Here is a 57,671-nt window from a genome sequence, read left to right as displayed (position 1 = left end):
AAAGCTGCCGATGCCGCTAAAAATGGTTATGGCTGGATGCCAGGCGAGCAATATATTCAAGACCAAGCCATCATCGTAGATAAAGCAGTGTCAAATGCAGACATCGTGATTACTACTGCGTTGTTGCCAGGTCGTGATGCACCTCGCTTAATCAAAGCTGAAACTGTTGCCAAAATGAAACCAGGTTCAATCATCCTAGATATGGCAGTTGAATCAGGCGGCAACGTTGAAGGTTCTAAGAATGGTGAAAATGTTGTCACTGACAATGGCGTGACGATTTTAGGTATTCCAAATATTCCTTCTACAGTATCGACAGAAGCTTCGGCACTGTATGCACGTAATGTTTTCAATTTCGTAGAAACTTTGTTTGATCAAGAGAAAAACTTTGCCATCAATCAACAAGACGAAATTCAAAAAGCACTTCTAGTAACTCATGGCGGTCAAGTACTGCTGAAGCGTGGTTAAGGAGAGTCATCATGGTTGAAACTATTACTATTTTCGTCTTAGCCATCTTTGTTGGTTACTACGTGGTTTGGGGTGTCACACCTGCATTGCATACGCCGTTAATGGCAGTAACCAATGCATTGTCCTCAATTATCGTTGTGGGTGCGATGATACAAACTGTTGGAATTCCTGGTGTTGTAGACGCAAGTGTACAATTCCAGTCCGTGAATGTTGTTAGTGTACTTGGTGCAATTGCAGTGTTCTTGGCAAGTATTAACATTTTTGGTGGCTTCGCAGTGACTGCACGTATGCTTGAAATGTTTAAGCCAAAACAAAAGAAAAAAGAGGGCTAATCTATGGAAATCATTCGAGAATATGCAGATTGGTTCTACCTTGTCGGTGCTGTCCTTTTTATCTTAACGTTACGTGGTCTTTCAGGTCCTAAAACTGCGATTGCTGGTAACCGTTACGGTATGATTGCCATGGCGATTGCGGTAATCACCACATTCTTTGTTGCAGATCATCCTGTTGTATGGATGATTGGTGGTGCAATGGTGTTGGGTGCAATTGTCGGTATTGCGCGTGCACGTACAGTTCCAATGACACAAATGCCAGAAACAGTAGCATTGATGCACTCACTTGTAGGTTTGGCTGCGGTACTGATTGCGATTGCTGCAATTTTACATAATAACCAACTGACTGCTTTGTTTGCGCAAAACGAATCTGCTTTAACGGCTGCTGGTGTACAGCATGCGCATATGAGTAAAGTTCATTTATTTGAATTATTCGTAGGTTGTTTCGTAGGTGCGATTACCTTTACTGCTTCTGTATTTGCTTATGGTAAGTTAGCTGCAAAGAAATGGGCAAAAACCATTTCAGGTGCTTGGGTTAAACCTGTTCAAGCGATCATTTTCCTGGCTATGCTGGCGTGTGGTGTGTACTTCTTTACCACAGGTAACATGCAAGCATTCTGGGCAATGACTGCACTGGCATTGGCATTTGGTTGGGTTTGGATTGCACCAGTTGGTGGCGGTGATATGCCAGTGGTAGTTTCGCTACTGAACTCATTCTCTGGTTGGGCTGCGGCAGGTATTGGTTTCACACTTGAAAACAACATGCTGATTGTTGCGGGTTCACTGGTGGGTTCATCAGGTGCGATTCTGTCTTACATCATGTGTAAAGCAATGAACCGTTCAATCATCAATGTATTGTTTGGTGGTGCGATGGGTGGTACGGCTGTAGCATCGGTTGATAAAGGTGAGCAAGTTCAACGTAATTACCGTTCTGGTTCTGCGGATGATGCGGGCTTCTTGATGTCAAATGCTGACAGTGTTGTGATTGTACCGGGTTATGGTATGGCGCAAGGCCGTGCACAAAATGCAGTGAAAGAATTGTGTGAAATCTTGAAAGAGCAAGGTGTAACGGTTCGTTTTGCAATCCATCCAGTTGCGGGTCGTATGCCTGGTCATATGAATGTATTGTTGGCGGAAGCTGATGTTGCATATGAAGACATCTTGGAAATGGATGAGATCAACTCTGATTTCCCTGCGACTGATGTTGTACTGGTAATTGGTGCGAATGACGTTGTTAACCCTGCGGCTAAAGATGATCCAACTTCACCAATTTATGGTATGCCGATTCTTGAAGCACATAAAGCACGTACCATTATGGTGATCAAGCGCTCTATGGCAACAGGTTATGCAGGTCTAGACAATGACTTATTCTACAATGACAAAACCATGATGATCTTTGGTGATGCTAAGAAAGTTGTTGAAGAGATGACAAAAGCAATCAATGGTGGTGGGCACTAAGCCGCTATCGGATTAAATCCACCCCAACCCTCCTTTGATAAAGGAGGGAGCCTAACCGCCTTCGGGCGGTTTTTTATTTAAGCAATTTTAATGCTATGATTTTGATAAAAACCGACTGAATAAAAAATGATGAATCAACCATTTAAAATAATCTGTAACAGCTTAGGCATCTATTTGGCATTTTCCTTGTCTATAACGCATGCACAAATTTTTCAAATTCAAGATGGCTCGAAACACTATGATGCCGTAATTGATATTGCATGTGAAAAAGATGAATGTGGAGCTAAGGCCGAAGTAAAGCTATTTAAAAAGGGCAGTAAAGCGGTATTTCAAGCATTTCACTCTGATGACCTGACTATGTATTTGGATGAAAAGTTTAAACCGAGTGTTAATGTTATACAGCTTTATGACGAACAAAGCCCTTTGATTTTTGATGATTTTAACTTCGATGGAACAGAAGACCTCGCGATTAGAAATGGTAACTATGGTTCTTATGGCGGTCCTGTGTATGACATTTATGTATTTAATCAAAGCAAGAATAAATTTGTTTTAAGTCAGGAGCTGTCTGCACTCACTCAAGAAAATTTAGGTATGTTCGAGCTAGACAAAAAGCGCAAACGTATCATCACCTTTAATAAAAGTGGCTGTTGCTACCATATTCGTTCTGAGTATCAAGTTGTACCTAGAAAAGGTTTATTGCTGGTTCGAGAGTTTATTGAGGATGCTACTTCACCAAAAGGTGATCAAGTTGAAGTCACAGATCGTAATCTGATCAATGGAAAATGGAAGGAAAAGACCAAGTATTATCCAACTGCAAAATATTATGCTCAGTAGTCACAATTTACCTCGTATACCTATTCTGTATTGATATCGCTATATGATGTAAATCAACAGATGTTGAATTGTGGGGCAGAGTAAGATTTTATGAATAGAATGATTTCTTTACGTTGTGGCGTTAAATTTTAAGCATAAAAAAGCCCATCCAAAGATGAGCTTTTTTAATTAAAACTGAAACTTAGTGAGGAATATGTTCTTCATCTTCAAATTCAGGTTTAACTTGTACGATAAAGTCTTGACGGTTAAGACCACGCCACAATGCAAATGCAGTACCGATATAGATTGAAGAATATGTACCCACAAATACACCAATAAACATAGCAACTGAGAACCAGTGTAAGCCATCACCACCCAAGAACATCATTGCAAGTACAACCAGCAATAATGTCATCGAGGTATGAATAGTACGTTTTAAGGTTTCAGTTAAGGCAATATTCACAATTTCTAACGGTGTCGCGCCACGAATCTTACGGAAGTTTTCACGGATACGATCCGATACAACAATGTTATCGTTTAACGAGAAGCCGATTAAGGCAAGAATAGCCGCTAAAACAGTAAGGTCAAATGGCCATTGCATCATTGCAAAAATACCAATCGTTACGATCACATCGTGCAGTAATGAAAGCACTGCACCAACTGCAAGTTTAAACTCAAAGCGAATGGTCACGTAGATCAGCATAAGTAGCATTGCAAGTGCTACAGCACCTGCAGAGCGTAAATATAGCTCATTACCGACTTGACCACCGACAGAGTCAACCTTATGAACAACGGCAGTGTTATTCGGCAGTTGAACCGCTTTGGTGATGGTATTACTTAAGTCTTCAACTTTAAGGTCTTGCGCTGGCATACGTACAATTAAGTCTTTATTTGAACCTAATGTTTGTACAACTGCATCTTTAAAGCCAGCTTTATCCAAATTAGAAATCACGTCTGCTGGTTTTGCCGCATATTGATAGTTCAATTCTGCAGAAACACCACCAGTAAAATCTAAACCAAGATTTAAGCCTTTGGTTGCAATAAAGAAGATACTTGCAATGGTCAAAAGGATTGAGATGATTGCCGCTGGTTTGGCAATCTTCATGAAATTAATTACATGCTCATCATCAGGGCGACCATATTTCTTTTTCGGTTGAGTCACATCAGTCATCTTCGATCTCCTATATGCTCAACTTATTCAAGTTACGTTTTCTGCCATACACCAATTGAACAATTGCACGTGTTACTGTAATTGCAGTAAACATTGAGCAAATAATACCAATCATCAGCGTTACAGCGAAGCCTTTGATCGGACCTGTACCAATAGCAAACAGAATAAATGCAACCAAGAATGTGGTTAAGTTTGAGTCGAGAATGGTGTTATATGCTCGATCATAACCGGCAATAATGGCCTGTTTGGGCGAGGCCCCCCAGCGCATTTCTTCTCGTATTCGCTCACAGATCAGTACGTTGGCATCGACCGCCATACCAATGGTGATTACGATACCTGCAATACCTGGCAAGGTCAGTGAAGCCCCGATCCAAGACATGATGGTGAGAAGCATTGCCAAGTTAATCACTAATGCTACATCAGCAATTAAACCAAATAGACGGAAGAACACGATCATCCAGATTGCAACAAGCAGGAAACCAACTTGAGTTGATAATACGCCTTTGTCGATGTTCTCTTGCCCCAAACTTGGACCAACAACACGTTCTTCTACAAAGTACATTGGTGCAGCTAAAGCACCAGCACGTAACATCAATGCAAGTTCAGCCGCTTCTTGAGGAGAATCTAAACCGGTAATACGGAAAGATGAACCTAAAACCGCTTGAATATTTGCAGCATTGATCACCACAGATTCAGTATATGGTGTGCGAACTTCTGTCATCGCACCTGTAACTGGATCAGCAACAGAGGTGATTTTTTGTTTATTTTCAATAAACAAAACCGCCATACGTTTGCCAACAGCAGTACGGGTTGCATCTGACATCAACTTACCACCAGCAGTATCTAAAGTAATATTTACTTCAGCGCCACCACTATCTTGGCTAAAACCACTTGATGCATTTTGTACACGTTCACCCGTAAGGATACGGCTGCGATTTAATAATAGTTCACGACCACTGTCCAAAGATTCGTAAGCAAAAACTTCAGTACCTGGCGGTAAAGGTTGACCATTATATTTACCTGTGAAACGGTCAATATATTGATCATTTAAATCAGACACTAAACGAAATTCAAGGTTTGCAGTACGCCCCAAGACACGTTTAGCTTCGGCAGTATCTTGTACACCAGGCAGTTCAACCACAATACGGTTGCTACCTTGGCTTTGTACCAATGCTTCAGCCACACCTAACTCATTAATACGATTACGTAAGGTGGTTAAGTTTTGGTTAAGTGCATAAGATTGAATGTCTTGCTTGGTCGCATCGTTATAGGTCAACTTAAGCGTTGAACCTGTATCCGTTGCTAAAGCTTGTTGATTGAACTTATTCCCATCACGACGTAAAAAGTCCATTACCGCTGCACGGTCATCATTATTTGCAAACTGAATCGTAATGGTATTGTTGTTCAATGAAAGACTATTAAATTTAATCTTATTGTCACGGAACTCACGACGTAAGTCTGTTGCTGAGGTTTCCATACGTTGTGCAATAGCTTTGTCCATATCTACTTCAAGTAAGAAATGAACACCACCACGTAAGTCCAAACCAAGCTTCATTGGCTTAGCGCCAATTTTTTGCAACCACTCAGGTGTGGTTGGTGCAAGGTTTAATGCAACGGTATAGTTCTCACCCAAACCTTTGCTGAGGACATCTTTTGCTTTTAACTGTGCTTCAGACGTATTTAAACGCAGAAGGGCAGCATTGTTGGTGAAGGTATTATCATGACTGCTAATATTTTCACTTTTTAAAATTTGCTCTGCTTTTTGTATGACAGACTGATCAATTGTGGTACCAGCCTTGGCACCAGAAATTTGAACAGCAGGTTCGTCAGGATACAAACTCGGCAGCGCATATAATGTACTGATCACTAGTACCACTAGAATCAATATATATTTCCATGCAGGGTAACGCATTCGCTTTCTTCTTAAAATGAAAAAGTCGTGCTAAGTGCACGACCGTTTTATGATTAAAGGTTATTTAATGTGCCTTCAGGGAGTACTGAAATAACACTTGCACGTTGAACTTTGACTTCATTTCCTTTGCTTAATTCAACCACTGCAAAGTCGCCATCAATTTTTAGGATACGACCCATTAAGCCGCCTGCAAAGACAATTTCACTGCCAACACCTAAGCTTTCGATTAAAGTACGGTGTTCTTTTGCACGTTTTGCTTGAGGACGCCAGATGAGAAAATAAAAGATTGCAACAAATACTACAATCATCAATATGTTTGCCATCATGCCTGGGCCTTGTGCAGGCGCTGCTGCAGCGTGAGCAGAAGAAATAAATAAGCTCATTCTAATTTCCTAATGTTAAAAATTATCTGCCATTTTCATGGCTTTTAAATTGACTTGTTCAGCAATTTACCTTGTCTTGGGTTTCAGCGCAAATACTGTTGAATTAATCTTCAATTCAACTTTATATTGGGGCATTAGTCAGCAGGACAAGGAGGAACTTCTAAACCGCGACGTTGATAGAAATCAGTCACGTATTCATCAAAAGTTCCCTGATCTAAAGCATCACGAATATCTTGGGTAAAACGTTGGTAATAACGTAAATTGTGGATCGTGCCCAACATTGAACCGAGCATTTCACCACATTTTTCTAAATGGAATAAATAAGCACGGGTGAAGTTGGTACAGGTATAACAGTCGCAATGCGGATCCAGTGGGCTTTGATCATGACGATATTGGCTGTTACGAATTCGAACTAAACCATCGGTAACAAAATAATGACCATTACGTGCATTTCGAGTTGGCATGACACAGTCGAACATATCGACACCGCGACGAATTGCTTCAACGATATCTTCTGGTTTACCCACACCCATCAAATAACGTGGTTTATCTTCTGGCATTTTTGCAGGCAGATAATCCAAAACTTTGATCATTTCTTCTTTGGGTTCACCGACAGATAAACCACCAATCGCAAAGCCATCAAAATCAATTTCTTTAAGACCGTTTAAAGACTCTTCACGAAGGTCTTCATACATTCCGCCTTGAATGATTCCAAACAATGCGTTTCTATTTTTTAAAACATCGTGATGTTGTGTTTTACAACGCTTCGCCCAACGTAATGACAGTTGAAGCGATTTCTGTGCTTCTTCATGGGTTGCTGGGTATGGCGTACATTCATCAAAAATCATCACAATATCTGAGTTCAATGTATGTTGAATATCCATTGAAATTTCAGGAGATAAAAAGACTTTTGAACCATCAATAGGTGAGCGGAAAGTAACCCCTTCCTCTTTGATTTTACGCATAGCGCCCAGACTGAAGACTTGGAAGCCGCCTGAATCAGTAAGAATCGGTTTGCCCCATTTCATAAACTCATGCAAACCGCCGTGTTCACGGATAACATCTAGTCCAGGACGTAAATAAAGATGGAAGGTATTGCCTAAAATAATTTGTGCTTTGATGTCTTCGATATCGCGCGGCAACATGCCTTTAACTGTGCCATAAGTTCCCACAGGCATGAACACAGGTGTTTCAATCACACCATGTTCTAAAGTTAAACGACCACGACGAGCACGCCCCGACTGACCTAATTTTTCAAACTTCATAAATAACCTAAATCTGGCGAAAAAACAGTTCGCTGATTGATAATTGCAAAAGGGGGCTATTTTCCCTGATTTTATGGTCGAATACCAGTCATGTTGTTTTTCATAATGTTAAATTTAAAATTATTGATTTAGCGCCTTGAACATTAATAGATTGATGTGAGAATCATTTTTTTATCGTTGAATAATTATTGTTTGAATATCAAGGTATTATTTTTATGCAGCTCAAAAGCGAATAGTGGTTCGCTTTTGAGCTTAGATTTGGACAAGATAGAAAATTAGTCTTTTGCCTTACGACCGATAATGATCAAGGCGATAACTCCCAGAATCATGATGAATATTCCATAATGATTCCAAAAATTACGTTGCATTTTATTTTCTTGGTATTCAGGATTTTTACTTAAGGTTGAAATGACATCATCAGGTAATTCATAAAACGTATCTGGTTCTGCATCGGTCATGCCGACTAAGGTGCAGTCCCATGTTTTGACATCTGCCCATAAGATCCCAAAGTGACTACATTTATATCCTGCATTTAAGCTTTTAAGATCTTCATATTGACTTAATACTTCTTGTGGAAATGGGCCAACCTTAAACATTTCATCGCCTGTATTGAAAACTAACAGGCCTTTCGCTTGAGCAGGGGCTTGCCAGAGAAAACACAGACATAACATCATGAATAATTTTTTTAACATTTGATTTACTCCAATCTTTAGATTGTCTTTTTATTAAGTTGATCATTTTAAGTTGATCGTTTTATTCTAAAAATAGTCATTTTTTAGCGGTTTGAAAATATCAGAAAATGATCGAAATGTCATTTTTTATATTGAAAATAAACAGGATTATGGCTGAATTTTTATTCAAATTTCCACATGGTGATTTAGGCGATATGTTTCGAGTCAAATATACTCAATCGCCATAATCGATTCCTGATCATGGCTTTAAAGCTGATCCAAAAAAATTGTTGAATTTATCAAACTGATTTAGCACTTGTTCAACCTTGGCAATCCGTTGTTCTAAACTTCCTGTTAAAGCGATGTATGGAATCCGACGTTGTTTGAGATCCGCAATAATTTGCTGATGAAAAATAGCTCTTTTTTGGGGGCCGCTACGATCCCAAGTGTCGTCATAAGCAATATCATCTTCACACAAGAAAAATAAGTCATAGCGCTGTGCATTTTCGAGTGCAAGTTGTTTGAGGTGCTTAGGTAATCGTCCATGATAATCCATACAAAACATCGCTGTGGTTATCGCGTTGGTATCTACAAATAAATAACGTTTTGCATCTAAAGTGACCTGATCTTCATAGGCGATATGACGATCTGCAATAATATTGAAATCTTCAAAACCGATACGACGATCAACTTGGTGAGTTTCCCAATATTCACGCCCATATTCTGGGGCAAAAGTTGTTGCATACTTTTTCGCAAGCGCTTCAACCAGAGTCGACTTGCCTGTAGACATTGCACCGACAAAGACGACTTTGCTAATCAAATCTGCATAGACACAGTTGGGGATAAATTTCCGATTTTGAAAGGCATTTGCTCGAATCATTGTAGCGGAGATCGGCACCTGTAGACGTGATTCATCCACTCTACGATCAATTGCATTGAGTGCAGTGCTGACATGTGCACCATAAAATTCACTACTATAAAAATGCGAAATTTTCACGCCATTGAGCTTTTGAATGATGTAATTTTCTTGTTCTATTTCAAACGCCCGATCATTGGAATATCCCTCAGGTCCATCCCATGCCTCAATCACATGAATTTGAGGAAATAAATCTCGGATCCATTGGGCGCGAATGTTTAAAGGGATGCTTGTAATTGAACTTTGATAGATCAAAACATACAGCTCATCCACTTCTTGTAATGCTGTTTCAAATACATGCATATGACCTGCATGTAAGGGTGCATATTTACCGAGTGTCAGTCCGATTTTTTTCATAGTTTTTAAATTCAATAGGATGGGTTTGAGTGGTTTTGTGCAAGTTTATTCCAGTTAAAGTAGCCGTAGATGGCATTGATCAGAAAGGCTGACCACATCAATAACATCATTGCACCATCACCACTACCATCAAGGGTTCGGATCGCCCACATTAAAATACTGAAGATATTTAAAGTAATATAAAACCACCATTGCTCTTTAAAACGCAGCAGCATCAAAATCGTTGCTGTGATTGCAAGAATATTGGTGGTTGCATCTATATAAGGCGTATTTTGAGTGGGAATTTGGGCAAGCAGATAACCGAGTATCGCAATACAACCTATATTGCTCAGGGTGATCAAAATCAAATAAGCCTGCCGAAGGGTATAGGCCCGTTGTAATTGTTTTTCTTTGGTATGTTTCTGCCAAAGTAGCATGCCGATCAAAGCGGTTGGGACAAAGAACAAGAGATTCAGTCCCATTTCGCCATAAAGCCCGTTGTTATAGCAAATCCATGCATAAGCACAGCTATTAAATAAACCAAAACTATAATTGAGAATATTGCCTTTTGCTGCTAATACCACACAGAGAATTCCGCTGAGTAATACCACGAAATTAAACCATGTATCGTGTTGAACTAAGGTAATGATACAGCCGATGAAAATAAAACTAAAAAGCCAAATAATCTCAAATACATTCCAGTTTTTGAAAAGAAGGTGAAAGAGGGAGGGGGAAAAGAGTTTCAACATAGGGTTTGTAATTCTAAGTAATGCTGTTGGTGTTATTTGCTGGTAATTTATACCCGATTTAAATCCTACAGACGATTTGAAATTTTAGTTTAATCGCATGCAAGGACTGGATTTTTGACCATTGTTTTTTACCAAGCTTGCTGATAAATCCATTGTCATTATTTGTTTTTTACGTATTTATTCAAGTGATGTTTGATTAAAGAACCTTCCCAATATTTCTTTGGGAAGGATGGGTTTTTCCAACAATATTGAGTGAAGCTTAGTTGAAATTAGGCTTGTAATCAAAATTCTGAGTGACCACATTGTCTGAAAATGGACGAATTGTTTTCTTTGCCAAAGTAATGGTATTGATCATATTGTTTGGAAAAATTTCGATGGTGTTATTAAATTCTTCAACATTACGGTTAAATATGGTGATTGCTGCACCGACATTTTCATTTTGTTCTTGAATATCATCCATCATTTTTGCATACAAAGTATCCGCTTTGAGTTCAGGATAATTTTCAACCACCACATTTAAACTTTTCATTAAATCTTGATTGAGTTTTTCAACATGTTGCAGTTGAGAAACATCGGTATTGTTTAGATTTAGATTCAAAATTTGCTGACGTAACTCGGTCACTTTTTCCAAAGTTGATTTTTCAAACTGTGTATATTGTGCCAAAGTTTGCTCTAAAGTTTCCAGTGTTTTTACTTTCTGGCGTTCAAAGTTAGCAACTTCAGCCCATGCGCGTTGTGTCGCATTGAAATAACGCACAATGTTATTTCTGACCAGAATACCCCAAACGATCAGAACAATAAAAATCCCAATAAATATGATTAAACCCATTTTGATTATTCCTTTTGATTTATGAAATCAAGTTTAGCATGCACTGTTTAAATTTTTCATATTCAGGCATGGTTAATGTTCTTAAATGTCCACGAAGTGCTGAAATATCCTGAAGCTTTTGTTTTTTACGACGAATGCGAAAGAGATCTTGATCTCCCATATAGCACAGCATATTTTCTTCAAAATGATAAACAATATCACCTGAATAGTGTTGAAAAAAATCACTTAATTTTAAGGTGATACTTGGACTAATGGTACGGGCAAGTTGATGTTGATCATAGCCAAAAATATATAAATTTTGACTGACCAGAATATCCGCAGTTTTCCATATTTGGGTATAGGGCGGAATAAATTCATGATGTTTATTACTGGCGGCAAAGCCGAGGGCGGGTAATTGAAAAATAAAAGCGCCCCATTGATTTTTATGAGTTTCCTTAATTTTCTGTTTTTCACCCTGAGTATTGGGCAGTGAAAACTCATCGACATAATGATATTGAAATAACATCACATGATGTTCTTGTTCACCATCAAACCATTTGGTGGATGCAAATTGTTCAATCTCATTCAACACATTGCCTTGCGAAAACAATGGAAAACTTTGTTTTAACTTACTCATGACCAAAAAGGTATTGCTTGTTGTGGAGATATGACTTGGGGTTTTATTAAAATCTAATTCGTAGCGGAGAAACATCATGCGCTGTTCTAAAAAATTGATGACTTCATCAATTGGATCGCTTTGCTCATAAATTAAATAAGCAGCAAAACAGCATAACAAGGCTGCTAATAGACTCAGTGGGTAGGGAATATAGTGATGAATCAGCCAACCAAAAATTGCAGTTAGTACCCCAATCATAAACAGCAGTCTGGGGATGAGGTTATGAAAAAATAACTCTCTACATTCTCCCCACGGATGTAAGCCATCTAAAATATCTTGTGCAGATTGAGCCTGTTGTCCAATTTCCCAAAGCCGGGCGATATTGCGCATCACATGTTTATTTTTTCTTGTGCGTAGGTGAAGCAATCGCTCAACGGTTTCTATAGGCATGGCAAATAATCATGATTGAAGTCTATTAAAGTTCGAATTCCAGATTGATCAGTATGCGATAAATTATTGTATCGACAAAGTAAATTGTTTATTTTTCAACTTTATTTGTCGCATAATGAGGCTGGACTTCTTGTAGAATCGTGATCAGTGAATCTTTAAGCTGTTCATAATCAGGCATGTTCATACTTTCAAGTTGTGCAGCCAAATCATAGACAGTTTGAACTTTATCGACTTGCATTTGCGCTTTGGTAATATCTGTTTTAAACAGCCAGCACAAAGAAGGGCGCTGGTCTTGAACATAAAAATCACCTTTAAAATAAGCCATGGCTTGATCAAGCATTAATACATGATTTGGTGTAAAAAATTTGGCAAGTTGCATTTCATTTGTACCACTTAATTGGTACTGATTGTCGAAACGAATATCCCCACTCGACCATTTTACGCCAAGACGGCAGGCTCGATTTTGTTTAGATGAAATACTGATACCTTGAGCAGGGAAGTTTTCTAGGATGATCCCCCATAAATCATAATGACGATATTCAGTCTTTTTCTTGCCTTCTGAATCACGAGTTTCGACTTCATCCACATAATGATAATTAAACAGCATATATGGATAGTTGATACCGTTGACCTGCCAAGCGCCATAAATGCAATGAGCAATGGTATTTTCATGATCCCCTAAACTAAATAGCGGGAAATTATAGGGAGACTCAATATTTTCATCGAAGGCATTGGGATAGAAGCGGATTTGATATTTTGCTTCGAGGTTCTTTTGATGAGCATCTTCAACCAATTGATTGAGGGCTTTTGTCGAAGTGCGTTTATAGAAAGCAAAAGCCACACTTGCACCCACAACCAGTAAGAGTATCGGGTGGGTAAAAATAGTCAGTACAAATAAGCCAATCGCAATCGCGATAAAAAGCCAAAAAGTATAATTTTGAATAGACAGACTCGGATCATCTTGCCAATTCTTTAAGCTTGCAATGATCTGTTCAAAATCTTGATTTGAAGAGAGTAACTGATTGATCGCATGGATATTGTGCTGAGTCTTGCCATTATTTGCGTGTTGTTGACTAAAGGCATTTTGAATTTTTGTCAGTAAATCATTCATCTTTATTCATTATTGTGGCAAGTGCTTAGATGCCTGATTGTAACGAAAAAATGATTTTGAATGCAAAGTGTCGTGTTTAAACCACACTTTGCATATTGGTAGTCTGACTAAGCAATAACTTTTAAATAGGTTACGCTTCGTTAGACCTTAGCCATTTGCGTTTTCAATCAGCATTGCATCGCCATAACTAAAGAAACGATATTTGCTTGCAACAGCATGTTGATATGCGTTCATAATATTGTCACGGTTGGATAATGCAGATACCAACATTAACAAGGTAGATTCTGGTAAATGAAAGTTGGTGATCAAGCGATCAACCACACAGAACTGATACCCTGGATAGATAAAGATTTGTGTATCGCCTGTCCATGCGGCAATTTTTCCCCCAGACGCTTGCGCTGCACTTTCTAAGGCACGTGTTGCTGTCGTTCCGACGGCAATTACTTTGTTGCCACGTGCTTTGGTTTCTTGAATCAATTTTGCAGTTGCTTCAGGCACATCACACCATTCACTGTGCATGATGTGATTTTCGATCTGATCTGTGCGTACTGGTAAGAATGTTCCAGCACCCACATGCAAGGTTACAAAAGCTTTATTTACGCCTTTTTGCTCTAATTTTTCTAATAGGGCTTGGTCGAAATGCAAACTTGCTGTCGGTGCTGCTACGCTTGCCAATTTGGTTGGATCGTTAAACACGGTTTGATAGCGTTCTGTGTCAATGGCTTCTGCTTCACGGTTAAAGTAAGGCGGAATAGGTAATTGTCCATATAAATCTAAAACTTGCAAAATAGGTTGTGAAAACTCCACCACAAATAAGTTTTCATGACGCCCTGTTACCGTCACTTTAACTTCATCTTTGCCAATAAATAACTCAGCACCTGCTTTAGGCGAATTACTGGCTTTGATATGACAATGTGCAATGGTCTGATCAAAAATACGTTCAACCAAAACTTCAATAGCACCACCAGAGGCGCGTTTACCTTTTAAACGTGCTTTCATCACTTTGGTATCATTAAGTACCAATAAATCACCTTCATTGAATAAATCAAAAACATCGGTGAAGTGAAGATCTTGGTATGAACCATCTGCATTGAGATGTAAAAGGCGAGAAGCGCTACGTGTTTCAAGTGGGTAGCGCGCAATGAGTTCGTCGGGAAGTTCGAAATTAAAATCGGAGAGTTGCATCATGAGGAAGAAAAACTGACATTTGGGATTTAAAAACTGTCGCTAGTATAGTCGTTTTTCAAATTAATGGCTGAAATTGATGTTTTATAATCCAAAAAAACCAGATATGCCTTAAAATTAAACAAATGTGAAAACTTGTCGTTGACAAGAAAATGAAACGCGCTATTATACGCACACAACCTCTCCCGAGGTGGTGAAATTGGTAGACGCGGTGGACTCAAAATCCACTGTCAGCGATGACGTGTCGGTTCGAGTCCGACCCTCGGGACCATTAGTTTAGGTTAAACAGATTAGATAAACCCCGAAGCCTTGATGCATATAGGCTTCGGGGTTTTTTCGTTTCTGGGTGTTGGGTTTTTTTAAGGTATTTTGAGGTATTCTTAGCTATTCATTTACACGTTTTTTACACATTTTTTAACGTGTGTTTATTTGTATAAGTCATTGAGGTTGTAAACTTTATGAGTCTGTCAATTTATCAACTTGAAAATGGTAAGTGGAGAGCAGATCTTATTGCCTTCAATCAAAGAAAAAGTAAAACATTTAAATCCAAGAATGATGCGAAACGATGGTCAGAGATTAAAGAGCGTGAATTCTTCTTAAATTTTTCTACCAAACAAGCTTTAAATAATAAAATAGTTCTTACTGTAGAAGAAGCATTGACTAGATATATGAATGAAGTGTCTAGGTATAAGAAAACTGCGAAAAAAGAGATCCAACGGCTAAAATATTATCAAAATAATCTACCTTTTGTGGATTGGCCATTAGCTAATTATCGCTCTGAATATCTCAAGCAATGGGAAAGCATAGTTATGAACCGGACAATACGCCCTTTAAGTGCTGCGAGTGTACTTCGTGACTATTCAACACTATCTGCATTTTTTAACTGGTGTAGACGAGATAAAGGTTGGATCGACTTTAATCCAGTTGAAAATTTACGGAAGCCCAAAAAACCTGAACATCGTGAACGTCGTATTGAAATAGATGAATTGCAAAGCATACTTACAGCTTTGAAATATACACCAGGCACAGTTCCAAATTCGAAGATGCAAGAAGTAGGTTTAATATGGTTAATTGCAATGGCCACTGGTATGAGATCAGGTGAAATTGTTAATAGACCATTGTCAGATGTTTTTATAGAAAAACGTTTTATACGTTTGCCTGATACTAAGAATGGATCTAGTCGTAATGTCCCACTTGATGATTTTGCGCTTCAGCTTTGGACGTTGGCCATAAAAATTGACCGTAAAAATTCTCCAAAAGTTTTTACTATTTCTGATGGCTCTAGGGATACATTGTTTAGAAAGGCTCGAAAGGCTGCAGGTTTAGAAAATTCCGATTTAACATTTCATGATTCGAGACATGAAGCGGCAAGTTTAATGGCTAGACGTATAAAAAATGCTTTAACTTTATGTAAGATTTTTGGATGGAAAGATCCCAAGCAGGCTTTGATTTACTACAATCCTACTAACGATGAAATTTTAGAAGAACTAAATATCAGTCCTGGTTTATCAAGATTAATCGCTTAGAAAATCATAAATAAAATAAAAGCCACTTTTGTGGCTTTTATATGTTTTGTTTTTCTCAATTCCCATTGTATTTCAAATTTGATTTATCAAACGCCATAGCATATTTAATTACATCTGTTGCTTTCCAACGTGGTGATGTACGGTCACTATCTTTTGATGTCGGTAACTGTCGACTAGGTGGAAAGTTAGGGCATGGGATAATGTTTTTTCTCGTATAATCCACTGTATATTTTAGATATTTTGCGATATCTTTTTCGTCCCAGAGTTGGTGTTCAACAGGTAGAATCAATTTTGAATCCAATACTTTTGTCATTTTTAAAAGATATTGATCGAATGCGTTATCGTTCATGCTGCATCCTCCAATTTCCTAGCTTCTTGGCGTTCCATCAATGCAATTTTTGCATGAACACCTAAACGATCTCGCCCTAGTACTTCAGCAATAAAATGTACTGGATATTTATCTTCAAGCATTGAAATAAGTACTTTTTCTTCACATGGCCACCAACCGCCACGAGCAATTTTAAAAAGGTTATTTTTCATAAGTTATTTCTCCTTAAAAAGAAGTGCAAGCTTCTTTATTTACGCTTTAAAAATTATTTAAAAGATGTTTGTTGGTTGTAGAATGGATTAGTAAAAAGCCAGCATTTGACGACACGCTCACGCATTTCTGATGTCGCATTTTTAACTTCATCTGCAGGGAAGTTTTTAGACTTAACCGGTTTATTCATTTCAATGAATTTATAACGTCGGCTTGAGCGAAGCAGCGTTCGCATTTCATTGATATCTGGTAACGATTGATAGTTACGGGCAGCGACTTTGTAGACTTCATTGAGATTGAGAGCGATGCTTTGAGCGTCTTGATCATGATGATTTAAGCTGAATGCTGCATTTCTGCTGACATTCATATATTCGTAAGCATCCCAAAATTGTTGAACCATTGGGTGGTCGCTACATAATTGCTCCACACGTTCCCGTGCCATTGCCTCTAAAATACGTTTAGCATCGCAAATTTCTTCTAAGTCGATGACTTCATTTAAAACATGTTGTTCAAGTGCATCAATCATTGCTGATACTTGTGCATGACAAAGGGCAATACGTGTATGAGTAATGCCTTTTTGATGAAATTCTTCTTCTAAAGCTTGGATATTTTCTGAATATGTTTGCAGAATTTTTGCTTCATTTTTTAAGCAATGCGTCATGTAAGTACAAGCATCTTCCAATGAAATACGAGAAAGACGATCGGCAATTCTTTTCTTTTCAAGGTTATGGCCTTTCGTTGTCACTGTAATATGCAAGGTACGAGATAAAATCGCCTCTGAGGCTTGTATAGGCGTGTTTTGGCTGATCATGATTGCACCACGGAAAGGTGGCTCATACGTTTCATTCCCTGCGGTTTTTAAGCCTTTTGAACGTATTGCTCGACCGTTAAAAGCATCTTTCAATTCGTCCCAACTAAATTTAGCTTTTTGGACACCACCATTTTGATCATTTCGATCGCCCTCAATCAGAACGATCGGCATATTAGAGGCTTGGGCAAAATTACGATAAATTGCCACACTGGTAGATTTATTCGGATCAAAACCTTCATAGGCTTCTCGACCGCTAAACTTCCATAACAACTCTAGCAAAGTTGATTTACCTGCACCTGCTTGACCAACAAATTCAAAAAAAGGATATGAGGAGTTAAGTGCACGTATCTGCTCGGCAAAATATGTTCCTGTCCACCAAGCAAGAATGATTAAGCCATTGGCTCCATTCAATGTATAAAAATCTTTCCACCAACTAGCTGAAAATTCCTTTTTAGGATTCAGGGTAATCACTGGTGTATTTGCCAAGCTTTTTAATTCCTTTTTTCCTGTTTTGTAGAAATCATGTTCATTTTTGGGGATAACTTGCCCATTATGCACAGCATATTTATCAAAGATATACTGCCTGCAGTACAGAGTTCATCTAGTTCATGTACTGTCCATGCCAAGCCTGTCCATTTACCAATAAAATTGGCTTTCTGACGACCAAAACGATCAGGACGATCAATAATCCTTTCCCAATAGATTCCGTCAGCTAATTTGAAGCGAACAGTTGCACTGACTAAATTTCTATTTTTAGGCGCTTGATATAATTCCTGTGTATATCTGCCTTTTAAATTTTTAAGGTTAAAACCTCGGCCATCCCTCAAATATGCATCTGCAGCCGCATTTGGATTTTCAGGGGTTTTAGGGTGATATTCTGACCAATCTTTGAAAAATTCTTCGCAGATATCTTTGACGTATTCCTCATAACCACACTTATTAATACGTCCACATTTCACCATGCGTGGTGTTTCTGCATGTGTGTAAAGTTCTTTCTCATTACAACTTGGGCAAAGACCTTGACGATACCATTCACCGACTCTTTTAAAGTTAAATAGTTGGTTAAGTCTGTCGTCGATACGACGCTGAAGATCCATCATTAATGCCTATATAAGTTTCATTTGTAGAAGTCGATTGCGGTAAGTCGTTGCCCTGGTCAAATCAATTGTTGACGAATGGAAGAGCGCAGAAATAAAACCTTCTACATAATTTTTTTGGTGTTCATCAAGTGAGGTTTGGAGTTCTAAACTTTCGATGTGATGTTCAAGTTCTTGCTCCCACTGGCGTTTATGCTGTGGTAATCCTGTTTGAACTTCAGGATTAGGATTGATGCTGTTCTGAATCGGTCGCACCATTTCTAAACTCGCTGCAAAACTTGCAAGGCATTGATCATTGCGACACGAAACAATCAGCTCATGTAAGAGTGGCGAAGGTCTTTTCCGACTAGATACATGCATACGCATGCCACAGTGAGGGCAATAAAAACCAATTGATTTACTCATCATTACCTCTGAATTTAATTAAGTAATTGTTGCTCCCGACACCAAGAACCTAATTTTTCTTCTGCTACAAAAAATTGCAAAGAAATGTAAATAAGCTCATGCAATTCTGTGAATGGCTCAAAAGCAGTGACTTATGATGATTTTGTTTCTTGAGAGAAAGTATCTAGTTCAGCTTCGACGAGACTTTTAATCCATTCATTGAGTGACATGTTGAGTTTCGCAGCTTCAATACGAGCTAAACGACGATTTTCAGGTGTTGTGCGAAAGCTAATTTGTACTTCTTTTTGAGATTCTTGAGTCGCCATGTCTGTTTCCTTTTGAAGCCACAGTTATTAAACTGTGGTAGATATAGAACTTTGTTAAAATGGTAAATAAGTAAAGCAATATTATCCCAAATGGGATAATTAATATATGGATTTATCCCAAATGGTAAATGAGAATAACGATCAAAGAGGCGACCGACTTCGTCAGGAACGATCACGCCTAAATTTGTCTCAAAAAGATTTCGCTGCTTTATTTGGTAAAAAGAATATGGCTGTAATGCGCTATGAGAAGGGTGAGCGTGTTATGGGGCAGGATGATTTAGAAGCACTCCATAAAGCAGGTGTGGATGTTTATTACCTAATTACTGGTGAGAGGACTCAGCCAAATTTACTTTCAGATGACGCCAAGAAATTGCTTAAACTGTGGGATTCCGTAGAACTGAGTCAGAGAGATACTTTGATGACTTTGATAAGGAATTATGCTGAGAGTTTTTCTAAAAAGTGAATGAATGAGTAAATGGGTAAAATCTCATTTACTCTAAGCTTTTATAAAAAAAAGAAAAATGCTATAAATTGAGCAATTTAAAATTATTAAGTTTATAAGAGTTTTATATGTATATTAATGAAGTTGTTAGTTATTTAGGGGCTTGGGAAACTTTTCAAAATAAGCATCCATATTTATTAGACGAATTACAGCAAATTTTTGAAAATGTCTCACATCAGCTCTACAAAAAATATAAAGAAGATAATTCAAATTTTAGAGTTTTTGCATCGATTAAAGACTCTTTGATCCACGAATTAGACGTTCTAAATTGGGATGATAACGGTTATTCCAACATCACTATAGGACCAGTAGTTAATCCGAGTTTAGGTCTAAAAAAAGACTCATGTTATATCAAAATTGCTACTGCAAGTTCATCATCTATTTTAATGTCATGGATATACAGCGATATCCAAACAGCCAATAGGATTGGAGATATCTCTATACCTATTCTTTTAGTTTTAGATTTTTCAGAAAAGGAATTCTTAGATAACTTAGATAACTTAGATAAAAATGATGTAACCAATCCATCAATTGGAACAAGAAAATACTTAAAATTCGTTAAAAGAAAATTAGAAAGAATTTCACCACTTACGTTTGAGTATCCCTTTTTAATTTTAGGAGTCGGATTTAGCGAATTTGCAATCAAAGTATTAGAAGTTGAACATGAAACTCAAAAGAAAAATGATCAAGATATAAAAATTGATAGATGTATAACTTTTGAGCCTGAATATTATCAAGCTGGTATTGGAATTCTTAGCTATTTTGGTACCGTATTACGTGATAAATATCCTGATCAGAATGCAACTGTTAAAATTGAACAACATGATTTAACTGTTCGCATGATTATAGAAACTGAAGATGGGAATATAGAAACTTTAGAAAAAGCATTACATGAATATGAACTTGTACTCAAAGGTCAAAAGAGTGCTGAAGAGTTTTATCTATCCCCAATAAAAGCATTAGAATTAAAAAATCAGCTTCATTTATTTAAGTTCCAGATCGAGTCTCAAAAAGAAATCATCTCCTTACAAAGAGGTCAAATTCTTAGCTTAGAAGCTATTGTTGATAAAGCACTAGCCCCTATAACTCAGCCACCATTAACCATCGTTAATCAATTAAGTAATACTCAAACTATAGCGATGAATCATAGAATAGAGCTCAATCACTCATATGATGATTTAGATAAATTGATAGATATTACTGAGAATGAAGCATTAAAAAAACGCTTAGAAAGGGCTTTAATTGCATTAGATGCTGCTCAGAATTTAGATGATGAAGAAGAAGTGAAAAATTCTGGTGGTATGAAGCAACTTGCTAAAATATTGAATGAAGCAAATGAGGTAGGATCTGAAGTTAATGATTTAATAGAAAAAGGTGGTCAGGCGGTTGAGTTAATAAAAAATTTAGGCCGAAAATATAATAGCGTTGCAGAGTGGTGTGGTTTACCTGTTATTCCTAGTTTCTTTGTTAAGGATTAATATGAGAGTTACAATTCTAACGATAAGTGCAATTTTTGCTATTTTTGTTGCTTTTGTCCAAATAACAAAGTTTTTTTTAGAATTAAATGCTAATAAAAGGAAGCAATTAAAGGAAGATTATGAATCTGCTTTGTTAGCCTTGAAACATACTGCTCTAGAAGATGAAAACTATGCCAATATGCAAGAATTAGCAGAAATGAGAAAGTTTCAGTTATTGATCGGAATCCCTTTTATTACTAAGAATTGTGCTAAACACTTGTTGGCTCAAACAAATCAAACTGCTTCAATTTTTAGATATAGACGTAGTGTTGGAATGGTAGAGTTTTCTGAAATAGACCAAAAGTTTAAATTTAGCTATGGTTTTAGAACTACCTGGTTTAGAAAGTTTAAAAAATATTCTGCATTTTTGATATATCTTTTTCTTTTTATTATTGGATTTGCTCCTATATTCTTTTGGAATTTTATTGATCCTCAAGGGCTTTTATATGCAAATATTACTGAAAAATATTCTATTGAAGGATTTTGGATTATTCTTATTTTTTGGATAATTTTATTTATTTCTTCTGCATTTTTCTTTATTGATTATTCAGCTAAAGTTCATTTTGGTGAAAAATTGGTATATAAAAATTTTTAGAATAATTTTATAAGAAATTTTTTTAGATCTCTTTTTAATCGTAAGAAAAAGCCCTCTTAAGAGGGCTTTTTTTATTCATTACTTTCTAGTTTACGTATAACTTGCCTGACTTGCTCTTGAATAATAAATAGAGTGCTTGAGACAGACTCTCCGGTAAGCGACTCACAGTTTTCAGTACTTTCAATTAATAAAGCTAAATGTTTATCTAGTAAAGACAATCTAGTTTGAATGTCCATAATTTTTACCCCTTGTCATTTATGGCTGAAAAGCCATTTGCAATGAGATCGGATAATTCATAGAAATACTTCCAACTTTGTTCCGTGTTTTCAAGTATTAAGATCGCTTGCACAGAACTAATACTTAAATTATAGCTATCAAACTTTTGATTATAGTGATAATCAATATTTTCTCTGAGTTTTGACCAGATAATGTTGGTTTCAATAAAAGTTTTATAAGACACATTTGGATTGATGAAATTATAAAGTTTTTTTGAAGAAACAAAAAACTGACGTTTTTTGGTCTGCGGATTTTTAACTCTAAGAATAATTTTAGAAATTGTCATTATTATATCCTTATCAAGTTTTCAGGTAAGACTTGTTCAGGCGTGTGCCATTGCCATCTATTGATATTGAGTCTGTTACTTGCTGAAACGGTATAAGCAATGACAGCGTTCGTTTTGTTACTCCAAAAGTGCAGACGTGGATCGTCAAAAGCAATGTCCAACTTGTGTTGGCGAAGCTGTCGATATAGGGCACGGTTTTGGCTTGGGATTGTTTCTAGCTGCTCAGGTGTTGCTTCTGGTTCGATAGGTGAGTCAGTACCTACAATTGTTTCAGTCACGGTTTTTGGTTTAGCGATAGTTTTGGTTTGAGAGACTGATATGCCAAACAATTCTTTCAGTTTTTTATAGTTGATAGTGTAGTAATTAACTCGCATAGATTTGTTTGAATCTAGCTTATTGATTTCAATTAAATCTAATTCTTTAAGTTTTGAAACAGCACGTTTGATGGTTGAAAGGCTGAATAAACCGAGTGTTGATGTCCATTCCTCGAATGTATGAAACCACCATTTTCGATTATTGTATTGAGTCAGGTTCTTTTTCCGCTTGTATTTACGAGTTTCGTTGAGTAAGTAATACAATTTTTGTAAGAACGTTGCTGCAGGCAAGCCTAGCTCTTTTGAGAGCATAGGCGAGGCAATAATCGGATATTCGTTGTTTTGCAAGAGTATGTTTTTCATATGTCATACCCCGTGCGATAAGACTCCATATAACAGGCTTTACATCGTGCAGCCCATTTCTGAATCCCATTTTTTAAGCCATTTTTAAAATAAAATTCTTCGTCAAAAGGAAAATACTCATTGCACATTGGGCAACATTTTTCAGTACCTAATTCGGTTTGTATATATATTTTAGGCATGATTTAACCTCGTTTTTTAGAACGAAGAAATTTCAAAATTTGAGTACTGAGTTTTTCAGGTTGGGCGAAATCGGGCGCATTTAAGCGTTGAATGCAGAGGGTGTCTAGGTTTTGATACGCAGGTGCTGAATGCACACTTTTGTTTTGAGTGTTCATAGTCATTTTCCGTTTGATAAGTTTTAAAACCCATCATCATTACTTCTCACGGTAATGGTGACAGACTACACAGGGGTGAGAATATCGCTCAAACGGTTGCGACCAGCACAAGGCTGCCCTGCATAGCCTGTCATAACGACTGACTAAACAGCGGGCAAAAAAAATGCCGCTTAGTGCGACTTTATTTTGCACCGTTTGATGATAAAATAGGTTCTCACGCCTATTCACAGTTTCGCTGTGATATTTGCAATATAACGATGATTTTTTTTGAAGTCAACAATGGGGTGAAAATTTCATTCTTTTATATCTCTAATACTTAATTCTATTTATATAAAGAAGATTGGTTCAATTTGATACAATGCTTTGGCTCATAGTGAGCTAATGGATCGGGTCATGATGAATCGATGCATGGGGTCAGATATAAAGGTTAATAATGGAAAATAATTCAGAAAGTTCTAATGCTAATAGTGAAAAAATTCTTTACGAATTTGATGAAGTATGTGATCTATTAAATCGTTATATTGAAACAATAATAAATGATGAAAAAGCTGATGGAGACCCGTTAGATAGATCTATCAAAGAGGTTCTACGAAGCCTTCTAAATGGAAAAATCATACAATTTAGAGAATTTATACAAGAAAATTTTGAAACTTTCGAAAATAATGAGTTGACTAGTATACTAACCAATCATTTACGTAGTTTTATCGCTAGTATAGTAGCTCCAGGTAATAAAAATGATCAGGAACACCTAAAAAATGTTTTGGATAGTACTAAACAATTTATACAAAAATTTGAAACGATAAGACTATCTATTATTTCATTACAAAATGCTAATCAATTAATTAAGCATCAATTACAGCCAGCGATCGATGAAGTAAAGGAAAAAGTTAAGGATTTTGAATCAGTGCGGTTAGCATTAGAACAAAGAGAAACAAGCTCTATTTATTTAGATTTACATAAAAAGTATAAAGAGGAATTTGAAAAAAATAATTATTATTTTTTTGGTACATTAATTATAGCTGTAACCATTACTTTTCTAACTTCAATTAAAATTAATTCATTGAATGTATTTTTTACTAGTGAGTTGAATTATTGGGTTTTCTTTATAACGACAAAGGTTCTAATACTTTCTATCACAATTACTTTATGTACTTTATTTTTAAGAAGAGCATCTCATGCAAAAAAAATGCATGAGCAAGCTTACCAAACTCATGTAGAAATTAATGCTTTTCCAATTCATGTAAGGTCTTTAAAAGAAGAAGATAAGCATGAATTAATAAAAGAGTTGGCACTAAAATACTTTGGTAAAGAACTAGATCAAACTCAAAATGATAAAATTGGGGATTTGATGCAGGATCAAATTACCTCAAGTACAGAGCTAATTCGTGCAAGCGCCGAAATGTTGAAGGCTAGAAATGGAGGGAAAGATGAATAAGGCAGAATCTTGGATTGTCTCAATATTTGTGAAAATAATTCAATCTGTTTCTACAGAACAAGATCGTTTAGACATTCTTTTATGGTTAGCATTGGTTCGTGAAATTTTAGAAAATAAATCATTTTCGACTTTAGATAAAATTCAAAAAATTAAAGAAATATCTCATGCAGGAGAAACTGTAAAAATTGTTATGCGTAGTGTAACTACCTCGCTTAACAATTATAAAAATGCAGATATTCCATGGTCTGTAAAAATTGCTATTCCAATTACTTTAGGAGCAGCTGCCATAGTCGGTGGACCAGGTGTAGGTATTGCAGCTTTTGGTGGTGCAATAGGTATGCCTCTTTTGGTATTGGTATTTCTAGGTACAGCAGGAATTACCTCTATATTTGAATCATTTTTCACATCTAAAGCGAGTCAGTCTTATATAGGCGTGGTGATGGCTTTGATTATTAAAGATGAAATGTATAGATGTGCCAATAAGCAAATGCAAGAAGCTATGATGAGTGAACCACTTCAACCCAAAATGGCGAATGTTCCTAAAGAAGTTGAAAAGCTTAAACAATCTTTGTGGACTATGGATACTTATGCTTTTGAACAGCATGTTATGAGCTTTTTTCAAGATAAAGGTATGTTGTCTTGGGTTACTAAGAAGTCCAATGATGCAGGTGTTGATGGTTTTGCTAAACATGAAAGAGGTTTAATAGTTGTTCAATGCAAACGCTACTCTGAATTTAATTTAGTTGGACGTCCTGCTATACAGCAATTCAAAGGTGTTATTGAAGAGAATCAGGCTTGGAGAGGATTTGTCGTTACGACAAGTAACTTTACCCAAGAAGCAAAAGAAAGTGCTTTAAAAAATGAAAAATTGATTTTGATTGGTATGGATCAATTGGTTGAATGGCATTTGAGTGGTGGAGTAAATATTAATTAATTATTATAAATAGGATTGGAGAATTAAATAAAAAGAGATAAAAGAGTAAATTTATTGTAGAATTAGATTAATTCTAGTACTGAATTGATAATTTAGATGTGGTAATTTAAAAGGATAATGATATAAATAAGTGCGCTAATGTATAGAAAAATAGTTGTTTGCAGGTTTTATATAATCATCCTTGGGTTAAATGTGAAATAACATTAATTTTTAAAAATTATTTTACTTAAGTATATTTTCGAATAAAGCTAACAGACTAGGATTTCTTTTCTCAATGCTTATACCTTGAGCTTGTTTAAAAGAGTTTATTTCGAATTCATTTAAACGAAAGTATTCATATGTATATTTACCTTTTTGAGTTATTGGTTTGTATATTGTTAGCCTATTCCCTTTGTAGTCTGATTTTATATAATCAATATGATCGTCATATTTATCTAGATTTGGATGTATTATTGAATAGAGTGATGAATTGAAATAATCCTTTTTAAAGGATAGTTTATGGATTATATCTTTCCTTTTAAAATATACTCTTCTACTAGGATTTAATTTTTTTGCGAGACTAAGCAAGTCACTTTTTAAGAAACTATAATCATCTTTTTTAATATTCATATTACATCTTTTACAAGAAATTGATAGATTATCTAAATCATAAAAACAATCATTAAATACTGACTTAGGTAAAATATGCTCTATATCTAAAACAAAACTGAATTCACCAGTTTGATCCCTATAGCAGTAACAGCATCTCTGGTCTGTGCGAAAGTGTAAAAATGGCTTTAACTTACTAGATTTTAAATCATTAAGATGTTTTTGAACTAAGTAAATTTTTGTTCTTATTTTATCTTGAGTTAAATCCCCAAGAGTTGTTTCACCAGGCTTTAAATTTGAAGCTAAAGTATCAAAATCATAAGTTGAAGTGAGTAAGTTGGGGTTTAATTTCTGAATATTAGAAGCTGTATTTTTAAAATTTGTAACACTTGCATACCAAGGATCATCTGTTTTTAATGCCCATTGTATAGCCTTTATATCTTCAATATTATATTCAAAAAGCATTTTAAAATTTTCTCTCGATGATAAGGATAGCTTCATTTATTGCATTGATTTGTCGTTCGTCAAATGATAATTTTTTTATAGAACGAAGTTCACTGAGAACAGCTTCTTTTGTTTTATAACGATCATTAACATCATGAATTAAACTTACAATATGACGTGCTAGAAATGAACTCTCTGGGGTAATTACCCCAAAAGCTTCCCAAAAAATTGATTCTATACTTTTATCTTTATCTTCTTTTATATATTTTAGTTTATGATTTTTTACTTCATAAATAGCGTGATCAATACGTCTATTTGAAAATGCAGGTCTTATATTATCTAGGGATGAAATTATCAAAGGGGAGTGAGTCGCAACAATCATTTTAATATCATATCGGTAGAAAAAATAAATAATGTTTTCTAGATATGTTTTTTGCCATCTAGGGTGTAGGCTGCTCTCTGGTTCATCAATTAGGATAACTGTTTTTTTATCATTTTTATTTATCGTTGATGCTATAAATAAAATATTAAATAATAAATGGAGTTGTCCTGAACTTGCCTCTTCAACAGGTATAGCTATTTTTTTATTTTTGAAATAAAATTTAATTTTAACAACTTTAAGTCTATCTAAGAAATTTAAAATATCAAAATTTATTCTATTTTTATTGTTAAAGTGTGATGTTGAATCAAAATCGAACCAAAAAATATTTTCTACTCTTTCCCCGTATAAATTTTTAACTTTGATATTGTTTTTCCCATGTATATAATCCTCGAAAAGGATTAAATTTTCTTTATCTTTGAATATCCTATAAAGGAAATCCTGTTCCTCATCAGTTGATAATCTTTGTCTTTCATTCCAGATTTCAATTGCAAAGCCAATAGTTGGATCATAACCAATTTTTTGAAAAGCTTCTCTCAATATAAACTGATTTTTTTCATTTCCTTTTTTATGGCTGATGTAAGTTTCATTCAAAATATTATTAATAGTATTTTCAATAATTTTTGAACCATCTCTTGCACCTATAAAGTGAAAGTAACTACTTTTAAATGTAAATTTGTCAAATAAGCAGTTTGCTATAGCTATCACATTGTAGTTTTGTGCAACATACCTTTGAGCAAGTTGATTTAATGCAATACTTTTACCACTCCCATTTTCTCCAATTAAAACATTGACGACCTCTGGGAACTCTTGCGGAAGATATATTTGTAACTTTTCTGACTCAGTCATATAGAGGACTATTTAGTAAAAACTGATGAATTCTAGCTATATAGTTGGTTTTTTTCAATAAGATAAATTTAATGGTTAATGAAAAACTATATTCTGTTTTTTATGATCGCTTTCATATTGATTTACCTCAATTCAGATTTGATTCAAGTTCTAACTGTGTAAATAATCCATTGGATTTGTTGTATGTGTGAGTGGCTTTTTCAACGATCCATCTCAATTTATCAACCTCATTTTTAAAACCATCCAGTTTGACAGGTGACTCTGTGCTGATTTCAGGTATTCCATAGGCGAGACTAATACTGAACTTGGCCATTTGCCGTTTTATCTCATCCATTTTTGCATTTGCAGCACGTTGAGCATCCTCTTTACTTGCAAATGTCCCTTTTATGACTTTGGTCTTGGTTGTCGGATCATTGCCACCACCACGTTTTTCGGGATTACCTGACGTCACTCGTTGTCGTTTAGCTTTACCTAAATCTTGGTAGCCTGCAGAAACACCGGTGTAATCTGATTCCCGATCTTGCTCGTTATAACGGAATTGATCGCCAGTGCTCCTGGTCACAGTAATTGATGACAAATCTTGACCCGAAGCGGATTTAGCTGTGCCAGCCTTAAAAATAAGTAAACGATCTTTTTTGACTGCCATTTCTGCGCCATTGGTCTTTGCTAAACGTGCCAAAAGGTTGAGATCCGATTCATTGGTTTGATCGATATGATTTAAATTTATGGCTTTTAAATCGGCAGTCATGATCAGTTCTAATTGATGGTTTTTCGCAATTTCATTTGCAACTTCGCCAAAAGATTTGCGGTGATATGATTTTGACTTGGCAACTTTAATGCTGCTCTTGAAATTAGCGCTCGAGGCTTTTACGGTGATGACATCTGCAGGACCTGACCATTCAGCCTCATCGACAATGAAATCACCTTTATCGTGAAGTTCTTCACCAATGAACCCCATTTTACAATTCAGTCTTACTCCTCGTTTTGCTAATTCCAAAGCTCCATCACTATCATCAAGTACAATGCTGAGTTCATCTGCTTCATTGGCTCGATTGTCGGTTACGGTTACGCTAATGATTCGACTTAGAATTAAATCATTTAAGGGCTTATCGTATTTTCACTAATGAATTTATTAATATTATTAGCAGCAGGGAAGACATGGGCACAATGACCACTATATTCTTGAATTTTTTTGAGAATTTCAATTGCTTGTTTAGATAATGGAACAAAATGTGCTTCACGCATTTTTGCTCCTCTATCTGAATATCTCGTACCTTCAATGGCTTCACGATTTGGTGGAATTGTCCAAAGTCGTTGCTTAAAGTCTATTTCACTCCAACGAGCAAAACGTATTTCTGATGATCGACTAAAAATATGTAAAGAAAGTAGTGTACATAATTGTGTTAAAGGTTTCCCAGAGTCTAGTTCTAAACGGCTAAATAAATCGGGTAATCTATCTAGTGATAGTGTCGGGCGATGAGTAGATTTTTTTGGAACTAAAAGTCCATTCATGGCAAGTGCATGATTGTTTTCAATAAGCCCATGCTGTATTGCGAGATTAAAAATATTTACAAGCATAGCCTTTATACGTTGAGCATTTTCACTAGAATTTTTTTCAATAGACGTAAGTGAAGCAGCTAAATGCATTGGTTTTATATCTTCAATTGGCATTTTGCCAATTAAAGGAAATAAGTGATTTTCAAGCATCCTTAGTCTTTTGTTTGCTGTATCTTCGCTCCAAGCGCCCTTATCTAAAGTGGAACGCCACCAAGTGCGAGAAACAGCTTCAAGAATATTTGAGTTGGATTTCTTTTTTTCTAATAAATCTATTTGTTCTTTTGGATCAATGTCATTAGCTAACATTTCTTCAAAGTTACGCCTTTTATCACGGGCTGCTTTTAAGGATAGTGCAGGATATTCACCCAATGTAATCTTTTTGATAGAACCTTTATAATTCTTATATCGATACTGCCATGTTTTTGTTCCAGAGGTGCGAATAAGCAAAAGTAAACCGTCACCGTCAAAAATCGCATATTCTTTATTTTGAGGCTTTATTGCATCTATCTTTGATGTATTAAGTGGTGTAGCTGTCTTAGCCATAATGAGTACTTGTAAAGTAGGTACTTATATAGGTACTCATTTATGGTTTATATGTCAATGCATGGTTTTTTATTTGTGATTATAACTTGATGTTTTAACTAAAAATTATAAAGTGTGTAAGGATGTGTGTAGGTGTGGTTTTATATTTTAGTGATCCCGACCCTCGGACCATATATTATGGAAAGCCTTCAAGCATATTTAGACTTGAAGGCTTTTTTATTGCCTGAAATTAGTGCTATCAAAAACTAAGAAATGAAATAAGAACGCGAGTGCTTAAAAAGAAAAAACTGATTCTGATCACTATGGATCAATTAATAGATTGGTATTTAAATGATGGTTTCGATGTTTAATTAAAATTACGTAATTTCTAGTGTTCCTTCGATCCCTCTTTAATGACGCATTTTTATAACAAATATCAGTATGCGATAAATAGCGCCTGATCACTTAAGAATGATAGTTAAAATTTTTAATTTCAATCATTTAAAAACTTAACCAAAGGTGTACATATTTCTTGACTATAGGAAAATTAATTAGTTATAGTTAAAAGTATTTTAAATAATTTGAAAATATTTTATTTTTCCCGCTATTTTGAAAAATAACTAAATGATCTCAGTGCGGCTTATCCAGTAAAGAAGATTGGTTTTATTTAAGGAAAATCAAGGACACACCATGAGGATACAGAAATCATAATCGGAGTAAAATTATAATGAATCTAAGTATTATGATCATCATTGGTTTAATCGTGTATTCGATAGCAGCCATGACTTATGTATACCGTTGGCGAGGAAAAGCACGTTTTGACTCACTCTCACAATATTTAAGAAAAAGCTGGCCTATATTTGCACCATTTAATTGTGTTCTGTATATGACGACACGCAGTTTTGCAAAAAAGCCAATATTAGATGCTGATTTTTTAGAGAATATTGAAGTACTTAGAGCCAATTGGACAATTATTAGAGATGAGGCAATAGCATTAGAGTCATCGGGTGTGTTTGAAGTGATCAAGACACCTGGAGCAGACGGTTATTATGATGTTGGTTTTCGCACTTTTTACAAACGGGGTTGGAGTAAATTTTACTTAAAATGGTACGGAACAACCCATGTTTCCGCGCAAAGATTATGCCCCAAGACATTGGCATTACTTAATCAAGTCCCTGCTATTCGAGGTGCCATGTTTTCACTGTTACCAGCAGGTTCTGAACTGAGCTTACACGCAGATCCTATCGGTAGTAGTTTTAGGTATCATCTCGGTTTGCTGACACCTAACTCTGAAAATTGCCAAATTAATATTGATGGGCAAACCAGTACTTGGTTTGATGGTAAAGATTTTGTCTTTGATGAAACCTATCCACATTTTGCATATAACACAGCAAATTCAGCGCGTTTAATTCTGATGTGTGATGTTGATCGTCCGATGAACATATTCGGACGAATTTTTAACAGTGCTTATCGTATCCTTGTCAAAGGTACCGTTGTTCCAAACACGCCTGAAGATAAAAGAGGGGTGTATAGTGCGATTTTTAAATTTTTTGCGCCATTTAGACAGTATTCAATACAATTCCGTGAAAAGCATTTCAAGACGTATAAAATACTCAAATTCATTTTAAATTTAACGCTGCTATCTCTGATTTTAATGATCTTGTATGGTGTGGTTTATTTATTTGAAATGCTCTTTTTAATGAATTAATAATAATGTATTTTCTCACTCATTTAAGGTATATCCTTGCTCTGGTTGATGCCGAATTTTACTATTGTGTATTTTACAGCGGCTTCTACATCCCTAAGCTTGGCTATAGACGCCAATAGGTTGATATCTGATTTATGAGTTTGATCACCATGTTTTAAAGTATTGGTCTTTATAAAACACTTCGTTTTTTCTATTCAAATCATAAAAATATATAAGGCTCTAACTGATTGCTCATATTCAAAAAAATGTGAAATTTATCGAAATTTTCACCCCATTGTTTTTATTTGATTGTATTGCTGTTATATTGTTTTATGTGAACATTTGTAAGTGCTCTTCCAAAGCTGTGTTTTGTAATCTGTCTTAAGTTTTGATGTGTTTGGAAGCAATTGATATTTAAAAGTGGGCGATTTAAATAGCTAACGTGTTAACTGAAAGTGCAAATGAGGTAAACATGAAATTAGAATTCTTAGAAGCTCATCAGACTGAACAGCTCAGTGCTTGTCGACTTTCGCTGATTTTAGGGGTCTATACCTCAAATAATAAAATTGAACGCTATTTGCGTGTAGCGCGTGCCGTTCTCAATGTAGAAAATGCTTTTTTTACTTTTCATAACGAGCCTTATATTTGGGTTGCAAATGAAGACAGTGATTTCAAAGCCGCGTCAGTTCCGCATAAACTGAGTTTATCGCCGTATTTTGGCAATCAGCTCATCGTTTCAGAAACCCATAAAAATTATGAAAAATTCTCGCAATATATGGCTGAAATTGGAATAAAACACCAACGCTTATTATGCTATGACTTTAAGTTAGAAGATGATGACTCTATTGCACATGTTTATTTTTATGATGATAAAGATACAAGGTTTACAAGCAAACAACAGGCTTTATTAGAAGAACTTAGCTCAGGTTTGGTGACGATTTTAGCGCGTAAATCTGAATCTCAAGATTATTATGAGCTATATGAGCAAGAACGTGCTTTAAATTTTAGTAAGACCAAGTTTTTCCAAGTCATTGCACATGATTTACGTGCGCCATTCCATGGGTTAATTGGCTTTTCGGATGTTTTAGCAAATGAACGAGAAACATTGAGTGATGACGGTATACAAGATATTGCAGACTATCTGCATGATACCTTGCAATCGACTTATTCCTTACTTGAAAATTTGCTCAATTGGGCGATGGCAGAAGGTGGGCGCTTTGTTTATCACCCGATTAATTTTAAATTAAAACAGACCACAAAGATCGTTTACGATGTGCTTAAGCCTTTGGCAGTAAATAAAAATATACAACTGATTGAAAATGTTGCTGAGGATTTAAGTGTTTTTGCTGATATGAATATGGTGACCTCGGTAATTCAAAATTTGGTTTCAAATGCTTTGAAGTTTACCCGTACTGATGGTTCTGGAAAAGTTTCCATTGTTGCGCACCCAGTAGGGAAAAATATAGAAATTATTATTCATGATACTGGTTTGGGAATGACACAGTCGCAAATTGAGCAACTGTTTGAACCACAGATCAAAGCCAGTATAAAAGGTACGATTGGGGAGCGAGGAACAGGTTTAGGGCTGGTTCTATGTAAACGATTTGTGGATCTCAATCATGGAAAAATCTCTGTAAGCTCTAAAACAGGTGAGGGAACGACTTTTATTGTTGCTTTACCCGCTGCAAAAAACACCCATCAAACTTTGGTCTGTCCTGAAATCAAGCAAGATAAAATAAAAATTTCATAATTTTATGTTTGAACAATTTATATTGATTGAAGGTGGTGGTTTTTTGAGCTTTGTTTTTTAAGAAAAGTACAAAAACCTCCCTAAATGTAAAGCAAACTGCTATAAATAAGCTGATAAAACATAAGTACAGGCTTTTCAATGAACATTGAGCAATTGCAAAAAACATTACATGCAAGTCAGTATGCAGAACAAGTATTAAGTCTACATCAAGCCACTTTAGAACATGATTATGCAATTGATCAATTTCAACAATCGCTCAGTACAGCACAAATTCAACAACTCGTTTACGATCATTTAGTCAATATTCAAGATGAAAATACATGGATGAAAGTCTTGCGTATTCTTCGTGCACGCTTAATGTTTCGCTGGATTTGGCAAGATGCCAACCAACTGACCAATGTGGTGAAGTTGACACGAGAGCTGTCTGATTTTGCAGATGCCTGTATCGTTGCAGCAAAAGATTTTGCCCGAATTCCTTTGCTGGCAAAACATGGCGAACCGATGGGTTATAACGGTAAGCTTCAAGATTTGATCGTCATTGGGATGGGCAAGCTTGGGGCACAAGAGCTGAACTTATCTAGTGATATTGACCTGATTTTTGCCTTTGATGAGCAAGGAGAAAGCAATGGGCGTAAGTGTATTGATGTACAGCAATTTTGCATCTTGTGGGGGCAAAAGCTGATCTATTTATTAGATCATATTACTGCAGATGGTTTTGTATTCCGTGTGGATATGCGTTTACGTCCTTGGGGAGATGGTTCGGCATTGGCAATAAGTCATGTGGCTTTAGAAAAATATTTAAGTCAGCATGGGCGTGAATGGGAACGTTATGCATGGATTAAGGCACGTATTATCACGGGTGGACAAGACGGTGAAAGTTTATTGGACATGACCCGCCCATTCGTTTTTCGTAAATATGTAGATTACACCGCTTTTGAAGCCATGCGTGAAATGAAAGCCATGATTGAACGAGAGGTGGCTCGGCGTAACATTGCAGACGATATTAAGCTGGGCGCTGGTGGTATTCGTGAAGTTGAATTTATTGTGCAGGTTTTTCAGCTGATTTATGGCGGAGCAAAGTTAGAATTACAAGACCGCCAATGCCTTGTTAGCCTAAAACATTTGGGTGAGGCAGGCTTACTCGATCATCAATCCGTTGTGGATCTTGAAGATGCTTATCTATTCTTACGACGTTTAGAGCATGCTATTCAAGCCTTGAATGACCAGCAAACACAATCTTTACCGACAGAACCTGAACTTCGTCAGCGAATAATTGATACCTTGGGTTTTGATGATTGGGACGCTTTTATTGATTTTCTCAACCAAAAGCGCAGCAAAGTAACTTTTCAATTTGAGCATTTGATTAAAGAAAAAGGGCTAGATTCTCCAATTGAAAGCTTTAGTCAGTTGGAAAGCCAGCTCAATGAAATCTTAGACAGTAATGCTCAAAATCTGATTCATGAGTTTTGGTATGGTCATGCAATCAAGAAACTGCCTGCTAAAGCTGTACAGCGTTTAAAAGAATTTTGGCCGCATTTGGTTGAAGCAGTTTTACAGTCGAATAGTCCGCAAGTGGCTTTAATGCGATTGATGCCGTTGGTCGAATCTGTAATGCGCCGTACTGTATATTTGGTGATGCTGATTGAAAGCAAAGGGGCGCTGCAACGTTTGGTCAAAATGGCCACAGTCAGTCCATGGATTTGTGAGGAATTGACACATTATCCAGTTCTGCTGGATGAGTTTTTATCCATGGATTTTGAACTGCCTCGACGAGATTATTTGGAAGATTCGCTCCGTCAGCAATTATTACGCATTGAAATCGATCAAGTTGAGGATCAAATGCGAGTATTGCGCTTATTTAAAAAATCCAATGTGCTTACTGTTGCCGCAAGCGATGTACTAGCAGAAAGCCCGTTGATGAAAGTTTCGGATGCTTTAACGGATATTGCAGAAGTTTCTGTGATTGCAACATTAAATTTGGCTTATCAGACGGTTGCCAAGCGTCATGGTTATCCTGTCGATGCAGAAGGTTTACGTTGTTCATTAGACCACATGGCCTATGCTGTGATTGGTTATGGCAAAGTAGGGGGCATTGAACTGGGCTATGGTTCAGACCTCGATCTGGTTTTTATTCATTATATGGATGAACAAGCAGATACTGATGGTCAAAAGGCCATTAGTGGCTTTGAATTTGCCATGCGTGTTGCGCAAAAATTTATGTCTCTTATGACCACACAAACTTTAGATGGTCGAGTCTATGAAATTGATACCCGTTTGCGCCCATCTGGTGAAGCAGGCTTATTGGTCACCAGTTTAAAAGCATTTGAACAGTACCAACTCAAAAGTGCCTGGTTGTGGGAACATCAAGCAATTGTTCGCGCACGCTCAATTGCTGGTGAGCAAAGCCTAAGAGCAAAATTTGAAGAATTGCGTTGCAGGGTTCTCACATTGCCAAGAGAAGAAGAAACGGTTCGCAAAGAAGTCTTGAACATGCGCCAGAAGATGAAAGATCATTTGGGTTCCTCAAAAGATCAGAAAAAAGATGGAATTTTTCATCTAAAACAGGATGCAGGTGGTATCGTTGACATCGAATTTATGGCACAGTATGTCGTATTAGCCTGGAGTGGGACGAATCCTGATCTCGCCCATTATTCCGACAACGTACGAATCCTTGAAGATGCCGCAAAGGCAGGTTGCTTATCCAGCGACGATGTATCCGCATTGATTCAAGCTTATCTCAGTGAACGCGCCGAGAGCCACCGTTTGGCACTTGCAAATCATAATATGCAAGTGAGTGCTGCGGATTGGCACGATACCCGAGAGGTCGTTTGCAAGTTATGGCAAAGATTAATTGATCCAACAGCGAGTTTCGCTTTGGAAAGTGAATAATTGTGTAAAAATTTGGAGTGTGCGCCATGAATTTGGCTGATCGTGATGGTTTTATTTGGCAAGATGGACAAATGGTTGATTGGCGTGAAGCTAAAATTCACGTCTTAACTCATACATTACATTATAGTATGGGTGTTTTTGAGGGTGTCCGTGCTTATGAAACACCTAACGGTACTGCGATTTTCCGTCTCCAAGACCATACAAAACGTTTGTTAAATTCTGCAAAAATTTATCAAATGAAAGTTCCATTTGATCAAGCAACTCTTGAACAAGCTCAAATTGATGTTGTCCGTGAAAATAAATTGGCGTCATGCTATTTACGCCCAATTATTTTCATTGGTTCGGAAAAATTAGGTATCGCTGCAACTGATAATACCATTCATGCGACAATTGCTGCATGGAGCTGGGGTGCTTACCTTGGCGATGAAGCAATGGCGAAAGGTATTCGTGTTAAAACCTCATCATTTACCCATCATCACCCTAACGTGACCATGTGTAAAGCCAAGGCTTCAGGTAACTATACTTTGTCTATTCTTGCACACCAAGAAGTGGCACATTCTGGTTATGATGAAGCAATGCTTATGGACCCTCAAGGGTATGTATGCCAAGGTTCAGGTGAAAATGTATTCTTAGTCAAAGATGGTGTATTACATACACCAGATATTGCTGGCGGTGCATTGGATGGGATTACGCGTCAAACGATTATCACCATTGCGAAAGATATGGGTATTGAAGTTGTTGAACGTCGTATTACCCGTGATGAATTCTATATTGGTGATGAAGCATTCTTTACTGGGACTGCTGCTGAAGTGACGCCGATCCGTGAATATGATGATCGTGAAATTGGTTCAGGTGCTCGTGGTCCGATTACTGAGAAGATTCAGAAAGCATTCTTTGATGCTGTTCAAGGTAAAGATCCAAAATATGCACATTGGCTGACTTATGTAAAATAAGTGGCTGAATGCTAAAAAGGATTCCTAGTGGAATCCTTTTTTTGTGCTTAAATTTGAGTGTTGAAAGAATTGAAAGAAAAATTCAAATGCTAAAATTAAGCTTTAAACTGAACAATACTATTGATTAAACCTGATAAAAATCTCGATACCAATCTACGAATTGCTTAACACCATCGTCAACAGGTACCGATGGTTTGTATCCGACCATCTGTTCTAAAGCACTACTATCCGCAAAAGTATCTGGCACATCGCCCGGTTGTAATGGAAGTAATTCTAAAATTGCTTCTTTGCCTAAAGCTTTTTCAATAGCATGAATATATTCAATCAATTTTACTGGATTGTTATTGCCGATATTGAAAATACGGAAAGGCGCATAACTGGTCGATGGATCAGGATTTTTGCTGTCCCAGTTTGGATCAGGTTGCGCAATTTGATCACTTGAACGAATCACACCTTCCACAATATCTGAAATAAAAGTGAAGTCACGTGTATGGTTGCCGTGATTGAATACAGGAATAGGTTGGTCTTCAATAATGTTCTTGGTGAACTTAAACAAAGCCATGTCTGGACGGCCCCAAGGACCATAGACAGTAAAAAAGCGTAAGCCAGTTGTCGGTAAATTGAAGAGATGGCTATAACTGTGCGCCATGAGTTCATTGGCACGTTTGGTTGCCGCATAGAACTGCACAGGATGGTTAACACCATGTTTTTCACTAAATGGCATGGTGGTATTCGCGCCATAAACACTACTGGTACTGGCATAGGTTAAATGTGGCGTTTTGGCATAACGGCATGCTTCAATAATATTGGTAAAGCCAATTAAATTACTTTCGACATAACTCAATGGATTTTCTAATGAGTAACGGACACCAGCTTGTGCAGCCAAATGAATCACCCGATCAAATTGATGATCTTGAAAACATTGATCAACGATTGCTTTATCAGCAAGGTTGGCATGAATAAAAGTGAACGTTTGCTGGGTTTGTGCCGCTGTATCCCTAAGAACTGCTAATCGGGCTTGTTTTAATGCGGGGTCATAGTAATCATTCATATTGTCAAAGCCGACAACATCATCACCACGCTCTAAAAGTTTTTTTGCAACATTGAAGCCAATAAAACCTGCTGCACCTGTGACGAGGACTTTCATTCATCTGCTCCGAAAATATCTCGTGTATAGACTTTATCTAATACATCACTTAAGTCATTAGAAACCCGATTAGCAATAATCACATCACTTTGCTGTTTAAATTGTTCTAAATCATTGACGACTTTGGACTTAAAGAACTCATCTTCTTGTAAAGTCGGTTCATAGACAATCACTTCAATTCCTTTGGCTTTGATGCGTTTCATCACACCTTGGATTGCCGACGCTCTAAAATTATCTGAACCACTTTTCATCACTAGGCGATAAATACCAACTTTATTGGGGTTACGTGCAATTACCGAGTCTGCGATGAAGTCTTTACGCGTACTGTTTGAGTCAACAATGGCTTGAATCAAATTACTTGGAACGTGATTATAGTTGGCTAAAAGTTGTTTGGTGTCTTTCGGTAGGCAATAGCCACCATAACCAAATGACGGATTGTTATAGTGATTACCAATACGTTGATCTAGACAAACACCATCAATAATTTGATGAGTATCTAAACCAAAAATTTGCGCATAGGTATCCAGTTCATTGAAATAGGCAACTCGCATAGCGAGATAGGTATTGGCAAATAACTTAATTGCTTCAGCTTCAGTTGAATCGGTAAATAAAACAGGGCTGTCTTTTTTGATGGCCCCTTCGATCAATAAGTCAGCAAACAGTTTTGCCCGATCAGATTTTTCCCCAACAATAATACGGGAAGGGTACAAATTGTCATGCAATGCCTTTCCTTCACGTAAAAATTCTGGAGAAAAGATAATATTTTCAGTGTGAAATTTTTCTTTTAAGCTCTTGGTGAAGCCGACAGGGACAGTTGATTTAATCACCATCACTGCATTGGGGTTGACCTCTAAGACTTGCTGAACCACGCTTTCGACACTTTGCGTATTAAAATAATTGGTTTTAGTGTCGTAATCCGTTGGTGTTGCAATAATCACAAAATCCGCATTGCGATAAGCTGCTTGGTAATTTGTCGTGGCTGTAAAATTTAATGATTTTTCTTTTAAAAATAATGAAATATCCGCATCTTGAATGGGCGATATTTTATTGTTGAGCAAGTTAACCTTAGATTCTAAAATATCTACTGCAACAACTTCATGATGTTGTGCAAATATCATTGAATTGGATAAGCCAACGTAACCTGTTCCAGCGACTGCTATTTTCATAAAAACCTAATATAGAAAATGTGCTTGCAAAAGTTGTATTCAATTTCACAGAGCGTTCATTCAAAAAAGATTGCTCAATAAAATATCGAACAATTAAAATGATCATGATCAATGTAAATTGTTAACGCATCATAGCATATTCTCATGAAACAAATTGTTCAGCATATGCAATCGAATACAGTAACTTGGCGATGGTAATGGTATGATATGGCGATTGCTCAGGTGGAAGATTGATGCATGCAGGTCAATGAATCAAATTTACAGTCGAATTTAGTTGAATCAGAACAGAATATCGTTTTGTGTATGAAGTGGGGCAGCAAATATGGTGCTGATTATGTCAATCGCCTATATAACATGGTCAAACGACATACCACGATTGATTTCCAAATGGTGTGTTTGACTGACCGTACAGAAGGTATTAATCCAGAGGTTCAATGCTTTCCAATTCCGCCGTTAGCATTGCCTGAAGGAAGTCCTGAACGTGGATGGAATAAGTTATCGACTTTTGAACCTGATTTATATGGTTTAAAAGGTAATTTATTATTTTTAGATCTTGATGTGGTCATTGTAGACAACATTGATGACTTCTTTAGTTATCCTGGTGAATTCCTCATTATTCACGACTGGAAACGTCCTTGGCGTGTGACTGGGAATAGTTCAGTTTATCGTTTTAAGTTGGGTACTTTTCCTGACATCTTGCCTTATTTTCGTGAAAACTTTAAAGAAATTAGTCATAAATTTCGAAATGAACAAGAATATTTGTCTTGGTATGTCGATCAGCAGCAGAAACTCAGCTACTGGCCAAAAGATTGGTGTAAGAGTTATAAATATCATTGCTTGCAAAAGCTACCATTGGCTTATTTTAAGCCACCAGTCAAGCCACAAGATGCCAAAATCATTATTTTCCATGGAGAAATTAATCCACCTGATGCCGTGACGGGTGGTGGGGGTAAATGGTATCGCTATGTGTTGCCTTCAGACTGGATTAAAGATGCTTGGCAATAATTTTATTTAGATGATTAGAACATTTGAGAACAATATAGATGCAAAACCTTGATATCGTGATTGCTTGGGTCGATGGCAATGATGTTGAGTTAAAACGTAAACGTCAGCAATATCTCACAGGTGGTGATGCCTCAGATGCTGTGAGCGATACACGTTTTGCCAGTAATGATGAGATCTATTACAACATTGCATCTATATTGAAGTATGTACCTTTTTGCCGTCATATTTTCATTGTTACAGATAATCAGCAGCCTGAATTTTTAAATCAATTTGTAGCCCAAGGTCTTTGTGATGCAAATAAAATTCGTGTCGTTGATCATCGTGAGATTTTTGCTGGTTATACGCAATTTTTACCCACATTTAATACCCGTTCAATTGAAAGCATGTTGTGGAATATCAACGGGCTTTCAGATTATTTTATCTACTTAAATGATGACTTCTTTTTTAATTCACCTGCTCAAATTGAAGATTTTCTTGAAAGCGATAAAATTGTCACCTATGGACACTGGAAAAGTTGTTTTAGTTACAAGACTAAGCTGAAATACCGTCAATTTTTAAATCGTAATTTTAATAAACCGATTCAACCTGGTCATGTAATTGCACAAATGCTGGGTGCTGATATTTTAGGATTTAAAGAATTTTTTGAAATCCATCATTATCCACACTGTGTCGATCGTAAAATTTTAAGTGAATATTTATTGTGCCATCCAGACCTATTAGAAACACAGATTAAGTATAAATTTAGAAGTGTCGAACAATTAAATCCGATTTCATTGATGAATCATTTAAAGATTCAAAAAAATGAAGCTGTTTTAAAGCCTGATTTAGCTTTGGCTTATTTGAAAAATGCTGAAAGCTTAGCTGCGTTTGTAGACGCATTGAATCAAGACAATATTAAATATGGTTGTATCCAAAGTTTAGATCAACTGAATTCTGAGAATGCTGAACAGGTACGTCGTAAAATGATCGATAAATTATATGATTATTTACCTAAATCAGTGATTTCAGCCAAAGTTTTATCGTAGGAAGCCAATCATGAAAGTTAAAACATATCTGATCAATTTAGATGGTAGTGATGAGCGGCTTGCTCGCGCAACAGAACAGTTACAAGCGGTAAACTGGGAGTTTGAGCGTTTTTCTGCTTATGATGGACGCGGCAAAGAATTGTCATCTTTTCAGGATTATGATGATGCGTTAACGCAGCAAACTTTAGGAAGACGTTTACTTAATTCAGAACTGGGTTGTTATCTCAGTCATTATGGCTGCGCTCAGAAATTTTTAGCAAGTGATGCGGATTATCTTGTTGTCTTAGAAGATGATATGAAAATTACAGCTGATTTCAAACAATCTATGGATCAAGTTTTAGCTTATTTAGATCGCCATCAAGCACTAGATTGGTATTTGGTGAATTTAGCGGCAAAGAAGAAAAAGTTAGCCAAAGATATTACTCAGCTGGGTGACTATTCATTGTGGCATGCTTATTATTTTCCTATTCGTGGTTTGGGTTTAATCTGGTCACGTAAAGGTGCTGAAGCGTTTATTGCACAAGGTAAAACAATCGCCATGCCTGTTGATATCTTTTTCCAAACTTGGTTGAGTAAGAACGGAAAAGGATTAGGTGTTTGGCCTGCTTTTGTTCGTCCAGCAGGTTTAGATAGTGATATTTTAGGTACAGTTGCAACACAAGGAATATCTCGTAAAGAGAAAGAAAATCGTGATCACTCTTATGGTTTTAAGAAGCAAAAACGTATGTGGCGTGATCGGATGTATGCATTTAAACATCTTTATTTTTAATTGTATTAAGATGTAAGTGGATAATTGTTAGTTAAATATACTGTGTAAAATGTATTTTTATTGGGATTGCTTTAGGTAAACGTTGTGGATTTATTATATGAAAATTTTTAAAAAACTATTTTATTTAGCTAAATTTCATATGATGTACTATTACAAAATTAGACATACCAATAAAAAAATTGATAACTATGCAGGACAACTGGTTTTTAATCCTGTTGCTAGCTCTATCGAACTGCCAAAAAAAATATGGATATATTGGGAAGGTAATTTTCCTGAGTTTGTAGAGAAGTGTGTTCAAAATATTCGAGAAAAAAACCCGTCTTATCATGTATATGTACTTAATCCAGAAAATGTAAGTGAGTACAGCGATATTGATTTCTCCTTATTGAAGGATGCAACACCTCAACAAAAGGCTGATTTACTCAGATTTGATCTATTATACCAGCACGGTGGGATTTGGTTGGATGCCAGTATTATTGTTTATGATAATTTGGACTGGATTCCTGAACTGATGCAAAAAAATCAGACAGAATGTTTTTCTTATTATCGTAAAAAAAATACCACAAATATCGATTATCCTGTATTGGAAAATTGGTTATTGGCAAGTGTTAAAAATAATGTTTTCTTTAAACATTGGTATGATGAATTATATTTAGCAATTCAGCAAACACCTAAAAGCTATGTACAAAATATTCGAAATACAGAAAAAAATAGCAAAGATTTTTTTCAAAGAATTAGTAATTTGGAATATTTAGTCGCCTATGTTGCATGTCAAAAAGTACTAAGACGATCTTTTCCAAGTATTACTTTGATTGATTGCGATGAAAATGCATTTTACTACCAAGTGAAAAATCGCTGGGTAAAAGAAAAGATTTTGATTGATATGGCAATTAATTATCCAGCTGAAGAATATCCTAAGTTAATAAAACTTGCGGGGAAAGAGCGTAATTATTTATGTCAATATTATGATAAAGGAATGTATTTTAAAGGCTCATTTATTGATTTTTAACTTTAAAGTTTATTTAATCATGTTGAAAACTAAGCTTTGATCTCATCTAGGAAATCAAAGCTTAGTTAGACTAGAATTTTCCCAATATAAAAATTAACTATTCCGGCTTAGATAAAAACTGTTTAAGTACTTTATATTTAGCCTGTTGGGTAAAGTACTCTTCAGAAGACAATGAACCAAAAACAGATAAATGGCGACCATCCAAAGAATAGGGAATACTTTCTTTTGCCATATGATTTGGTTTAAACAAATCAGCTTGTGTGAGCAATAATGTATTTGGATAGCGTTGAGTCATGTCTGTAATGAGTTGCGATGCGGTTTTTTGCTGTTTAGCTTTTACATTATCGAAATAACTATTTAGATTGAAATTTCGATGTAACCACAATGATCGTTTGTATAAAATGCTAATGTTTGCATCAAAAGCATAAGGTTCAGACATCACAATAACTTTCTTATGAGATTGATTGGCGAGTTTTAGCAAATTCTCAAAGCTCTGTTCTTGATGCTGTTGTACAATATCAGACCAGCGACCTGAAAAAATTAATGCATTGTATTGATTTATATTGTTTTTTAAATAGTCTCTGTTCAACATGCATTGCTGGTAGGCAGTAGAGTTTTTATCCCCGGTAAATTGTTTATCTGTACTTGGATAACACCAATTAGTAGTAATTGCGTGGATATTTAAGTTGAGTTCTTTCCCCAAGTAATGCCAGAAGGGAATATTATGGCCAGCAAAAGAATCCCCAAATAAAAGCACAGGTTGAGCATCAGCTTGCTTCGATCCGATATGACATTCAAGTCCTTGTTGGCCTACCTTAAGACTATGATCATCTTTAATGTTATAAAAACACCAGCCATTGGAAACTTTTGGCATTTCTAGCTTTTCATTGTGTTGTAAATACAGTGAATCCGCACGATTCTTTAAACCATCCTTATTGATATATGAATAGAGCATAGATGAAGAGATAAGAATGATAAAGAATAGTAAATAACAGTAATATACCTTTATATTGACTAAATATTTTCTTGAGCTTTCAATATATTTATAGCTTAACCAACCTAAAATAAAAGAAATTAGAATTGCTAAACTAATATTGACTAAATTTTTTTCAAAGAAAAAATATCCGAGTAAGAATGCAACAGGCCAATGCCATAAATAAATGGAGTACGAAGCACTGCCTATATTTTGAATAAATTTAAATTTGGTAAAGATTGAATTTTGTTGGTTGGCAATAAGAATAAGCATCGTTCCAATCACAGGAACTAGTGCATTATAGCTTGGCCATATTGTATCTTGACCAAACAGAACTAAACTTAGTGCAATGCTTGAAAAACCAATAATTTCAAGACAATGCTTTATCGGTTGGGTTGGTGTATAGGTTCTAAAATAGTAGTAAGCCAAGCCACCAGCAAGCAACTCCCAAGCACGAGAGGTGAGCTTAAAAAAAGCATAGATGGAGTCTTTAGATGAGATATAAATCGAAAAGCTTAAAGATGAAATGCATAATAAGATTAAAAATATCCCTAAGAATTTTTTATTTTGAATAATTTTAAAATATAAATAAACAAGAATAGGAAATAATATATAAAATTGCCATTCTACGGATAAAGACCAAGTATGGAGTAAGGCTTTATCATGAGAGCTTACAGCAAAATAATCACCTGCTTGACGATAATATAAGTCATTGGATAAAAAACTGAGACTATATTTTGCATCTTTAGCAAATAACTTAAAGTCTTCTGGGATGAAAAAAAACCATCCACAAATTGTCATGATCAAGACGACAAAGAAAAGTGCAGGAAAAATTCGTGTGATTCGTGCTAAATAAAAATTTATAAAAGAAAAGCTATTTTTTTCAAGGTTCTCAATAATAATCTTGGTCATTAGATAACCAGAAATGACAAAGAAAACATCGACGCCTAAGAATCCAGCAGAGAATCCTGAAACACCGAAATGGAACAGAACAACAAGTATTACAGCATAGGCGCGAAGCCCGTTGATATCATCACGAAAATTTTTGGTTTGCATATTGAAAACAAATTAAGAGCTAAGGTGCATCCAAAGCGTTATAAAAGCTTTGGATCTAATTTCTCAAAAGACTCTATCGCACTTTTCAGTGAAAGATTGTAAACTTTAATATTCTGCTTGTTTAAAAAGTGAGAGGCGGCCTCAAATGCTGGAAATATTTCAGTTAAATATTGGTCGAGCATCGTCGGTTGCTTGTTGCTACTTTTTTCATAAAAACGTGGCTGATTAAAGTTATTCATATCTAAACCTGCTAAATAAATTTCTTTATAAGACAGAGAGTAAATAATTTGTAAAGCGACATAGGACACTGTGAAATAATCAAAAATGGAGTCGCGAATATGCAAGGAAAACCCTTTACCACCCTCTAAATAAAAATAGTCTTGATGGGGATCAATGGCGATACGTGGACCTAAAAATCGCTCAACGATTCCTTCAGTAATCGTTTCAATAATTTTGATCTGACATTTAATCTGGTCAGGACTGATTCTTCTTAGAATTATGTCAAGACAGCGATGGGTGGTGAAAAAAGTACATTGGCTTTGGAGTACTTTAAGCACTAAGTCAAAACGATTTTTAGTAAAATTGAAGTCAATAATGACATAATATTTAAAATGAACGTAGTCCAATGATATTGAACCATTAATTCCAATATAATCTATATCTTGTCTTTTAAAAACATCTTCTGGGCATTTCTGAACGGAAGGACCAGTTGCAACCAGCATGCTTTTTTTACAAGTGCGTGTTGGCATAACTGAATTGTCAGCAATGAGTTTCTTACGAAAATACACCTGATCAATTCCACCAAGTTCATTTCTTTTGACAGAATAATAAGGCCAGTATTTGCGATTATGTCGATGTGTTTTAGGATGGCTATGTTTATAAATAAATTTATAGATATTTCTTAAAACAAAATTTGAAAAAAATAATTGAATCGATTTTGGTGTTTTATGGTTCATATAGGGTCGTAATGAGAAAATGAGTGAAGATGGATAAATTGTCTATCCGACAATTTATCCATCTAAAGTAAATGTAGGCTTTTTAAATTTAGCTTTAATTTTTCGGATTTGCTTGCTCAACCAATTGGTTTCTTGATCTGGGCGAGTCACTTTATTCCCTTGGTAGTTAATTTGAGTTGCTTTTGAAAAAGTTCCAAAAGGTTCAATTAAATAATTTTCAGGTTTATAACCAAGCTCTAGTGCTTCTGCATAATATTGATCAAATAACTCAACCAAATCTTGGCGAGGATGCGGCATTATTTTGCCGTCAAACCAATGTTTTTGATTCACTTCGGCAAGACGTGGAATTGCATATTTATGACTAAATTGAGTTCCCATGTCTGAATAATGTAATACTTTGATTTGTTCGATCGCTAAGTCTTCACCATCAATATTATTATAAGAATCTTGATAAGTTTCAACCAATTGAGGCTTGTCTTTGATAAGGCGCATTAAATTTTTATGACTGTCTGGATTGGTACGAATTTCATCAAGTGGTGGGAGGTATTGTTTGGCTTTCTCACAATCCCATACACAAGTACATAAACGCGCTGTACTTTTTCCGCCTTTTGCGATAACGATTGCATCATTATTCATAGGGTGTGACCAAAGTTCTGCAATATCACAGAGCACCACCACGTCTGCATCCATATAAATTGCACGACCTGTGAAATCACATAACTCAGGTATTGCCCAACGGAAACCAGAAAAAGGTGTTGCCCATTTTTCTGTAGACCATCCCTTACCTACTTCTTGATCGCTATACCACGGACTATTTATGTCATGACTAAGTTGCATCCAAATAAATTCAACATTATGCTGTGTATGTTTACGAACACTATGTTCTAATACCATAAGTTGTTCAAGGTCACAGTTATTTGGATCGCAACCTACAAAAATTTTAATGTTTTCACTAATCATTATTTATAGCCCCTAAAATCACATTTATTAGAGTGGTGCCATATAGTATATCGCTAAATGCGATTAATTTAAATGAACATTAATCTTTATCGTGGAGCCGATCTCAAAATTAAATTTATAAGTAATTGTTGTAAGAGTTTTTATGAAAAAATTTGTCATTAGTTTATCAACTGCTCAAGAGCGCCGTAAGCATATTGTTGCTGAATTTGCAAAACAAGAAGTAGATTTTGAATTTTTTGATGCGATTACGCCTGCGAATATAGATATCGCGACCTCTCAACTTGGTCTGGTCGGGTATACAACAGCTTTACACCAAAATGAAGTCGGTTGCTTGTTGAGCCATATGCTGTTGTGGAAAAAAGCAATAGATGAGCAACTCGATTATATTGCAATATTTGAAGATGATATCTATTTAGGTGATCATGCAAAAGATTTTTTATTGGATGATGTATGGATTCCAAAAGAATGTTCAGTGATCAAGTTAGAAGTCTTTTATAAAAAAATTGGTGTAGCGTTAAAACAACATAATCTTTCGGCTCCCGATGCCCGTAAACTATTGTTATTACGTGAAGCGCATATGGGATGTGGCGGCTATATCATATCGCAAGATGTGGCAAAAAAATTGCTGAATTTTATTGTTGAATCGAAAGTATTAATCCCTGTGGATCATTTTTTGTTTAGAGAGTGCCCAGAGCTAGAAGTGTATCAGCTTAGTCCCGCATTGTGTATTCAGGATATGATATTGACGAATGGTAATACACAGTTCCCAAGTGCCTTGGAAGAAGTTAGAAATATTAGAAAAGGGAAGTATTTGAAAAAGGAAAAATTGAAATTTAGTGCTAAATTGAAAAAAGAATGTTCACGAATTGTTAGACAAATTCAAAAAATGATGATTAAGCTGGCAAAATTTAGACAAGGTGTTCGGACTGTGAAAATAAAATTTCGTTGAAAATTAATGTTTTAGATATGTATTTTGAAGTGTTGCTTGGTGGGTAGGAATTTGCTTATTTATACAAATTCCTGCCTCCTTCTAACTTCCTAAATCGTTTATAGCCCCATAAATACTGTTCAGGAGCGATATTAATCATGCGCTCCATTTCTTTATTCAAGGTATCGACAGAAAGCTGTAAATCTTTAGAATTAATATCTTGCGATAGTGCAGTAAAATGTAAATCAAAACCAGAGAAATCAAGGCGACGAACACAAGTTAAACCCACGACGGAACATTGGGTTTTTGCAGCAAGCTTTGAAAGTAAAGTTGATGAAAATACTTTTTGCCCATAAAACTCAGAATAAATACCGCCAGACTCTTTGGGGATATGGTCGGGAAGGATGGCAGTAAATCCACCTTGTTTTAAATGTTTAAATAAGGCGCGTACACCAGTATCATCAGTGGGTACCAATGTTGCATTTAAGCGTTGGCGAGACTCTAACATAAATCGATCTAAGTCTTTATCTCTACTTGGCTTATACATGATAACGGGATGAGTATGTTGGTTGATCCACGCATTCATGAGCTCCCATGCCCCAAAATGGGGTACCACACCAATACAGCCATTGGGATTTTTCAAGGCATTGAGAAAAATCTCAGCATTATAAACCTGTTTAATTTGTGCTAAGGCGAATTCTGGAGAAGATCCCCAAATTTTAATTGACTCTGCATAAGTCATACATTGGCTTTTTAAACTGGCCTTAATCAGTTGATTGCGTTGTTGTTCATTAAGCTCAGGATATGCCGCAGTTAAATTCAATGCAGTGGTGCGTTTTGCTGAAGAATTACTGATAAACAATAAATTCCCGACACCTCTAGCAATACTTTGTATCATCCCTAGAGGTAATCGAGAGAAAGTTTTAAGTAGCTTATACATTTAATTAATATTAGTCGCGATCAGCATTGCCTTTCAACACCAAATAAATCAGTGCTGAAATAATAAAGAAACCAGCAATAAAACTGCTCATGCTGAAATATAGAATACGTTGATAAGTATCTAAATTAAACAACTGATGGCTTAGGATATAACGCATAAATCCCCATTGAACCACTGAAAATACAATGATAATAATTGTATGACGAAGTACATTAGGTCGCATAGCCATAGGTTTTCACCTCAAAAGTTAACAGCGATAGTATGCCATTTATGAGAACTTATCTCAATTAGAACCTATCGAAATAAAATGCATATGAAAAATAGAAAACCCTGCATAAAGCAGGGTTTTCGATGAAACAACTAAAAATTATTTAGCTTCTTCAGCTTTTGGTTTTTCGCGTAAACGAATACCCAAGTCACGCAATTGATTTGGCTCAACTGGCGCAGGTGCTTGAGTTAATGGACACTCAGCAGTTTTAGTTTTCGGGAAAGCAATCACATCACGGATAGACGATGAACCTGTCATCAACATCACTAAACGGTCTAAACCGAATGCTAAACCACCATGAGGAGGTGCACCGAATTTTAAAGCATTTAATAAGAAACTGAATTTTTCTTCAGCTTCTTCTTCGCCAATACCTAAAGCTTCAAAAATGGCTTTTTGCATTTCTAAAGTGTAGATACGCAATGAACCACCACCGATTTCAGTACCATTCAATACCATATCGTAAGCAACAGAAAGTGCTGCACCAGGATTACTTTTCACTTCTTCAACGCTTGATTTTGGAAGTGTGAATGGGTGGTGAACAGATGTCCATTTCCCATCATCAGTTTCTTCGAACATTGGGAAGTCAACGACCCAAAGTGGCGCCCACTCGGTTGTTGACATGTTCATGTCATGGCCGATCTTGATACGTAAAGCACCCATAGCATCATTTACAACTTTGGCTTTATCAGCACCAAAGAATACGATGTCACCGTTTTCAGCACCAACACGCTTTAACAAATCAAGCACGATTGGTTCGATGAATTTAACGATCGGTGATTGAAGACCTTCAATACCTTTTTCCAGTTCGTTGACTTTAATATAAGCCAAGCCTTTCGCACCATAAATTCCAACAAATTTAGTGTATTCATCGATTTGACTACGTGGCAATGAGCCTGCACCAGGTACACGAAGTGCAACAATACGACCTTTAGGATCTTTTGCTGGACCTGCGAATACTTTGAACTCAACGTCTTGCATCATGTCCGCAACGTCTACAAGTTTCAAAGGAATACGTAAGTCTGGTTTGTCAGATGCATAATCACGCATAGCATCTGCATAAGTCATGCGTTGGAATTTGTCAAATTTCACGCCAAGAAGTTCATTGAACATCTTAACGGTCATGCCTTCCATCAAATCCATAATGTCGTCATCGTTTAAGAACGATGTTTCGATGTCGATTTGAGTAAATTCTGGTTGACGATCTGCACGTAAATCTTCATCACGGAAACATTTTGCGATTTGGTAATAACGGTCTACACCACCAACCATCAACAATTGTTTAAACAATTGTGGTGATTGCGGAAGCGCATAAAAGCTACCATTTGAAACACGGCTAGGTACTAAATAGTCACGCGCACCTTCAGGTGTTGCACGTGTCAAGATTGGTGTTTCAACATCCAAGAAGCCATGTTCATCTAAGTAGTTACGAATTAACGTCGTTACTTTAGAACGGAAACGTAAGCGATCAATCATTTCTGGACGACGAATATCGAGGAAACGATATTTCAGACGGATTTCTTCAGAAATATTGGCATTTTCATCATTCAATGGGAATGGTGGAGTTTCAGATGCAGCAAGAACTTCGATTTCTTTACCTAAAACTTCGATTTGACCACTCACCATATTGGCATTTTCGGTGCCTTCATAGCGACGACGTACACGTCCTACAATTTTTAATACATATTCTGAACGTGCTTTATCCGCAGTTGCAAATGCTTCTGGGGTATCTGGATCGATGACGACTTGAACGAGACCATCACGATCACGCATATCAAGGAAAATCACCCCACCGTGGTCACGGCGACGATGTACCCAGCCGCAAAGTGTTACAGTCTGGTCAATTTGAGCTTCGGTTAAAGAACCGCAATAATGAGTTCGCATCATAGCGTTAAAAATCCAACTATATGGGTTAAGGAAGCGAGTACGTAAACAGCGCATCGCCTAAAAATGTAATGTGAGATTATGCCTCTTTGAGCGGTGAGTCACAAGGACTTGGGGCAAAAACTAGCTTGTTGCCGAATAAATTTAAGCTGATTTCAAGAAAGTTTCAGTGACTCAATCGGCAAATAGAGCATCATTCAAAATATTTTTTATAATTTAAATAATGAAACAATAGACAACCTAAAGTGAAACAAAGGGCGGAACCTTGGGTGAAAAATTTCATAAAGAAGCCAATCAATACATATAAATCAGTATCCTGTGGAACGAAGCCTGTACTTTTGGCAATATAAACATAATACAAACAGCCACTAAAAAACGCAGTTACAAATAAACTTATACAGAAAAAATTTACTTTAGGATTTCGTATTTGACTGACGCTATATTTAAAAAAGTAATGCAAACCCATCCACATTAAAAACGGTAAAGCCGCAGCAGAACAGCCGATTTGTAGGACTTTATGCATCGGATAAATACGATCAAACAAACTGACAGGTTGGGCTAAAAATTCTTTAAAAGCGAAAGTTCGAAAATCTAAATGGGTTAAACCATCCCAAATAATATGGGTTGCTGTACCTAAGATAATCGCCAGTATCATCCAAATTAGGAATTTAAAAAAAGTTGAAAACGAAGCGATGTTTAATGGTTTTTGAACGCCTAAAAACTTAAATAATAATGGGCGATATAAGCTATACCAAAGTAAGCAGAACAGTAATCCCACCAATAAATCTGGATAGATGATTCCTTTAAACTGATGATTTAAATAAATTTCAGTTTTAACCAACACTCTATACAAATCTGGTGTCATTGTGCCAATCGCGAGTGCTGCAATCGGCAAACGATTCCCTGAAAGTTTCGACAAAGGTGGTGCTAAAACAGCATGTGAAAGTGTAAAGGGCATTAGAATATTAAAAAGTTAAGCAATGGTTTTGATCTGATTCTATATAAAAAGCTAAAGGACGAATGTTTTTTATTGCAAAAATATTGAAATGTTATAATATAACATAATTCAAGAATATTGAGCTTTGAGAGCAATCGCATGTCCTTTACCAAAAGTGCCCTAACACTTTCCATTTCTGCAGTTATTTCAACTTCTATTTGGGCTGAAGATCAAACCAATACTGAAAAAAATCCACAACAATTAGAAACCATTACCGTTGTTGGACATCCCTTGGTCCGTTCAAGTCAAGATTTTGGCGTTGCAGATGAAACTGTTTCACGTGAAAAACTACAACAGGCGGGCACGACTTTAGGTGAAGCACTCAAAGATGAATTAGGGGTCTATTCCAATACCTTTGGGGCGGGTTCTAGTCGGCCTGTAATTCGTGGGCAAGAGGGTGCACGGGTTAAAGTGACTCAGAATGCAACAGAGACAATGGATGTTTCAAGTTTGTCACCAGATCATGCCGTCACTGTAGATCCGCAACTTGCGCAAAAAATTGAAGTCATTCGTGGACCATCAACATTATTATATGGGGCTGGGTCTGTGGGTGGTTTAGTCAATGTGGTTGACAGCAAGATTCCGACAGCAATGCCTGAAAATGGTTATGAAGGCAATGTTGGTCTGCGTTATAACACAGGCAACGACGAAAAAATGGCACATGCTGGGGTGACTGTTGGATTAGGTTCAAATGTTGCATTACGTGTAGAAGGCTTAAAACGTGACGCCAATGATTACATTACCCCGAACTATATCGTAACAGAAGAGCATGGTGATCATGCTCATAGTACGAAAGAGCGTCGAGTTGGCAATACATTTTCAGAGTCTGAAAATGTAAATGTTGGCTTATCTTGGATCGGCGAGCGTGGTTTTGCTGGCGTGTCTTATAGCAATCGCCAAGATCAATACGGTTTACCTGGGCATAGCCATGAATATGAGTCATGCCATTTACATGGCTTATCACTTCATTGTGGTGGGCACGATGATGACGACCATGCGGGTCATGACCATGATCATGGTGAAGAAGACCATGATCACGCTGAAGCTGGGCCATGGATTGATATGAAAACAGAACGTTATGATTTCCGTTCTGAGCTCAATGAACCTTTTGCAGGCTTTAAAAAACTTCGTGCACAAGCAAGTTATACCGACTATCAACATGATGAAATTGAAGGAAGTACAGCAATGACAACCTTCAAGAGCAAAGGTTATGAAGGTCGTGTTGAGTTGTTACACAATCCGATTGCTGCTTGGGAAGGCGTGTGGGGTGTCCAAGCCAGCCAGCAAAAATTAGATATCACAGGTGAAGAAGCGGTTCTTGCACCAAATAAAACCCAAAAGTATAGTGTATTTGGCTTAGAGCATCGCCAATTTGGTGATTTTCATGTGGAATTAGGGACTCGTTTTGATCATCAAACAGTGGATGTCGACTCAGATCAAAAAGACTTTGATGGCAATGCATTCTCATATTCTGGTGCTGTGAATTGGGCATTTGCACCAAATTACACGCTCTCTTTAACGGGTTCTCATCAAGAACGATTGCCTTTAGCACAAGAACTTTATGCTGATGGAAAGCATTATGCGACCAACACTTATGAGTTGGGCAATCAAGATTTAAATAAAGAGAAGTCAAATAATGTGGAATTAGGCCTGCATTATGATAATGACAAGTTGAGCTATCATGTACATGTCTATCAAAATTGGTTTGATAACTACATTTATGCCAAAACTTTGGATCAATACGAAAACTTCCGTCTGATCAAATATAGTCAAGATAAAGCCAAGTTCTATGGGACAGAAGGTGAAGTCGCTTATCAGTGGAATGATGTGTATAAAACCAGTCTGTTTGGCGACTATGTACGCGGTAAAATTGAAGATGAAAATGCACCGCGTGTTCCTGCTGGTCGTTTAGGCGCTCGTGTAAATGCTGAGTTTGATGAGCGTTGGTCTGGTTCAGCAGAATATTCACATGTGTTTAATCAAGATAAATTTGCGTCTTATGAACAAGAAACCAAAGGTTATAACATGGTGAACCTAGGTGTTGCTTATCAATATCCTTTGGCCAACAAACAAGAAGCGAAAGTATTCTTTAAAGCTAACAACCTGTTGGACGAGAAGATTTATGAACACACTTCTTTCTTATCGAATATTCCACAAATTGGACGTAACTTTGTCATAGGTATGGACTATAAGTTCTAATTATTTGCAATCATTCACCAAATCGTTATTGAAAAATAAAGGAATTCGACCTAGGCTTTAAGGGTCTGCCAATAATTCATCTGTATTTGCGACAACGAGTGTTTTTTAGAAGGTACAAGGCATGAACTATGAAATTTAGTGATCTAAATGAGTAGGTCATAACGATGTAGCATCAAAAAACACTCTAGTCCCTCAAGGGTTGTGGTTAAAATTATCTCAAACATCGTTATGAAACTTGAAAATAGTCTCGCTATTCTCTTCATTTCATGCCTCGTTTGCTCAATTTTAGCCGACAACGCAAGTTATATATGAAATGTTGACAGACCCTAAATTGGTCTAGGTCTTTTCTTATGCGTATCTTCAATAAAATTCAAAACAAACTGAATTGGTCAAAACGTCGCTATTTCGGCATTATTATCGGCATATTGGCCTTAGGATATTTCTCATCTGCGATTTATCATGTTTATAAACCGCTTCCTAAAGGGCTGAATTTTACCGGACCATTGCGTCACGCCAATGTAAAATTTATTGCCGATGAAACCTATATTGATGCGCAAGGGAAGCAGCAACTTGATCAACATATCTTTGATCAGGTGTTACAGCTGATTAAGCAAGCCAAGACCACCATTGTGATCGATATGTTTCTATTTAATAGTGAAGTCGGCGATTCTAAAGTTCAGCAACGAGAATTAACCAAGCAATTAACCCAAGCCTTGATTAATGAAAAAATTGTAAACCCAAGCTTAGAAATTAAGTTTATTACCGATCCAATCAATTCTGTTTATGGTGGAATTCAGCCTGAACAATATCGTCAATTACGTTTAGGTGGTATTGACGTGATTGAAACGAATTTAACACCACTCCGCGCATCTAATCCTATTTGGTCTGGGATATGGTATTTATGCTGTCAGGATATTGGCAATAACCCAAATAAAGGCTGGCTGAATAATCCATTTGGCGAAGAAAAAATTACAGTCCGCAGTTATTTAAATTTATTTAATTTTAAAGCCAATCATCGTAAAACCATCGTGGTTGATACCGCAGAAGGTTGGAAAACCATCGTCACATCTGCCAATCCTCATGATGGTAGCTCACGTCACTCCAATATTGCATTAATGGTTGATGGTGCAACTGCGACAGATATTTTAAATACTGAGCAAACCGTCGCACATATGTCGGGAGGTGATACGCCTTTTGTTGCATTTGGCAAACTACCTGAAAATCCAAATGATCCTCAGGTTCAAGTACTGACTGAAAAAGCAATTTATGATGCGGTCTTAAACATGTTGGCGTCAGCAAAAGCCAATGATCAAATTGATTTAGCTATGTTCTATTTGTCAGAGCGCCAAATTGTTAAAAGTTTAGTTGCTGCCAAGCAACGTGGAGTGAAATTACGTATTTTGCTTGACCCGAATAAAGATGCATTTGGTCGTCAAAAAAATGGTATCCCAAACCGTCAAGTGGCTTCAGAGTTAAATGAAGCAGGAATTGATGTGCGTTGGTGTAATACTCAAGGTGAGCAATGCCACAGTAAGATGATCGTAAAGCATAATGCGCAATCTGCGGAAATGATTTTAGGTTCAGCCAATTTTACCGCACGTAATTTAAAAAATTATAATTTGGAAACTGATTTACGGGTGGTTGGCAATCCGCAACAGCAAGTTTTTATCGATGCTGAACAGTATTTTAATACGGCTTGGTCAAACTTAAATGGTCGTCAAATGAGTGTGGATTACAGCAAATACGCTGATGAATCAAAACTTAAATACGGGGTTTACCGTTTTATGGAATGGAGTGGTTTGTCGACGTTTTGATTTATTCAAAAAATATGTATCGAAATGAAGAGATTTCGGTACATAATTTAAAGCTTGGTAGATTTTTTAATAACAAAGCTGAGCTTTAAATGAAAACATTACAAACATCATTTTTAAAATCATTACTTACACTGAGTCTGTTTATTTCACCACTTAGTTTTGCAGAGAATGCTTTAGTAGTTCAAGCAAAAACATTGCAAACAGGTAGTCCAACGGTCTTAATCAATATTGACAAAGCCATTCAATTATTCAGACAAGCTGCAGATCAAGGTGATGCAGAGGCTTATTTTCTACTTTCAAAATATTATTCTAATTCAGCAGATTATCGTTTTTTACCTGAAAATAGTCATTTATATAAACAGCTGCGTTTGGAAGCTGCTCAACGTGGTAATTTTGACGCATATTTATCATTAGATTTAGAAGCGAGTATAACTGAAGGTTTTGGTATTTCTAATGGTATCAGGCAAAAACTAATAAAAATTCGTCCACAAATTTTAAAACTTGCTGAACAAGGTGATGTTGAAGCCATACGTACATTCGTGCTTGCATTAGACAATGGGAATGATGATTACAGTGATGAACAGTGTAAATGGTTATATAAAGCAGTACAGCAGGGGGATTTATTAAGGGCGGGGTATAGTATCCAAAATTGCTCAGAAGATATTCTAAAAAAAATAGGTGCCAAGACGAAAGCTGCGTATGAAAAGGACCATAAAGACAGTGATTTAGCTCATTTTCAAATGCTTCAGAAACTTTCTAATCAAGGTGATATTGGAGCAAAAATAAAATTACTTGAAAATTATGCTGCTGACTCATATTTATCAGAGAAGGATATTAAACTGCTTGAAAATGCAGTTTTAACACATTATCAAAAACAAGCGTCTCAAGGCGCGAGTGATGCGTACTTGATGCTTGCATTAAAAAAAGATGCTGATAAAGATAAGCAGAATTTGTATCTAAAAGCTGCGCAATTAAATAATCATGTCGCATTAACAGAACTTGGATCTGATTATTTATGGACAGATGATGAAAAACAAATAGATATTAACAAAGGTTTAATTTATTTAAAAAAAGCTGCGG

55 protein-coding genes, 1 tRNA gene and 1 pseudogene (2 of these 57 running past the window's edge) are annotated in these 57,671 nt (G+C 36.3%); 23 read left to right on the top strand and 34 right to left on the bottom strand.

Going from position 1 to position 57,671, the window contains the following annotated elements; translation table 11 throughout:
• From FY049_RS05335 to FY049_RS05320, 4 genes are all read left to right on the top strand, one after another.
• Positions 1-465 carry the final stretch of a Re/Si-specific NAD(P)(+) transhydrogenase subunit alpha gene (locus tag FY049_RS05335; RefSeq protein WP_004723168.1) on the top strand. Its footprint begins 663 nt before the window's first position, so 465 of the gene's 1,128 nt are visible here — the last part of the coding sequence; the start codon falls outside the window, past its left edge; the stop codon is at positions 463-465.
• Positions 466-476: 11 nt separating this feature from the next.
• Complete coding sequence (locus FY049_RS05330; protein ID WP_004723166.1) at positions 477-797, top strand: proton-translocating transhydrogenase family protein; 321 nt, start codon at positions 477-479, stop codon at positions 795-797.
• Between the two features lie 3 nt (positions 798-800).
• Positions 801-2,255 (top strand): NAD(P)(+) transhydrogenase (Re/Si-specific) subunit beta, encoded by a 1,455-nt coding sequence (locus FY049_RS05325; RefSeq protein ID WP_004819021.1) that lies wholly within the window; start codon positions 801-803, stop codon positions 2,253-2,255.
• Positions 2,256-2,381: 126 nt separating this feature from the next.
• Positions 2,382-3,089, top strand: coding sequence for an XAC2610-related protein (locus tag FY049_RS05320; RefSeq protein WP_446083302.1), 708 nt, complete (start codon positions 2,382-2,384; stop codon positions 3,087-3,089).
• Between the two features lie 181 nt (positions 3,090-3,270).
• On the opposite strand, the gene secF is transcribed toward FY049_RS05320, so the two are convergent.
• The 11 genes from secF to queA all read right to left on the bottom strand — a co-directional run bounded on the left by secF (position 3,271) and on the right by queA (position 14,641).
• Complete coding sequence (gene secF / locus FY049_RS05315) at positions 3,271-4,239, bottom strand: protein translocase subunit SecF (RefSeq protein WP_004723159.1); 969 nt, start codon at positions 4,237-4,239, stop codon at positions 3,271-3,273.
• Between the two features lie 10 nt (positions 4,240-4,249).
• Positions 4,250-6,151 carry a protein translocase subunit SecD gene (secD, locus tag FY049_RS05310; protein WP_004723158.1) on the bottom strand — a complete coding sequence of 634 codons (1,902 nt, stop codon included), beginning with the start codon at positions 6,149-6,151 and terminating at the stop codon, positions 4,250-4,252.
• A 53-nt stretch (positions 6,152-6,204) separates the two neighbouring features.
• On the bottom strand, positions 6,205-6,534 hold the full coding sequence (yajC, locus tag FY049_RS05305; RefSeq protein WP_004723156.1) for a preprotein translocase subunit YajC: 330 nt from the start codon (positions 6,532-6,534) through the stop codon (positions 6,205-6,207).
• Positions 6,535-6,668: 134 nt separating this feature from the next.
• Complete coding sequence (gene tgt, locus FY049_RS05300; RefSeq protein WP_004723155.1) at positions 6,669-7,799, bottom strand: tRNA guanosine(34) transglycosylase Tgt; 1,131 nt, start codon at positions 7,797-7,799, stop codon at positions 6,669-6,671.
• A 275-nt stretch (positions 7,800-8,074) separates the two neighbouring features.
• Entirely contained in the window at positions 8,075-8,491 is a 417-nt protein-coding gene (locus FY049_RS05295; protein ID WP_056514982.1) for a hypothetical protein, read from the bottom strand.
• A gap of 238 nt (positions 8,492-8,729) precedes the next feature.
• A complete protein-coding gene (locus tag FY049_RS05290) occupies positions 8,730-9,743 on the bottom strand; it encodes an AAA family ATPase (protein ID WP_224964746.1) in 1,014 nt (337 codons plus the stop codon).
• Between the two features lie 11 nt (positions 9,744-9,754).
• Complete coding sequence (gene pnuC, locus FY049_RS05285) at positions 9,755-10,471, bottom strand: nicotinamide riboside transporter PnuC (RefSeq protein WP_224964747.1); 717 nt, start codon at positions 10,469-10,471, stop codon at positions 9,755-9,757.
• A 259-nt stretch (positions 10,472-10,730) separates the two neighbouring features.
• Positions 10,731-11,300: a LemA family protein gene (locus FY049_RS05280; protein ID WP_004723147.1), complete on the bottom strand. Its 570-nt coding sequence runs from the start codon at positions 11,298-11,300 to the stop codon at positions 10,731-10,733.
• A 19-nt stretch (positions 11,301-11,319) separates the two neighbouring features.
• Entirely contained in the window at positions 11,320-12,345 is a 1,026-nt protein-coding gene (locus FY049_RS05275; RefSeq protein WP_224964748.1) for a hypothetical protein, read from the bottom strand.
• A gap of 88 nt (positions 12,346-12,433) precedes the next feature.
• Complete coding sequence (locus FY049_RS05270; protein WP_224964749.1) at positions 12,434-13,456, bottom strand: PRA1 family protein; 1,023 nt, start codon at positions 13,454-13,456, stop codon at positions 12,434-12,436.
• Positions 13,457-13,603: 147 nt separating this feature from the next.
• Positions 13,604-14,641 carry a tRNA preQ1(34) S-adenosylmethionine ribosyltransferase-isomerase QueA gene (gene queA, locus FY049_RS05265; protein ID WP_056514968.1) on the bottom strand — a complete coding sequence of 346 codons (1,038 nt, stop codon included), beginning with the start codon at positions 14,639-14,641 and terminating at the stop codon, positions 13,604-13,606.
• A 184-nt stretch (positions 14,642-14,825) separates the two neighbouring features.
• Here queA and FY049_RS05260 point away from each other — a divergent pair.
• Together FY049_RS05260 and FY049_RS05255 are read left to right on the top strand one after the other, a co-directional pair.
• Positions 14,826-14,912 (top strand) — tRNA-Leu (locus tag FY049_RS05260).
• A 187-nt stretch (positions 14,913-15,099) separates the two neighbouring features.
• The gene (locus tag FY049_RS05255; protein WP_446083301.1) at positions 15,100-16,167 is read left to right on the top strand and encodes a tyrosine-type recombinase/integrase; all 1,068 of its coding nucleotides are present in this window, start codon (positions 15,100-15,102) and stop codon (positions 16,165-16,167) included.
• A gap of 55 nt (positions 16,168-16,222) precedes the next feature.
• Here FY049_RS05255 and FY049_RS05250 read toward each other — a convergent pair whose 3' ends face one another.
• The 5 genes and pseudogenes from FY049_RS05250 to FY049_RS05230 all read right to left on the bottom strand — a co-directional run bounded on the left by FY049_RS05250 (position 16,223) and on the right by FY049_RS05230 (position 19,323).
• The gene (locus FY049_RS05250; RefSeq protein WP_096733044.1) at positions 16,223-16,516 is read right to left on the bottom strand and encodes a hypothetical protein; all 294 of its coding nucleotides are present in this window, start codon (positions 16,514-16,516) and stop codon (positions 16,223-16,225) included.
• On the bottom strand, positions 16,513-16,707 hold the full coding sequence (locus FY049_RS05245; RefSeq protein WP_446083300.1) for a hypothetical protein: 195 nt from the start codon (positions 16,705-16,707) through the stop codon (positions 16,513-16,515). The genes FY049_RS05250 and FY049_RS05245 overlap by 4 nt, the downstream gene beginning before the upstream one ends.
• 53 nt (positions 16,708-16,760) lie before the next feature.
• Positions 16,761-18,613, bottom strand: a pseudogene (locus FY049_RS05240) (hypothetical protein).
• Between the two features lie 9 nt (positions 18,614-18,622).
• A complete protein-coding gene (locus FY049_RS05235) occupies positions 18,623-19,018 on the bottom strand; it encodes an ogr/Delta-like zinc finger family protein (protein WP_446083299.1) in 396 nt (131 codons plus the stop codon).
• Positions 19,019-19,149: 131 nt separating this feature from the next.
• On the bottom strand, positions 19,150-19,323 hold the full coding sequence (locus FY049_RS05230; protein ID WP_126606904.1) for a toxin-antitoxin system HicB family antitoxin: 174 nt from the start codon (positions 19,321-19,323) through the stop codon (positions 19,150-19,152).
• 106 nt (positions 19,324-19,429) lie between these two features.
• Between FY049_RS05230 and FY049_RS05225 the strand changes: the two genes are divergently transcribed.
• The 3 genes from FY049_RS05225 (at position 19,430) to FY049_RS05215 (ending at position 21,937) form a co-directional block, all read left to right on the top strand.
• The gene (locus FY049_RS05225) at positions 19,430-19,786 is read left to right on the top strand and encodes a helix-turn-helix domain-containing protein (RefSeq protein ID WP_096733052.1); all 357 of its coding nucleotides are present in this window, start codon (positions 19,430-19,432) and stop codon (positions 19,784-19,786) included.
• Between the two features lie 107 nt (positions 19,787-19,893).
• The gene (locus FY049_RS05220) at positions 19,894-21,303 is read left to right on the top strand and encodes a hypothetical protein (RefSeq protein ID WP_446083298.1); all 1,410 of its coding nucleotides are present in this window, start codon (positions 19,894-19,896) and stop codon (positions 21,301-21,303) included.
• A 1-nt stretch (position 21,304) separates the two neighbouring features.
• Entirely contained in the window at positions 21,305-21,937 is a 633-nt protein-coding gene (locus tag FY049_RS05215; protein ID WP_446083297.1) for a hypothetical protein, read from the top strand.
• A gap of 71 nt (positions 21,938-22,008) precedes the next feature.
• On the opposite strand, the gene FY049_RS05210 is transcribed toward FY049_RS05215, so the two are convergent.
• Genes FY049_RS05210 through FY049_RS05190 form a run of 5 tightly spaced genes read right to left on the bottom strand, consistent with a single transcriptional unit; the run spans position 22,009 to position 23,511 of the window.
• On the bottom strand, positions 22,009-22,173 hold the full coding sequence (locus tag FY049_RS05210) for a hypothetical protein (RefSeq protein ID WP_209826878.1): 165 nt from the start codon (positions 22,171-22,173) through the stop codon (positions 22,009-22,011).
• A 5-nt stretch (positions 22,174-22,178) separates the two neighbouring features.
• Entirely contained in the window at positions 22,179-22,499 is a 321-nt protein-coding gene (locus FY049_RS05205; RefSeq protein ID WP_446083296.1) for a hypothetical protein, read from the bottom strand.
• A gap of 2 nt (positions 22,500-22,501) precedes the next feature.
• Positions 22,502-23,176: a hypothetical protein gene (locus FY049_RS05200; protein ID WP_446083295.1), complete on the bottom strand. Its 675-nt coding sequence runs from the start codon at positions 23,174-23,176 to the stop codon at positions 22,502-22,504.
• Entirely contained in the window at positions 23,173-23,355 is a 183-nt protein-coding gene (locus FY049_RS05195) for a hypothetical protein (protein ID WP_446083294.1), read from the bottom strand. Before FY049_RS05195 ends, FY049_RS05200 begins: the two co-directional genes overlap by 4 nt.
• A gap of 3 nt (positions 23,356-23,358) precedes the next feature.
• Positions 23,359-23,511, bottom strand: coding sequence for a hypothetical protein (locus FY049_RS05190; protein WP_446083293.1), 153 nt, complete (start codon positions 23,509-23,511; stop codon positions 23,359-23,361).
• A 433-nt stretch (positions 23,512-23,944) separates the two neighbouring features.
• Between FY049_RS05190 and FY049_RS05185 the strand changes: the two genes are divergently transcribed.
• Both FY049_RS05185 and FY049_RS05180 read left to right on the top strand, forming a co-directional pair.
• Positions 23,945-24,946 (top strand): hypothetical protein, encoded by a 1,002-nt coding sequence (locus FY049_RS05185; protein ID WP_446083292.1) that lies wholly within the window; start codon positions 23,945-23,947, stop codon positions 24,944-24,946.
• Positions 24,939-25,880 carry a restriction endonuclease gene (locus tag FY049_RS05180; protein WP_446083291.1) on the top strand — a complete coding sequence of 314 codons (942 nt, stop codon included), beginning with the start codon at positions 24,939-24,941 and terminating at the stop codon, positions 25,878-25,880. The genes FY049_RS05185 and FY049_RS05180 overlap by 8 nt, the downstream gene beginning before the upstream one ends.
• Positions 25,881-26,102: 222 nt before the next feature.
• On the opposite strand, the gene FY049_RS05175 is transcribed toward FY049_RS05180, so the two are convergent.
• From FY049_RS05175 to FY049_RS05160, 4 genes are all read right to left on the bottom strand, one after another.
• Positions 26,103-26,933 (bottom strand): HNH endonuclease, encoded by an 831-nt coding sequence (locus FY049_RS05175; protein WP_446083290.1) that lies wholly within the window; start codon positions 26,931-26,933, stop codon positions 26,103-26,105.
• 1 nt (position 26,934) lies between these two features.
• Positions 26,935-28,140, bottom strand: coding sequence for an AAA family ATPase (locus FY049_RS05170; RefSeq protein ID WP_446083289.1), 1,206 nt, complete (start codon positions 28,138-28,140; stop codon positions 26,935-26,937).
• 127 nt (positions 28,141-28,267) lie between these two features.
• The gene (locus FY049_RS05165) at positions 28,268-29,098 is read right to left on the bottom strand and encodes a contractile injection system protein, VgrG/Pvc8 family (protein WP_446083288.1); all 831 of its coding nucleotides are present in this window, start codon (positions 29,096-29,098) and stop codon (positions 28,268-28,270) included.
• Positions 29,099-29,238: 140 nt separating this feature from the next.
• Positions 29,239-30,240: a tyrosine-type recombinase/integrase gene (locus tag FY049_RS05160; RefSeq protein WP_446083287.1), complete on the bottom strand. Its 1,002-nt coding sequence runs from the start codon at positions 30,238-30,240 to the stop codon at positions 29,239-29,241.
• Positions 30,241-30,946: 706 nt separating this feature from the next.
• Here FY049_RS05160 and FY049_RS05155 point away from each other — a divergent pair.
• From FY049_RS05155 to FY049_RS05140, 4 genes are all read left to right on the top strand, one after another.
• Complete coding sequence (locus FY049_RS05155; protein ID WP_327858126.1) at positions 30,947-31,927, top strand: aspartyl/asparaginyl beta-hydroxylase domain-containing protein; 981 nt, start codon at positions 30,947-30,949, stop codon at positions 31,925-31,927.
• A 451-nt stretch (positions 31,928-32,378) separates the two neighbouring features.
• Positions 32,379-33,656: a sensor histidine kinase gene (locus FY049_RS05150; RefSeq protein WP_056514963.1), complete on the top strand. Its 1,278-nt coding sequence runs from the start codon at positions 32,379-32,381 to the stop codon at positions 33,654-33,656.
• Between the two features lie 138 nt (positions 33,657-33,794).
• Positions 33,795-36,545, top strand: coding sequence for a bifunctional [glutamate--ammonia ligase]-adenylyl-L-tyrosine phosphorylase/[glutamate--ammonia-ligase] adenylyltransferase (gene glnE, locus FY049_RS05145; RefSeq protein ID WP_446083286.1), 2,751 nt, complete (start codon positions 33,795-33,797; stop codon positions 36,543-36,545).
• Between the two features lie 26 nt (positions 36,546-36,571).
• The gene (locus tag FY049_RS05140; RefSeq protein WP_446083285.1) at positions 36,572-37,498 is read left to right on the top strand and encodes a branched-chain amino acid transaminase; all 927 of its coding nucleotides are present in this window, start codon (positions 36,572-36,574) and stop codon (positions 37,496-37,498) included.
• A 124-nt stretch (positions 37,499-37,622) separates the two neighbouring features.
• Here FY049_RS05140 and FY049_RS05135 read toward each other — a convergent pair whose 3' ends face one another.
• Both FY049_RS05135 and FY049_RS05130 read right to left on the bottom strand, forming a co-directional pair.
• Positions 37,623-38,645, bottom strand: a complete 1,023-nt coding sequence (locus FY049_RS05135; protein WP_056514956.1) for an NAD-dependent epimerase — start codon at positions 38,643-38,645, stop codon at positions 37,623-37,625.
• On the bottom strand, positions 38,642-39,811 hold the full coding sequence (locus FY049_RS05130) for a nucleotide sugar dehydrogenase (RefSeq protein WP_234622451.1): 1,170 nt from the start codon (positions 39,809-39,811) through the stop codon (positions 38,642-38,644). Before FY049_RS05130 ends, FY049_RS05135 begins: the two co-directional genes overlap by 4 nt.
• A 237-nt stretch (positions 39,812-40,048) precedes the next feature.
• Between FY049_RS05130 and FY049_RS05125 the strand changes: the two genes are divergently transcribed.
• From FY049_RS05125 to FY049_RS05110, 4 genes are all read left to right on the top strand, one after another.
• Positions 40,049-40,816 (top strand): hypothetical protein, encoded by a 768-nt coding sequence (locus tag FY049_RS05125; protein ID WP_004723130.1) that lies wholly within the window; start codon positions 40,049-40,051, stop codon positions 40,814-40,816.
• A gap of 38 nt (positions 40,817-40,854) precedes the next feature.
• Positions 40,855-41,841, top strand: coding sequence for a Stealth CR1 domain-containing protein (locus tag FY049_RS05120; protein ID WP_056514949.1), 987 nt, complete (start codon positions 40,855-40,857; stop codon positions 41,839-41,841).
• A 10-nt stretch (positions 41,842-41,851) separates the two neighbouring features.
• Complete coding sequence (locus FY049_RS05115) at positions 41,852-42,610, top strand: glycosyltransferase family 25 protein (RefSeq protein ID WP_209826839.1); 759 nt, start codon at positions 41,852-41,854, stop codon at positions 42,608-42,610.
• A gap of 97 nt (positions 42,611-42,707) precedes the next feature.
• Complete coding sequence (locus FY049_RS05110; protein WP_056514943.1) at positions 42,708-43,619, top strand: glycosyltransferase family 32 protein; 912 nt, start codon at positions 42,708-42,710, stop codon at positions 43,617-43,619.
• 97 nt (positions 43,620-43,716) lie between these two features.
• Here the strand turns inward: FY049_RS05110 and FY049_RS05105 are convergent, their stop codons facing one another.
• The 3 genes from FY049_RS05105 to FY049_RS05095 are packed head-to-tail and all read right to left on the bottom strand — an operon-like array spanning position 43,717 to position 47,564.
• Positions 43,717-45,648: an acyltransferase family protein gene (locus tag FY049_RS05105; protein ID WP_446083284.1), complete on the bottom strand. Its 1,932-nt coding sequence runs from the start codon at positions 45,646-45,648 to the stop codon at positions 43,717-43,719.
• A 38-nt stretch (positions 45,649-45,686) separates the two neighbouring features.
• Positions 45,687-46,604 carry a lipopolysaccharide biosynthesis protein gene (locus FY049_RS05100; RefSeq protein ID WP_416334320.1) on the bottom strand — a complete coding sequence of 306 codons (918 nt, stop codon included), beginning with the start codon at positions 46,602-46,604 and terminating at the stop codon, positions 45,687-45,689.
• Positions 46,605-46,658: 54 nt separating this feature from the next.
• A complete protein-coding gene (locus FY049_RS05095; RefSeq protein WP_333664287.1) occupies positions 46,659-47,564 on the bottom strand; it encodes a glycosyltransferase in 906 nt (301 codons plus the stop codon).
• A 142-nt stretch (positions 47,565-47,706) separates the two neighbouring features.
• Here FY049_RS05095 and FY049_RS05090 point away from each other — a divergent pair, with 142 nt between their 5' ends.
• A complete protein-coding gene (locus FY049_RS05090; protein ID WP_446083283.1) occupies positions 47,707-48,513 on the top strand; it encodes a glycosyltransferase family 25 protein in 807 nt (268 codons plus the stop codon).
• 55 nt (positions 48,514-48,568) lie between these two features.
• On the opposite strand, the gene FY049_RS05085 is transcribed toward FY049_RS05090, so the two are convergent.
• From FY049_RS05085 to FY049_RS05070, 4 genes are all read right to left on the bottom strand, one after another.
• Positions 48,569-49,432 carry a lysophospholipid acyltransferase family protein gene (locus tag FY049_RS05085; protein WP_333664289.1) on the bottom strand — a complete coding sequence of 288 codons (864 nt, stop codon included), beginning with the start codon at positions 49,430-49,432 and terminating at the stop codon, positions 48,569-48,571.
• A gap of 10 nt (positions 49,433-49,442) precedes the next feature.
• Positions 49,443-49,661, bottom strand: coding sequence for a hypothetical protein (locus FY049_RS05080; RefSeq protein ID WP_004723114.1), 219 nt, complete (start codon positions 49,659-49,661; stop codon positions 49,443-49,445).
• A gap of 138 nt (positions 49,662-49,799) precedes the next feature.
• Positions 49,800-51,584 (bottom strand): aspartate--tRNA ligase, encoded by a 1,785-nt coding sequence (aspS, locus tag FY049_RS05075; RefSeq protein WP_004819069.1) that lies wholly within the window; start codon positions 51,582-51,584, stop codon positions 49,800-49,802.
• A 190-nt stretch (positions 51,585-51,774) separates the two neighbouring features.
• A complete protein-coding gene (locus FY049_RS05070; RefSeq protein WP_056514931.1) occupies positions 51,775-52,539 on the bottom strand; it encodes a DUF4184 family protein in 765 nt (254 codons plus the stop codon).
• A gap of 138 nt (positions 52,540-52,677) precedes the next feature.
• Between FY049_RS05070 and znuD the strand changes: the two genes are divergently transcribed.
• From znuD to FY049_RS05055, 3 genes are all read left to right on the top strand, one after another.
• Entirely contained in the window at positions 52,678-54,777 is a 2,100-nt protein-coding gene (znuD, locus tag FY049_RS05065) for a zinc piracy TonB-dependent receptor ZnuD (RefSeq protein ID WP_154129561.1), read from the top strand.
• A 350-nt stretch (positions 54,778-55,127) separates the two neighbouring features.
• Positions 55,128-56,591: a phospholipase D family protein gene (locus tag FY049_RS05060; RefSeq protein ID WP_056514925.1), complete on the top strand. Its 1,464-nt coding sequence runs from the start codon at positions 55,128-55,130 to the stop codon at positions 56,589-56,591.
• A gap of 89 nt (positions 56,592-56,680) precedes the next feature.
• Positions 56,681-57,671, top strand: the 5' portion of a protein-coding gene (locus FY049_RS05055; RefSeq protein ID WP_446083282.1) for a tetratricopeptide repeat protein. It continues 404 nt past the right edge of the window; only the first 991 of its 1,395 coding nucleotides appear in the window; it begins with the start codon at positions 56,681-56,683; its stop codon lies beyond the right edge, outside the window.

Source organism: Acinetobacter sp. 1125_18A, from assembly GCF_052824985.1.
The sequence above is the reverse complement of the archived record's forward strand: the minus strand, read 5'-3'. Positions and strand labels throughout refer to the sequence as shown.

Coding starts and splice junctions, on each gene's coding strand:
- FY049_RS05090 (WP_446083283.1), top strand. CDS start 47,707: ATGAAAAAATTTGTCATTAGTTTATCAACTGCTCAAGAGCGCCGTAAG.
- FY049_RS05325 (WP_004819021.1), top strand. CDS start 801: ATGGAAATCATTCGAGAATATGCAGATTGGTTCTACCTTGTCGGTGCT.
- FY049_RS05070 (WP_056514931.1), bottom strand. CDS start 52,539: ATGCCCTTTACACTTTCACATGCTGTTTTAGCACCACCTTTGTCGAAA.
- FY049_RS05270 (WP_224964749.1), bottom strand. CDS start 13,456: ATGAATGATTTACTGACAAAAATTCAAAATGCCTTTAGTCAACAACAC.
- FY049_RS05110 (WP_056514943.1), top strand. CDS start 42,708: ATGAAAATTTTTAAAAAACTATTTTATTTAGCTAAATTTCATATGATG.
- FY049_RS05085 (WP_333664289.1), bottom strand. CDS start 49,432: ATGTATAAGCTACTTAAAACTTTCTCTCGATTACCTCTAGGGATGATA.
- FY049_RS05120 (WP_056514949.1), top strand. CDS start 40,855: ATGCAAAACCTTGATATCGTGATTGCTTGGGTCGATGGCAATGATGTT.
- FY049_RS05060 (WP_056514925.1), top strand. CDS start 55,128: ATGCGTATCTTCAATAAAATTCAAAACAAACTGAATTGGTCAAAACGT.
- FY049_RS05215 (WP_446083297.1), top strand. CDS start 21,305: ATGAGAGTTACAATTCTAACGATAAGTGCAATTTTTGCTATTTTTGTT.
- yajC (WP_004723156.1), bottom strand. CDS start 6,534: ATGAGCTTATTTATTTCTTCTGCTCACGCTGCAGCAGCGCCTGCACAA.
- FY049_RS05330 (WP_004723166.1), top strand. CDS start 477: ATGGTTGAAACTATTACTATTTTCGTCTTAGCCATCTTTGTTGGTTAC.
- znuD (WP_154129561.1), top strand. CDS start 52,678: ATGTCCTTTACCAAAAGTGCCCTAACACTTTCCATTTCTGCAGTTATT.
- FY049_RS05255 (WP_446083301.1), top strand. CDS start 15,100: ATGAGTCTGTCAATTTATCAACTTGAAAATGGTAAGTGGAGAGCAGAT.
- FY049_RS05160 (WP_446083287.1), bottom strand. CDS start 30,240: ATGGCTAAGACAGCTACACCACTTAATACATCAAAGATAGATGCAATA.
- FY049_RS05130 (WP_234622451.1), bottom strand. CDS start 39,811: ATGAAAATAGCAGTCGCTGGAACAGGTTACGTTGGCTTATCCAATTCA.
- FY049_RS05155 (WP_327858126.1), top strand. CDS start 30,947: ATGAATCTAAGTATTATGATCATCATTGGTTTAATCGTGTATTCGATA.
- FY049_RS05175 (WP_446083290.1), bottom strand. CDS start 26,933: ATGCTTTTTGAATATAATATTGAAGATATAAAGGCTATACAATGGGCA.
- FY049_RS05245 (WP_446083300.1), bottom strand. CDS start 16,707: ATGAAAAATAACCTTTTTAAAATTGCTCGTGGCGGTTGGTGGCCATGT.
- aspS (WP_004819069.1), bottom strand. CDS start 51,584: ATGATGCGAACTCATTATTGCGGTTCTTTAACCGAAGCTCAAATTGAC.
- FY049_RS05140 (WP_446083285.1), top strand. CDS start 36,572: ATGAATTTGGCTGATCGTGATGGTTTTATTTGGCAAGATGGACAAATG.
- FY049_RS05200 (WP_446083295.1), bottom strand. CDS start 23,176: ATGAAAAACATACTCTTGCAAAACAACGAATATCCGATTATTGCCTCG.
- FY049_RS05195 (WP_446083294.1), bottom strand. CDS start 23,355: ATGCCTAAAATATATATACAAACCGAATTAGGTACTGAAAAATGTTGC.
- FY049_RS05185 (WP_446083292.1), top strand. CDS start 23,945: ATGGAAAATAATTCAGAAAGTTCTAATGCTAATAGTGAAAAAATTCTT.
- FY049_RS05180 (WP_446083291.1), top strand. CDS start 24,939: ATGAATAAGGCAGAATCTTGGATTGTCTCAATATTTGTGAAAATAATT.
- FY049_RS05225 (WP_096733052.1), top strand. CDS start 19,430: ATGGATTTATCCCAAATGGTAAATGAGAATAACGATCAAAGAGGCGAC.
- FY049_RS05235 (WP_446083299.1), bottom strand. CDS start 19,018: ATGAGTAAATCAATTGGTTTTTATTGCCCTCACTGTGGCATGCGTATG.
- FY049_RS05165 (WP_446083288.1), bottom strand. CDS start 29,098: ATGGGGTTCATTGGTGAAGAACTTCACGATAAAGGTGATTTCATTGTC.
- glnE (WP_446083286.1), top strand. CDS start 33,795: ATGAACATTGAGCAATTGCAAAAAACATTACATGCAAGTCAGTATGCA.
- queA (WP_056514968.1), bottom strand. CDS start 14,641: ATGCAACTCTCCGATTTTAATTTCGAACTTCCCGACGAACTCATTGCG.
- FY049_RS05080 (WP_004723114.1), bottom strand. CDS start 49,661: ATGGCTATGCGACCTAATGTACTTCGTCATACAATTATTATCATTGTA.
- secD (WP_004723158.1), bottom strand. CDS start 6,151: ATGCGTTACCCTGCATGGAAATATATATTGATTCTAGTGGTACTAGTG.
- FY049_RS05290 (WP_224964746.1), bottom strand. CDS start 9,743: ATGAAAAAAATCGGACTGACACTCGGTAAATATGCACCCTTACATGCA.
- FY049_RS05170 (WP_446083289.1), bottom strand. CDS start 28,140: ATGACTGAGTCAGAAAAGTTACAAATATATCTTCCGCAAGAGTTCCCA.
- FY049_RS05295 (WP_056514982.1), bottom strand. CDS start 8,491: ATGTTAAAAAAATTATTCATGATGTTATGTCTGTGTTTTCTCTGGCAA.
- FY049_RS05205 (WP_446083296.1), bottom strand. CDS start 22,499: ATGACAATTTCTAAAATTATTCTTAGAGTTAAAAATCCGCAGACCAAA.
- FY049_RS05230 (WP_126606904.1), bottom strand. CDS start 19,323: ATGGCGACTCAAGAATCTCAAAAAGAAGTACAAATTAGCTTTCGCACA.
- FY049_RS05150 (WP_056514963.1), top strand. CDS start 32,379: ATGAAATTAGAATTCTTAGAAGCTCATCAGACTGAACAGCTCAGTGCT.
- FY049_RS05115 (WP_209826839.1), top strand. CDS start 41,852: ATGAAAGTTAAAACATATCTGATCAATTTAGATGGTAGTGATGAGCGG.
- FY049_RS05320 (WP_446083302.1), top strand. CDS start 2,382: ATGATGAATCAACCATTTAAAATAATCTGTAACAGCTTAGGCATCTAT.
- FY049_RS05100 (WP_416334320.1), bottom strand. CDS start 46,604: ATGAACCATAAAACACCAAAATCGATTCAATTATTTTTTTCAAATTTT.
- FY049_RS05190 (WP_446083293.1), bottom strand. CDS start 23,511: ATGAACACTCAAAACAAAAGTGTGCATTCAGCACCTGCGTATCAAAAC.
- FY049_RS05125 (WP_004723130.1), top strand. CDS start 40,049: ATGCAGGTCAATGAATCAAATTTACAGTCGAATTTAGTTGAATCAGAA.
- FY049_RS05135 (WP_056514956.1), bottom strand. CDS start 38,645: ATGAAAGTCCTCGTCACAGGTGCAGCAGGTTTTATTGGCTTCAATGTT.
- pnuC (WP_224964747.1), bottom strand. CDS start 10,471: ATGTTGAAACTCTTTTCCCCCTCCCTCTTTCACCTTCTTTTCAAAAAC.
- FY049_RS05105 (WP_446083284.1), bottom strand. CDS start 45,648: ATGCAAACCAAAAATTTTCGTGATGATATCAACGGGCTTCGCGCCTAT.
- secF (WP_004723159.1), bottom strand. CDS start 4,239: ATGACTGATGTGACTCAACCGAAAAAGAAATATGGTCGCCCTGATGAT.
- FY049_RS05250 (WP_096733044.1), bottom strand. CDS start 16,516: ATGAACGATAACGCATTCGATCAATATCTTTTAAAAATGACAAAAGTA.
- FY049_RS05220 (WP_446083298.1), top strand. CDS start 19,894: ATGTATATTAATGAAGTTGTTAGTTATTTAGGGGCTTGGGAAACTTTT.
- FY049_RS05210 (WP_209826878.1), bottom strand. CDS start 22,173: ATGGACATTCAAACTAGATTGTCTTTACTAGATAAACATTTAGCTTTA.
- FY049_RS05095 (WP_333664287.1), bottom strand. CDS start 47,564: ATGATTAGTGAAAACATTAAAATTTTTGTAGGTTGCGATCCAAATAAC.
- FY049_RS05280 (WP_004723147.1), bottom strand. CDS start 11,300: ATGGGTTTAATCATATTTATTGGGATTTTTATTGTTCTGATCGTTTGG.
- tgt (WP_004723155.1), bottom strand. CDS start 7,799: ATGAAGTTTGAAAAATTAGGTCAGTCGGGGCGTGCTCGTCGTGGTCGT.
- FY049_RS05275 (WP_224964748.1), bottom strand. CDS start 12,345: ATGCCTATAGAAACCGTTGAGCGATTGCTTCACCTACGCACAAGAAAA.